Raw genomic sequence first — 57,671 nt, 5'->3', positions numbered from 1 at the left:
GCGTGCTTGTTGAACGAGGCGTACGGCTCGTCGGCATCGACTATCTCTCGATCGCGCCGAAGGACGATCCCGCGCCAACGCATCGAGTATTACTTGAGGCCGGCATCGTGATCGTCGAAGGGCTTGATCTGCGGCTGGTGGATCCGGGCATGTACGAGCTGATCTGCCTGCCGCTGCGCATCGTCGGCGGTGATGGTGCGCCGGCGCGAGCGGTGCTGCGGCGCTTGCCTTAGCGGCGTCCTCCCAGGAGGATGACCTCATCACACGCGAATTAGAACACGATCGAAGAGGACTGACATGACTGACGAGCAGCGGGAGTTTCTCAGAGCCCACCGATTGTGCATCGTCGGATACGAGCGCGCTTCGGGACCACCGGCGCTGTCACCCGTGTACTACGTGATGGACGGCGACGATCTGATCATCTCGACGACGAAAACCCGCGCGAAGGGCAAGGTCTTTGCGCGCGAGACAGAGGTCTCGTTGTGCGTGATCGGCGAACAGATGCCGTTCCCGTACGTCACTGTGTATGGCCGTGGACGGATCGAGGAAGACGGTGCGGCTGATGCCATGATGCGCATCGGCGCAGTGATGAGCGGCAATCCGGTACCGGAATCGGCGCGTCCGGCGGTCGAAGAACGGGCACGGACGGAACAGCGGGTGGTCCTGCGTGTCACGCCGCATGGATTCGCGGGCCGATAGGTCTTCGATCGCGCCGGCCTCGATCGGTGCTGCGCTTGACGGACTAGGTGGGGATGTTACCCTGCCTTATGGTCGTGCTAGGCGGGGAGCCAGCGGTGCCCTGTACCCGCAAGCCGCTATAGCGGGGCTGAATTCCCGCTCGAGGTTAGGTACCTGGGAACTGGCGGCGTCAAGCGGCGTTGAGGGCCTGGTCCTACGCGGCGAAGGGCTATGAACCCCGTCAGGTCCGGAAGGAAGCAGCGGTAAGTAGTTTACTTCGGGTGCCGTAGGGTCACCGGGCCGGAGCTGGCTAGCGTCGTTAAGCTTAAGGGCCTGATCGACAGTGGGTGCACGACCTTAATTTCACTCTCTCGCGCCGGGCGCGGGTGCCCGGTGCTTGGCTCGAACCCCTTGGACGCCGGCAAGGAGCAGCACGGGAGTACGCGTGCGATTCGTGTCCGGAATCACGGCCGCATTGGTCGAGCATGCAGGGACGCACGCGCCGTTCCTGGGCCGCCATAGCCGGCATTTTGCGCTGCTCGCGGTGATCGCCGGAGTGAGCGTATTCGGCTACGTGTTGCTTCCGCAGCGCACGGTGCAGGTGCAGGCCGACGGCCGGCAATTCACGTTCGAAACGCGTCTCTCTAACGATGCCGCCGTGCTGCAGAACGCAGGCGTCGACGTGCGTCGCGGCGACCGTGTCACGCTGCTCGATGGCGGCACGTTCGATGTGATTCGCGTCGATCGGGCACATATGGCGCAACTCCTCGTAGACGGCGTGGCGTACGAAATGCTCACGCACGCGGTGACCATCGACCAACTGCTCTCCGAAGCCGGCGTCGCGATCACGGGGCGTGACAGCGTCCTGCAGAACGGCGTGCTTGTGTCCATGAATGCGCCCGTCGAGCCGCAGGTGCTCCTCGCCACGACGCAGGGCTTTGCCGACGAAGGGCGCGACGACAGCATCATCTCGTTTGAGGTGCGTCGTGCCTTGCCGTATACGGTTGTGGTCGACGGCGCGGAACGGGTGGCGAGCACGACGAGCCGGCCCACGGTCGCGCAGGCGTTGCGCGAGGCGGGCATCGTCGTCGGCCCGGGAGATCGGGTATTGCCAGACATGCAGGCGGCGATCGAAGCCGAAACGAGCATCGAGATCCGGCGGGCGCGCGCCGTCACGGTGGCGCTGCCTGACGATCACGTCACGCTGTACACGCTGGAGCGCACCGTCGGCGATACGCTCGCCGCGGCCGGCATCACGGTTCCCTCCGATTCGTTCGTAGAACCATCGCTCGATGCTGAAGTGATCGACGGCATGTCCGTCCGCGTCGTGCAGTTGGGCGAGGGAAACGAAGTCGAGCGCGAGCACGTCGAGCACAGCACCGTCTATCGTTCTGACTCGAGCCTGGGCCCGGGCGAGACGCGCACGGTCGCGGGAAATGATGGGGTCCGGGTGCGGCGATATGCCATCGGGTACGTCAACGGCGTCGAGGCGAGCAGGGAGTTGGTGGAGGAGTACTGGGAGCCCGAACCGGCCGACACGGTGATCTACTATCCCATTCAGACCGGGCGCAGCGACTCGCAGCCGGACTCCGCTGCGGTGGCGCAGACATTGCACGTCTACGCGACGTGGTACAACCCGGCGAGCAGCGGCCGCGCGGCAAGCGATCCTGCGTATGGCCGCACAGCAACGGGCGTGCAAGTGACGTACGGCGTCATCGCGGTCGACCCGAACGTCATTCCGCTCGGCACGCGTCTGTTCGTACCGGGATACGGATACGGCATTGCGGCCGATACCGGCGGAGCCGTAAAGGGCTACATCATCGACCTCGGCTACCCGGACGGCGTCGATGTCGATTGGCGGTCAGGCTGGATTGACATCTACATCCTCGAATAGGCGGCGCCCCAATGCCAAGAAGCGCTTCGGTCAGCACTTCCTGTCCGACGTGAACATCCTGACGCGCATCGTCGACGCCGCCGAGATCCGCGCGGGCGAATCGGTGCTCGAAGTGGGGCCGGGGCTCGGCGCGCTGACGACGATCCTTGCGGAGCGGGCGGCGCGCGTGATCGCGGTTGAGGTCGACCGCGACCTCGTACCGGGGTTGCGTGAGCGATTCGCCGCGACGCCAAACGTCGCGATCGTCGAGGCGGACGTGTTGGACCGCACGCCGGGCGAGTTGCTCGCCGCGGGCGGCGGCACCGAGCCATATGTGGTCGTAGCAAACCTTCCCTACAACATCGCGGCGCCCGCGCTGCGCCGTTTTCTTGAAGGAGACGCGCGGCCGCGGAGACTCGTCGTGATGGTGCAGCTTGAGGTCGGCGAGGCCATCGTCGCGCTTCCCGGGAAGATGTCGCTGCTGAGCGTAGCGACGCAGGTGTACGGCGAGACGGGCATGGTCATGAAGGTCGCGCCGGGCGCATTCAGCCCGCCGCCAAAGGTGCAATCCGCCGTCGTGCGCATCGATGTGGCCGAAGGGCCGCGCGTCGACGTGCCGCTGACGACGTTCTTCAAAGTCGTGCGCGCTGGATTCGGCAATCCGCGCAAGCAACTCCGCAACAGCCTCTCGTTCGGGCTCTACGCGAAACAGACGTTCATCGACGAGCTCATGCACGATGCGGGAGTCGACGCGACGCTGCGCCCGCAGGTGCTCTCGCTGCAAGAGTGGGCGTCGATCACGCGTGCATGGGTCGCGAGACGCGGGGAATGAGCGGCCTCCGCATCGTCGCGCCGGCGAAGATCAATTGGACGCTTGAGGTGCTCCGCGTGCGGCCGGACGGATACCACGAAGTCCGCAGTGTGCTGCAGACTATCGACCTGTACGACATTGTGACGCTACGCGACGACCGCGACCTTGCTATTGAGTTAACCGGCGATGTCGCGGCGCGCGCTGGCGAGGATCCGGAGCGCAACCTCGCCTACCGCGCGGCGGCCGCGTTCGGGGCGCGGTTGCGCGCGCCGCATGGCGTGCACATTACGCTGGAGAAGCGGGTGCCTGTTGCGGCCGGCCTCGGTGGCGGCAGCAGCGATGCGTCGGCGGTGCTCCGCGGCCTGAATGTCTTATGGGGCGAAGCACAATCGGAGTTGAACCTGGTCGAAGTCGCCGGCGAGATCGGCTCCGACCCGCCGTTCTTCATGATCGGCGGCACCGCGCTGGCGTCGGGCCGTGGCGAACAGGTACAGCCGCTCCGTGACGCGCTGGCACCGACGATCGTACTCGCGACGCCGCCGCCGGCGGAGCGCGGCGAGAAGACTGCGTCGATGTACGCGGCTCTGACGCCGGACGACTATTCGGACGGGGACGCCACGATCGGCGTGCGCGAGACGGTCGAAGCCGGCAGGCTGATCGCGGACGCGGCGTTGACCAACGTCTTCGAGCGCGTCGTCGCGGCGATGCAGCCGGAGACCGCGAACGCGATGAACGCCTTGCGCGCACAGGGATATGCGCCGCACCTCTGTGGCTCCGGGCCCTCGTTTTTCCTGCTCGCGAAGGACGAGGGCGCGATCGAGGCGATGAGCGACCGCATCACGCAGCTCGGCTTCGAACCTCGTATCACGCGCACACTGTCCCGGACCGATGCAACGCGCATCGAGCCGCTCTGATGGCGGAGGTGTTCGCGGGCTTCGTCGTCGGCTATGCGCTCGCGCTCGTACTGTCGCCGATGGCGGCGATCGGGATCGTGCGATCAAACGACCGCACCGGCTTTGCGCAGCGATTCGCGCCGGAGGGGACGAACGTCGTGGCGCTCGCGGTGGTGCTGCACTTCGCCGCGATGTTGCTGTTCACGGCTCTCGGCATGATCCTCGGTACGGCCCTTGCCGGCCTGGAAGATCGACGCCCAGACAGCGGGCTCGGGAGCCCTAATCTCTTCTACACCGTACTGGTGCTGGTGTTGATGGCCGTCGTGGTGATCCCGACGATCGTGGTGCCTGCGGTGCGCCGGTTCGCACTCGCGGGCGCTTTGATCTTCGCAGCGGCATTTGGTTGGGTGATGCCGTGGCTCGCCGAAGCGGCACCCTAACGCGGCTCGCTGGTGCGCGCTCGAGCCGCTGATATACTCCGGCTCGAAATGGCCGGAACCATCATCGACATGCACATCCACACGACGGCGGGAGCCTCCGACAGCGGTCTGAGCCCCGAGGATCTCGCCGAGGAAGCGCGTCTGCGCGGACTTACCGGCATCAACATCACAGAGCACGACCGGCTCTGGGACGCGTACAAGCTCAACGAGTACCGCGAACGCCATGCGCCGTTGTTCGTCAATAACGGCATGGAGGTGTCGACGGACCTCGGGCACATGATTGTCGTCGGGCTGACGCAGTACGTGCCGGGCATCCGGCGCGCCGAAGAGCTGCGCAAGGTGCTCGACGATCTCGGTGGCTGGATGGCCGTCGCGCACCCATTTCGTCACTGGTTCGATCCCGTGTACTTCCGCAAGCAGGGCAAAGAGCCGTTCACCATGACGCCGGAGCAAGCGGCGGAACGCATGCCCGTCTTTCAACTCGTCGATGCGATCGAAGCACTGAACGGCGCCAACACGCCGCGCGAGAACCTGTTCGCGTTACAGGTCGCGCAAGCGATCGGTAAGCCCGTAAGCGGCGGCAGCGACGCGCACTCCACGAGCGGCATCGGCTTTTACTGCACAGTGTTCGAGCGCGACTTGCAATCGTCCGGCGAGATGGTCGAAGAATTGCGGGCGGGGCGGTTTCATGCGCACCACGGGCTGCTACAGGGCAAGCTCACGTACTTTACGGAAGATAGCCTGAAGGAGGCGCCCCCGGGCCTCGCCACGTGAGCACCGCGGCACCGTGATAAGATGCGCGTGCCGGGTGTGCAGGCAAGGGACGTTGCACCCGCGTCCCAACTCCTCATTCTCGCCCTAGACGCGTCACTGCTTGCCGTACATCTCTCTCGACCTGGAAACGACCGGTCTCGATCCGGATACCGACGAGATCATCGAGGTCGCCGCCATTCGCTTCGATGTGGACGGCGTGATCGACACGTACCACTCGATGGTCAACCCGGAAAGGCGGCTGGAGTACCGCATCGCGCTGTTGACGGGCATCGATCCGTCGGAGTTACAGAACGCACCGCACTTTCCGACGATCGCGGGTGAGGTTGAGGCATTCGTCGGGCTGGACCCGATCGTCGGCCAGAATCCGACGTTCGACACGACGTTCCTCGCAGGTAAGGGCGTGCAACTCTTCGGGCCGACGTACGACACGTTTGAACTCGCCGGCTTGATGCTGCCGACGCTCACGGAGCGCGGGCTCGGTGCGATCGCAGATCACCTCGGCATTGAGTTTACGAACCGGCACCGCGCGATGGCCGACGCTGAAGCGGCAATGCACGTCTTCACTGCCCTGCGCCTTCGCCTGACCGAGTCGGCCGCCGACCTCTTGCTGGAGGCAGACCGTATCGCGAGCGCCAGTGACTGGACCTTGCGGCACCTGTTTCGGGAGGTCGCGAGCGAAACGACACGCCGGCCGGCGGACGGGGAGCGCGCCGGGTTCGTACACGGCTTTGTTCGGGCGCCCGAGCCGTTGCCCGAGCCGTTGCGTCCTTCGACGTCACGCGTGGCGGTGCCCGCGAGTCGTGGCGCTGACCTGATCGCGTCGGCCGCGCACCAGGTATTCGACGAGTTCGAAGACCGGGAGGAACAACGGGCGATGGCCACCGCCGTCGGCGAAAACCTCGCCATGGGCGGGCAATTGCTCGTCGAAGCGGGGACCGGCGTCGGGAAGTCGCTGGCATATCTTGTGCCTTCAGCGTTACACGCGGTGCAGAACAGCGCGCGCACCGTCGTGTCGACGAACACGATCAACCTGCAAGAGCAACTCACGTCGCAGGACATTCCGATCGCACGGCGCATCCTTGCGGCGGCCGGGATCGATACCGCGGACTTTCGTACCGCGCAGCTCAAGGGACGGCGAAACTACCTGTGCCTGCTGCGCTGGTCCTCATCTCGCCGCTCGGCGTCACTATCGTCGGACGACGCGCGCGTCCTCGTGCGCCTGCTGTTCTGGCTCGGTGCGACGGAGACCGGCGATCGCGCCGAGTTGAGCCTGCGTCGCGAGGAAGATGCGTCGTGGTCACGCGTCAGCGCGCAGGACGGCGGCTGCCTGACCATGCAATGCCCGTACGTCCGCGACGGCACCTGCTTCCTGTACCGGGCGCGCAGACGCGCCGAGAGCGCACACGTACTTGTCGTGAACCACTCACTGCTCCTGTCCGACGTCGCCGCGGGAGGGAACGTGCTTCCCGAGTATCAGCACCTCGTCGTGGACGAGGCGCATCACCTGGAAGACGAAGCGACGCGCCAGTTCGGCTTCTCTGCGTCGGAGTCGGACATTCTCGACTGGCTCGATGCGCTGCACGTCCGCGCCGGCCGGGACCGCGAAGGTGGGCTGGCCGGCAGCGTGGTCGCCGCGACGCGCGCATCACAGCAGGCGATCGGCGCGGGCCCTCAGTTGCAGGCGCTCGCGCGCGTCCTCGTCGATGCTGTGCAGAAGGCCCGCACACGCGTGCCGGTCTTCTTCCAGGCGTTGCAGGGATTCGGGCAGGAGCATGCCGTCGCGCGGGGCGATTACGACGACCGCATCATGCTCAATCGTAGCATGCGCGTGCAGCCCGACTGGGCGGACATCGAAGCGGGATGGTTCGAAACCGAGGAGCAACTGGCGCGGGTCTGCGGCGTGCTCGAGGAATTGGGCGCGTCACTCTCGCAGATCAATCCCGCGGACATCCTCGACCGGGACGCCATCGCGGCGGAGACGGACGAGTTGTACGGGCAGGGCGACCAGCTACGTGTGGGTCTCTCGGAGATCATCGGCAAGGATGACAAATCGCGCATCTGCTGGCTGACACTGGGGCGCCGAGACGCTGCGCCGTCACTTTCGAGCGCGCCATTGAGCGTGGCCGAGCCGCTGCAGCAAGGGCTCTTCAGCCCGCGCGAGAGCGTCGTGCTGACCGGCGCCACGCTCAGCACCGAGGGCAACTTCGACTACATGCGAGGACGGCTGGGCGTGCCGGACGCGCATGCCGTCCTCCAGGGGTCGCCGTTCGACTACAAGGCGTCGACGCTCATCCTTACCCCGAGCGACATGCCCGAGCCGGACAACGCGGCGTATGCGGCCGCTCTGCAGACGGTGCTCATCGACCTCGTGCGGGCAAGCGAAGGCCGCACGCTGGTGCTCTTCACCTCGCACGGAGCGTTGCGTACGGCGTACATGGGCATTAAGCGGCCGCTGGAGGAGCAAGAGATCCTGGTGCTCGGACAGGGCATCGACGGCACGCCGCGGCAACTGCTGGGCGTGCTGCGCGAGAACCACCGCGCGGTCGTCTTGGGCGCGGCCAGCTTCTGGGAAGGCGTCGACGTCACGGGCGAAGCGCTGTCGCTGCTCGTCATGGCGAAGCTGCCGTTTCCCGTGCCGTCCGACCCCGTATTCCAGGCGCGCGCGGAACTGTTCGATCAGCCGTTCGAGCAGTACGCGCTGCCGCAGGCGATCCTGCGCTTCAAGCAGGGTTTCGGCCGCCTCATTCGGCGCAAGACGGACCGCGGCGTCATGGTGGTGCTCGACAGGCGGCTCCGCAGCCGTGCGTACGGGGAATCGTTCATGCGTTCGCTCCCAGCGTGCAACAACCGCGACCTGCCGATGCACGCGCTGCCCGGGCAGGTTGCGGCATGGCTGGCCCGACCTGACGAGCTGTGATCGTCACGCTCCGCGACCTGCGGGCCGACGACGCTGCATGGCTCGACACGTGGCTGGGCGTATGCGCCGCGTCGGTCGGCTATGACGTGATCGACGTCGACGCGCCGGCGCGGTCGCTGCTCGTGCGGCTGGAGCATGGTGATCTGAACGCGAACGTCATCGTCGCTGGCGAAAAAGTAGGCGTCGTTACATACCTGGTTCGCGCGCCGGCGATGATCCAGTTCATCGGCGTGCAGCCGTCGCAGGTGCGTCGAGGCTACGGTCAAGCGGGCGCGGCGCTCGTCGAAGACGTGCTGCGTGCAGCCGGCGTGACGACAATCTACGCGGCAGCGCCGGCGATCCACGGCATCGACGTGTACTTCTGGATCCGGCTGGGGTACCGTCCGCTGCTCCAGGCCGAGTGGCCGTGCACGCGTGATGGCTTCGCATGGCTCCGTCGCGACGTTGGCGCAGGAGATCCTGCACGCACTCCGTGAGGCGAAGGGCGTCTGTTAGCGAAACGGGATCAGATTTTCAAACCAGTCGAACGCATTCACTCCGTAGTAGGCGAGGATCATGCCGCGCAGGATCTTTCCCGTCGTCACGGAGACCAGGAACCGCCGGAACGACATGCGCACAGAGCCCGCCGTGAGGCCGGCGATCTCAAACAGCGGATTCGGGATCGCCGAGAGCACGAACAGCGTCGCCATGCCCCAGCGGTCCATTAGCCAGCCGATGCCGTGCAACACGCGCTCGATCGTGCGTTGCAGCCGTTTCGGGCCGTGGAACTCGCGGCCGCGCACGATCTCGGCGCCGAGGTAGCCGGCGTAGTACGCCGTGATCTCGCCGAGCGCCATGCCGAGGCCGCCGGCGATGCCCACGAGCCAGGGCGTCGCCGAAACGTCGCCCTCCGTGGCGATGATCGTCTGCGCGGCGAGGGTCAGGCCGGGCACCGGGAAGTAGAACGTCGCGGTGCTCGCCAGGTTCGTGAGAAAGACGCCGCCGTAGCTCAGGCCCGTCAGGCTGTCGGTGAGGTCGGGAAACAGTACAAGGACGATCCCCGGCGTCAGCGCCAGCAACAGAGCCGTCACCGCAACGACGATCCGGATCGTGGTGTGCTCCGCGAACCAGCCGGTTACGCGAAGGACAAAGCGGTCGAAGCGTGACTCCGCACGACGGGCAATCGCATCGGCCGCCGACTCTAGCAGACCATCGCCATCCTCGACGTGCTCACGTCCCTGCAGTTGTGACATTGGAGAAGTGTACAGGCGGTGCCGTCAGCGCTTGTTCTGCTCGGGATAGACGACGACATCCTCGTACTCATCGTCGACGGGCTCGCCGCGGGCGATCTGCTTCTCGCGGCGCGTGAGGCGGCGTTCCATGAGCAATTTCCGCACGACGATCCGTGCGAGGCCATAGCTCAACGCCGCCAGCACGACGAACTGCGCGATCGCCGCGAGTTGGTTGTCCGGCGCTCCGTTCAGCACCGCCATCACAAGCATGCCGACGAAGAACGCGAAGAATACGGGAAACGTTCGCCATCGCCAGTCTGGCAGGTTGGCGATCTTCGATCGTTGCGCTTCGGTGAGCGTCGGCGAGGGCGCGGTCGTTGCGCCCTTCTGGTTACGTGCGGCCATCGATCCTCCGGATGCCGGCATCAGGCGCGCCGACGGTACTTCCGCGAACGCGGTGGTGCCGCGCGCGCTGGCCTGGTCGCACGTACGGCGCGTGTCTCGCCCTTCAGGCAGTTCGCGCAGGCGAATTGCAGCGCCAGGTATTGTTCGTCTATCCACACCTGGCCGCAGTCTTTGGCTTCCACGTCGTTGCGCTGGTTGAGATGGTAGCGGCCGTCACACCAGTTGCATTCCGCCGACATCTCCGTCGTCACTGTCTCGCTGCAGACAACGCACGCATATTCGGCCGTGTTGCCTTCAGTTTTCATACAGCTTGAAGTCTATCGGCTGGTTCATCGCGCGCGAATCGCGGATGCTCTTCGCGAAGCGGAGCACGAGCGCGCGCTCGTCGTCGCGGTCCGTCGCCCAGCCATCTAGCCGCGCGGCGCGGATGAGCTGCAATCCGCGTTTGATCTGTGGCCCTTCCGGCACGCCCATCCCGATCAGGTCGTGGCCGTTGAGCAGTGGGCGTTCGAGACGCCACTCGTCGAGATATCGGCGCATGACGCTCCGGACGATCTCATCGTCGCTCAGCGCAGCGAAGGCCTCGATCGACGCCTCCAGGAAGCGTTCGAGCACCGTGACCACTCCCGACGGCTTCACATCGGGACGGCGGATCATCGTGGCGGCCGCGCGCAGGGCGACTATGCCTCGTACGGCTTCCGCTTCGGCCTTCGAGAGTTGCAGGCGCTCGACGATCTCTTCGGCCTGCTCCGCCGAAGCATCGCTCGCAAGCAGCGCCAGGCAGATTTCAGGTTGATCATGGTTCGGTGCTTCGAGGGCTGATGACTTCCGCTCCGGCCAGCGCAGTGCGGCGTGTATGGCGGATAGCGCTCCGACGCGGTCAAGCTGCGCCAGCGCACGTCCGCCGTTGGTGTCGGCGCACAGGAGTTGAAGCTCGTGCCGGACCCGCTCTCCGCTCAGCGTCTCGATGAAGCGCACGCCTGCGGCGACCAGCGACTGCGTGTGCGGTTCGATGACACAGTCAAGACGCGCGGCGTAGCGGAATGCGCGGAATATCCTGGTTGCGTCGTCCCTGAACGACGCATCGTGCAGCACGCGAATTATCCGTGCGTCGATATCAGCGCAGCCACCGGCAGGATCGACGAGTGCTGGTTCGCCATCGAGCCGCAGCGCCATGGCGTTCATGGTGACGTCGCGCCGTCGCATGTCGTCCTCAATGCTTGCCGTGTGCACATCGGGCAATGCGCCCGGGCGGGCATACGTCTCGCGACGCGCCGTCGCCACGTCGATGCGATGTCCATCGCCCTCCATCGTCGCGGTCCTGAAGCGATCGTGCATCGTGAGGCTTTCGGCCGGTCCCGCTGCGCGTGCGATCTCCATGGCGTCTGCCTCGGTCACGAGATCGACATCGCTGCCGATCGGCCGCCCGAGGATCAGATCACGCGGGATCCCCCCGGCCATGTACACCGCACCGCGTCGCGACGCCTCCGCGACCAGCCGATCGACCGCCAGGCGCGCGGCGGGAAGCAGTTGCTCGTAGAAGCGCGCCCGCAGTGCCGCCGGATCGACACGTTCGCTTGTCATCGTTCGCAGTATAGATTCGCTCTCGCTTGACAGTGCGTGGGGGCCAAACCTATCATCAGCACGGCCTGGCGGCTCGGTGGGTTCGATTGGACGGCGTGTGTGGGGATGGAGCCCCGATGGCCGCAACCGAATGGAGCGAGAGGAGCGCGATCGGCGCGCGGATGACGAGTTATTCCGCGCCGGGCCAGGCATCTGTCGCCCCCTTGGATTGCATCAACCCGCGACCGCCTCATGCGGTCGTTTCGCATTTCCACCCTGTCGCGGACGGGGCGCCCCGCTCGATGAGAGGTGTTGGCTTGGCCGACTGGAGAGAACTCGAGGAGCGCCTCGCTCTCAAGTTCAAAAATCGCGACCTGTTGCGCCAGGCGCTCGTCCACACCTCCTATCTGAACGAAAACCCCGGGATCGGGCTAGGTTCCAATGAGCGGTTGGAGTTCCTGGGGGATGCCGCGCTTGGGGTGGTCGTCGCGCATCAGCTATACGCCGAGTATCCCGAGGTCGACGAGGGCAAGTTGACGGAGTTGCGGGCCCACCTCGTACGGCGGGATACGCTGGCCAGAGCGGCGGCGCGCTTTGACCTGGGCGAGTATCTTCAGCTCGGACGCGGTGAAGAAGCAGCGGGCGGGCGCAAGCGCCCGACGAATCTCGCGCGCACGTACGAAGCACTGGTCGGCGCGATCTTCCTCGATGGGGGACTCGCGCGGGTACGGTCGTTCGTGCGACGCAGCTTGAAACCGGAGTTCACGGCGCTGGCATCGAGCGGCATGCCGCATGACCCGAAGTCGCGTTTGCAAGAGGTGATCCAGTCACGATGGCAAACGACACCTTCCTACCGGCTCTTGAAGACCGAGGGCCCGGACCACGCGCGGCGTTTCACGGTGCAGGTGATGGTGAGTGGGAAAGCGTTGGGCGTCGGCGAGGGGCGCAGCAAGCAGATGGCTGAAAAGGAAGCGGCGCAGCAGGCCCTCAAGGAGATCGAGCGCGGGCAGGAGATCGCCTAGGTGTATCTAAAGCGGCTGGAAGCGCAGGGATTCAAGAGCTTCGCCAACAAGACGACGCTGGAGTTCGGCACGGGCGTCACGTGCGTCATCGGCCCGAACGGCACCGGCAAGACGAACGTCGCTGACGCGCTGCGCTGGGTGCTCGGCGAGCACGCCAGTCGCGCGCTGCGTGCCCGCAAGACCGAAGACGTGATCTTCGCCGGGAGCGACAAGCGGGCGCCGATGGGCATGGCGGACGTCAGCATCACGCTGGACAACAGCACGGGTTGGCTGCCCATCGATTACTCCGACGTCGTCGTGACGCGCCGCGCCTACCGCGACGGCGAGAACGAATACTACATCAACCACAACCGCGTGCGGCTGCGCGACATCGTCGAGCTCTTCCAGCGTGCGCAAGTCGGGCAGAACAGCTACGCGTTCATGGGACAGGGCATGGTCGAGCAGGTGCTCAGCCTGCGTCCGGAGGACCGGCGCGCCTTGATCGAAGAAGCGGCCGACGTCCGCGTGTACAGGCACAAGCTCGAGGATGCCCAGAATAAACTGAAAGCGACGCGCGAGAACATGGATCGCGTGCGCATGCTCGTGCGTGAGATCGAACCACGCATCAACCAACTCGAGCGGCAGGCCGGCCGCGCCGTGAAGTACCTGGATCTCTCCAGGGAGCTCGCGGCGACGCTTCACGTGTGGTACGCGCACCAGTGGCGCGCGATCAACGATCATCTGCTCGCTGCGATGACGACGCTTGACCAGCGTGTCGAAGAAGCGGAACGCACCAAGACCGATGCGAAGGCCTGCGAGGACGGCCTGGCGCAGCTCCGCGCCGCCATCGATGAGCGCCGCGCCGAGATCAATTCCCGCGAGACGCGCTTACGGTCTATGCAGGACTACGTCAGCGATCTCGAGCGGCGCACAACGCTGGACACGGAGCGCGAGCACATGCTCAGCGAGCGTATCCAGGAGGTCGATGCAGAACTCGGGCAGATGCGCGCCGAAGCCGAAGCCCAGGCGTCATTGACGGTTGCGGTCGACACATCGGAATTGCAGACGCGACTCGAAGCAGCACAGGCGGCGCTCGAGGAGCACCGGAAGCGGCTTTCCGCAGCGGAGCAGGAGATGTTGTCGCTGCAGCGGTCGGCGCTGCTGCACGAGCAGTCGGTCGCGCGCGCGAAAGCGTCGGAGGAGGAGCTGACGCGGCGCATCAGCGAGCAGGCGGAAACGCTGGTGCGGCTGGCGTCGGAACAGGACTCGACGGCCTCCGACCGGAGGAAACAGATCGTCGAGATGGCGGCGTGGGCGAAAGAGTATGCGACGGCGCTGGCAGAATCGCGCCGGACCGGCGCAGAACTCGAGCGCGCGAGCCGCGAGCGCACGTACGAAGCATCGGCGCTAACGAGCGCGCGGCGCGACGAAGCGGCGATCGAAGACGAACTGCGGACCCTTCGAGCGGAGTTTGAGTCGACTCAGCTGAAGCTCGAGATGATCGAGACGCTCGAGGTGCGCCCGCAGGCGCCTGACGCAGGCGTGCGGGCCGTGCTCGAAGCGGGGAACATCCTCAAGACGCGCGAGGTGGCGCCCGCGGACCTCGACCTCCCGGGCGTGCTGGGGCTGGTGGGGCAAGTCCTGAGGGTGCCGCCGGGCCTAGAACGGGCGATCGAGGCGGCGCTCGCGGAGAACTTATTCTCGATCATCTGCGAGCGGCAGCGCGACGTCACGGAAGCGCTGCATCTGCTCCTGACGCATGATTTGGGTCGCGCGACGATGTACGCGCTCGACAACTTCCATGAGACGCGCCCGCTCAACCTGATCAAGGAACGCGGCGTGCTCGGCGTCGCGTCGCAGCTCGTGAAGTGCGATGGCCGATACCGCAAGCTGATCGATACGCTGCTCGGCCGTACGGTCGTTGTCGAAGACGTCGAGTTGGCGCGTCGCTTCGTGCGGCGCGGGCTCGCGAGCGCCGTCGCAACGACGAGCGGCGTGCTGCTGCGGCCGATCGGGTCGATCGCGGCGGGCTCATTCGCATCGGTGCAGGCGTCATTCGTACACGAGCGGGAGCTCAGCGATCTGCCTGCGGAGATAGAACGACTGCGGCCGCTTGTCGAAGAGCGTCAGGCAGCCTTCGATGACACGCGACGACGCGCCGAGCAAGCAGCGGCGCACGCCGAACGGATTGACACGGACGTCGAGAGGCTGCGTCACGAGCGCGGCCGCTCGGATGCCGCACTCGCCGGCCTTCGGACACGGTTCACCGCTGTCAGCGCGCGCCTGGTCGCATCACGGGATGCGCTGCGGCATGCGGTTGCCGAGATCGCGCGGCTCACCTCCGGCCGCGGCCGCATCGAAGTGCAGCGGGACGCCCGCGCGCAGGAAGCGCAGGCGGCAGCCGTGCGTGAGGAGGAAGAACGCCGATCAGTCGAGCGCATCGAGGCCGAGCGGCGGCACTTGATCGAAGTCGTGTCCGAGCACGCCGCGATCGTCGCGCAGATGGAGGGCGAGCTGCGCACAGAGCGGCAGCCGACGGAGGCGCATCGCGTGACGCGCGAACGCATTGAGCGACAGATCGCCACGCGCCTGGCGCAGGGGGCCAAGCTGCGCGAGGAGGTCGAAGGCACGGCATCGCGGCTGGCGGCGACGCAGCGCGAGCTTCTCGAGAAGTCCGGCGAGGTCGAAGGACTGGTGCAGGAGCTGGAACCCGCGCGTCGCGAGCTATCTCAGTTTGTGTCGCGCGAGCGCTCGCTTTCAACCGAGCTCATGGATGCGAACGGCCGCATGCGCGATGCCGAGCGCGCACTCTACGACGCGCAAAACGACGTTCGGACGACGCGAGAAGAGGTCGACAGCCTCAAGCAAAACTTCGAAGCGGAAGGCTTCGTCGTCGCTGCGGATGGCGAGATCGAACGGGCGCCGGCCCTCGAGACGGACTCAGAAGCCAAGCCCGCGGAAGCCTACGTCGAGAACCAGGGCGACCTGCCCACATGGATGCGCTCCGAGGACGACCTGGAAGACGTGCCACCGATGCGCGGCGGCTCGACGATCAATTCCACCGAGGTGCGCGACCGGATCGCCGACCTGCGGGCGCAGATTCGCGCACTCGGCCCCATCAACGAGCAGGCGGCCGACGATTACGCCGACAATCGCGAACGGTTCGATTTCCTCTCGGGTCAGCTCACCGATCTCACATCGGCGGAGGAGCAGTTGCAGAGCGCGATCGGTGAGTTGGACGGCATCATTCGCGAGCGGTTCCGCGCGACGTTCAAAACGGTTAACCAGGAATTCGAGCGTTACTTCAGCGCGTTCTTTCGTGGCGGCAGCGCACGGCTCGAACTTGGCGAGGCGGATGAGTACGGCCTGCCGGGCATCGAGATCTTCGCGCAGCCTCCCGGCAAGAAGCTCGGGTCGCTGGCGCTGCTCTCGGGCGGTGAGCGGTCGTTGACGGCGGTGGCGCTGCTCTTCGCGCTGCTGCAGGCGAATCCCTCGCCTATCTGCGTGCTGGACGAGGTCGATGCGGCACTGGACGAGGCCAATGTCGGGCGTTTCGTCGAAGAGTTGCGGATGCTCGCCGAGAAGACCCAGTTCATCATCATCACGCACAACCGGCGGACCATCGAGATTGCGGACGCGATTTACGGCGTGTCGATGGGCGGGGACAGCGTCTCGCGGATACTCGGCTTGAAGCTGGCGGACGTCCCGCACTCGGCGAACTGAGCCTGCCCCGTTCGGCGGCTTTCCTTCACGGCGCGGGTAGCAGCCGATAGAATGGCGCGGGCCAAAGGAGGCGCCGTCTGCTCCGCATCTTCAAGCGCACGAAAGAGACCGACCAGAAGACCGAGCAGGCGCTCGAGCGCACCCGCAAGGGCTGGTTCAGCAACATTTCGGGTCTCTTCGACCGGGCGAAGCTCGACGACGAGATCTGGGAAGAACTGGAAGAGCTGTTGATCGGCGCAGACACGGGTGTCGCTACCACGCAACGGATCCTGACGGACTTGCAGGTCGCCGTCGACCAGGGGCGCGTCAAGGACGTGTCCGAGGTCCGAGAACTCCTCAAAGACGAACTGGTCGACATCTTGCAGGCGGGCCGAGAGAAGGGGCGCATCTGGGGGGACGAGGGGCCGCCTCCAGAGACGCGACCGGCAATCATCCTCGTCGTTGGCGTGAACGGCACGGGCAAGACGACAACTGTGGCGAAGCTGGCGCAAGCATACAAGGAGGACGGCGAGAAGGTCGTCGTCGCGGCAGCCGATACGTTTCGCGCCGCCGCCATCGAGCAGCTCAAGAGTTGGGGTGAGGTTGTCGATGCCGACGTCATTGCCCACAAGCAGGGCGCCGACCCGGGCGCCGTCGTGTTCGATGCGATGACGGCCGCCGAGAGCCGCGACGCCGAGGTGCTGATCATCGACACGGCCGGCCGGCTCCATACGAAGTTCAACCTGATGGAGGAACTGGGCAAGATCCGCCGCGTCATCGAACGCAAGGTGCCGGAAGGGCCGGACGAGGTGATGCTCGTGCTGGACGCGACGACCGGCCAGAACGCCATGGTGCAGGCGAAGGCGTTTTCTGAAGTGGTGCCGATCACGGCGCTCTGCCTGACGAAGCTCGACGGCACATCGAAGGGCGGCATCGTGTTCGCGGTGGCCGATCAGCTTCAGATACCCGTGCGCTTCATCGGCACCGGCGAAAAGCCCGAAGATCTGACGCCGTTCGACGCAGATGAATTCGTCGAAGCGCTCTTTCAGTAGATTCTGCTCTTGATGCCATCGCCGCCTGTCCGTCAGCCCAAACCCGCGCCCCTCACCTCACGTACTCCCCGTAGACGCCGGAACCCGCATGCGCCAGCGCCAGGGGCTATATGAGCGAAGCGATCCGATGGTGGCTGATCCTGCAGGTCGTCGGCATCTCGACGCTGCCGCTCTGCCTCTTGATGTTTCGGCGTTTGCCGGACCGTGGTTACGCATTGTCCAAGCCGCTCGGACTGCTCTTCCTGGGGTTCACGTTCTGGTTTTTCAGCAGCGAGAACTGGATCGCCGTCTTGCCCAACTCCCCCAGCGGCATCATGGGCGCGTTGTTCGTGCTCGCGGCCATCGCGGCACTGTGCCTGTACGCGCGGGCGGGCGAGTTACTCGAATGGCTCCGCGCAAACTGGCGCTACGTCGTTGGCGTCGAGGTCATGCTGCTGGTGGTGTTCGCGATCGCGGTGTCCCTGCGGTCGACGGTCGGGCAGATCTCCGGCACAGAGCAGCCCATGGATCTGATGTTCCTGAACGCGACGATCCGCGCCGAGCACTTCCCGCCCGAGGACCCGTGGCTGGCAGGGCACACGGTCGCGTACTACTACTTTGGATATCTCATCGTGGGCGTCGTGACGCAGCTCACCGGTGTCCCCGCCGACGTTGGCTACAACATGGGCCTCGCGATGATCGCGACGCTGACGCTCGTCGGTGCGTTCGGCATCATCTACAACCTGGTGCAGATGCGCGAAACGACGCTCGTGCGTGACAAGCCCGGCGCCATGCCAGCGACGGCCGTCGCGACGCAACGCGCCCGCACAATCGGGGACCTCAGCTGGAAGCCGCCGGTCTTCGCGTTCGCGGGGGCGCTCATACTCGTCGTGATGGGGAATCTCGCCTGGGTCCTCGTCTTTGCGTCGGCGTACGACATTGGCGGTGCCGGATTTTACGACTGGGTCGATATCTCCGGTCTGACGGCCGATGAGCCGCGCAACGGCTGGTACCCGAGTGACTTCTTCGGCTTCTTCAACGCGTCGCGCATCTATCAGATCGCAGCACACCCGACCGATCCGACGCGCGATTTCCGCGCGATCACAGAATTCCCGATGTTCAGTTTTCTGCTGGGCGACTTGCACCCGCACGTCATGGCGCTGCCGTTCGTGCTGCTCGTCGTCGCGCTGGCGCTGACGCTCTTCCGCAGCGACGCGCCGCTTGACATCACATTCTGGCTGAAGCGGCCGCTGCTGCTCGTGGGCGCGGCGATCATGCTTGGCGGCCTGGCGTTTATCAACACGTGGGACATCGCGACCATGGCGTTTGTCGTCGTGGTCACGGCACTCGTAGCGAACTTCGGACAGATGCGTGCGTCGGGTGCGTGGTCGAACAAGGCTCTTCCTGCGACATCCGTCCCGTTATCCGCGGACGCGCTGTTCACGCTGGGCATGGTCGGCGCGCTGCACTTCGGGTTGCTGATCGTACTGCTCGTCGCGATGCGCCCGGCCCCGGCGGCGATCGTCGGGCTGATCCTCTTGATGGCGGCGCTGCTGGCGTTGTTCGCCTGGTATTTGTCGCGCCCGCGGTGGCACTTTTCGGCGGAACTCGCCGTCCGTACCGTGTCGTTCGCCTTGCCGCTCGTCCTGCTCGCCGTCGATCTCTATCTGCCGTTCTACACCGGATTCTCGTCGCAGGCGGCTGGCATCGGCGCGGTAGTAACGCGGACGGGCATCACGGAGCCGGGCACGCGGCCGTTGCACCTGCTCTTGTTCTGGGGGCCGCTGTTCGCGGTCGTGCTGCCGTTCGTGCTGTTGAAATTCCTGGGGTTGCGCGATCGGCTTACGCAGCGCGCGTACGCAATTTGCGCGATCCCCGGCGCGCTGGTGATCGTCGGTTGGGCAATCTGGTTCGGGCTGCAACGCATGACCGACGATGCCAAGCTCGAGGACGCCGCCGGTTTCTTCTCTCAGGTCGGGGACCGCGGCGCCGCGTGGATGACGGCGATCTTTCTTGCGGCGGTCCTGACGATCGCGCTGGCGACGCTCTGGGGCGAGATCAGCGCTCGCCGAGACGATCGCTCATCGGACGCTTCGACGTTCGCGCTGCTGCTGACGTCTACCGCGCTCCTGCTGATCCTGGGCACGGAGTTCTTCTATGTCGGCGATGTCTTCAACAACCGGATGAACACGGTGTTCAAGCTGTACTACCAGGCGTGGCTGTTGCTGGCTATCGCTGCTGGATTCTCGCTCTATTACCTCGCGTCGAACTGGCGGGTCACCTTCGAGCACGCACGGACGTATCGAATCGCCTGGGCGGGCGTCGCGGCCGTGGTGTTGCTGGGTGCGGCGCTGTACCCGCTCGGCGGCTCATGGAACCGGGCGGACGGCGATCCTCTGGGCGGCGGCCCCTTCCTGCACGGTCTGGCGCACTTCTCACAGGCGGAGCGGGAAGGCATCGCCTGGCTGAATCAGCGCGCGGATGGCCAGGAGGTCGTGATCGCGGAGGCCGTCGGCAACGATTACACGTTGGCGAGCCGCATCTCCGCCGCGACGGGCATCCCGACGATCGTCGGTTGGGTCGGACACGAGAACCAGTGGCGCGGATCGGCGGAGCCGTATGCCGGGCGCTTCGAGGACGTTGGTACGCTATACACAACGTCTGACATCACGCAGGCGAGGCAAATCCTGGAGAAATACGACGTTACATATGTGTACGTGGGGCAACTTGAACGGACGGAATACGAATCAAGCGGGGGGCTGGCCAAGTTTGAAGCGATGCCGGTAATGTTTCAGTCGAACGAACCGCGGGAGAATCCAGGCGACCCGCCGGAAGTGACCATCTACAGGGCGACGGGGTTGACAGGCGACGCAGAGGCGGCCCAATGAGCACACAAGACCAGGACGTTCCATACGAATCGACGGGCGAGCGCCTCAAGGCGTTCGCCGTCAGCGCCGAGACGAGGGAACGCCTTTCCGGGTTGTCCGCCCGCTACTGGGAGATCACCGCGTACGCATCGCTGGTGCTGCTCGCCGCGGTGCTGCGCTTCTGGAACCTCGGCGCCCGCGCGATGCACCACGACGAGAGCCTGCACGGGTTCTTCAGCTACGGCTTCACGAAGGGCCTCGAGGACGTGTTCACGTTCGGCACCGCGAATAACGACACGTACAAGCACGTGCCCTTCATGCACGGCCCCTTCCAGTTCATCGGCAACGGCTTCGTGATGTGGATCTTCGGGGACGGCGAGTTCCAGTCGCGCATGCTCGCAGCGGCGATGGGGACGGCCATGGTGTTCATGCCGTGGCTGCTGCGCAGGCAGATCGGGACGGCGGGAGCACTGGCGGCGGCCGCCTTCATCGCGTTCTCGCCCATGCTGACCTACTACAGCCGCTTCACGCGCGAAGATATCTATACGGCGTTCTGGACGCTGGGCATCGTCATCTTCATGTGGCGGTATCTATCGTCGCGCGAAGACAAGTGGCTGTACTGGACCGCCGGCTTCATGGCGGGCGCGTTCTGCACCAAGGAGACGACGTTCTTCACGATCGGCGCCCTAGTCGGCTTCCTCGACTACCTGATGGCGGTGCACATCGCCGACCGCATCCGCGAGCGGTCGCAGCTCGATACGCCGCGGTACGTGGCGCTCGTCGTTGCGCTCATGCCGGTGGCGTGGATCGTCGCGATAGCATGGCCATTCCTGGCCGATTGGCGCTCGAAATATAAGCTCGATCATCTCCCCACCGAGGCGTCGCTGCTGATCGTGATGTTGACGCTTGCGCTGCCGATGTACGCGGCTGCGGTGCAGTTTCTGCCGTTCTTCGGACACGATTGGACGATCCGCAACTACGAGGGCTCCGACTTCCACGTCCATCCCGACGAGGCGACGGTCGCGTACCTGACGATCTTCTTCCTGATCGCCGCATCCGCCGTGATCGGGCTGGTCTGGAATCCGCGCGTCTGGCTGATCGCCGCGGCGGCGTTCTGGGTGCCGTTCGTCCTGCTCTACACGACGTTCTTCACGAATCCCGAGGGCTTCTTCTCGGGCATCTGGGGTTCGCTCGACTACTGGATGAGTCAGCAGGACGTGCGGCGCGGCAACCAGCCCGATTACTACTACTTCATCACGATCCCTGTATACGAGTTCTTACCGTTGGCGCTCGCCGTCGCGGCGGGGCTGTACTACATGATCCGCGGCAAGCTTTCGCACGCACTGTTCGTCGGCGCTGGCGTCGGGATTATCGTCGTGCTGCTTCTGCTGCCGCACGGATACGGCATTCTGCCATGCACGGCGGAGGGCTGCCCGGGCGGTGATGGCGGCGATGGGGTGTCGGTGTGGCACGTCCTGCTGCCGTTCTCGATCGTGCTGGTCGCCATCCTCTCGTTTCCGATGAGCACGCTGGACAGGTTCCTGCTGTTCTGGCTCGCATCGACGGCGTTTGCGCTCACTGTCGCGGGTGAAAAGATGCCCTGGCTGAGCGTACACATCGCGCTGCCGCTGGCCGTGCTCGCCGGCAAGTTCGTCGGCGACATGATCGAGCGGACTGACCTGCGCGACGAATTGCCGAAGCTGGAACGGCTGGCGCCGTTTATCTATGCCGCTGTCGCGGCGGCACTCTCGGTGCTGGTATTCACGATCGTCGGACCGTTCTCCGTGGCGTCGTTCGGCGCGTGGGCGCTTGCAATCGTTGCCGGAGTCGCCGTCTACTGGGCGTATAGCAGCTTCAGCCCGCGTACGGCGATGCAAGTCGCACTCGTCGGCCTCGTCGCAGCGTTCAGTGTGTTTTCACTCCGCGCCGCCGTGCTTGCATCGTGGGGCCACCCGGACAATCCGTACAAGGGCGACATCGCAGCGCGCGACTACGGCGAGGTTCCGGTCGAGGTGCTGGTCTACACGCAGACCGCCGGCGATATTCCGGAACTCATGGAGGACATCGACGCGTTCGCCCGGGAGTCAGGCCGCGGCAAAGAAACGCCGATCGTCGTCGACTCCGTCGACGGCTATACATGGCCGTGGGCGTGGTACCTGAGGAACTATCGCAACGTGTCGTATCCGTCGATCACCGATAACTTCCAGCCCGAGGAAGGGTCGATCCTCCTGATCGGCGACGCCAACACATCGAAGCTGAGCCTCGGGGGACTGTGGGGAGAGGGCATCCCGTACTTTCACCGCCGCTGGTTTCCGGAGTCGTATCGGGGCGCCGACGGCGCGTACAGCACAAACGACTTCTTTGGCGACGTCTTCTCGCCGGACGCCTGGGAGAATTGGCTCGACTACTTGGTGCGGCGCACGCCCCCCGGGCAGATCGGATCGGCGAACGCGGTAGCGTTCTTCCCGCTCGGCTTCGAGGCTGTGCCGCCGCAGCCTGTCGGCCCGACGGTACGCACCGAAGGCACGCAGCTGGTCATAGGGAGCGCGGGCTCGGCGCCCGGACAGCTCAACAGCCCATCCGATGTCGCACTCGACGCCGACGGCAACCTGTACGTCGCCGATACCAACAACAACCGCATCTCGAAGTACGATGCGGACGGCAACTTCATCGCCGCGGCGGGCGGCTTCAACTCGACATTCAAGTTCAACCAGCCGTGGTCGATGACCGTCGGCCCGGATGGCACGGTGTTCGTCGCCGATACCTGGAACCACAAGATCGTGAAGCTCGACGCGGACCTGAACATGGTCGACGAATGGGGCACGGGAGGCGTCGCCGCCGATACCGATGGTGACCCCGCGACGCTGTTCGGACCGCGTGACATCACGCTGCTGGCCAATGGCAACGTGCTGTTCAGCGACACGGGCAACGGCCGCCTGCTGGAGTACACGCCGGACGGCGAGTTCGTACGACAGCACGGCAGCAACGGCTGGAAGGACGGCGAGACCGAGTTCAGCGAACCCGTCGGCGTCGTCGTGGCGCCGAATGGCGACATCTACGTGGCGGACTACTGGAACCGCATCGTGCGCGTCTTCGACGGCGAATTGCAGCAGAAGAGCGAGATCGCGGTGCCATCGTGGGGCAGTGAGGCGGTGACGGACCGGGCGTACCTTGCGCTGTTGCCTGATGGACGGCTGCTCGCGACGGACCCCGCCAGCGGCAAGGTGCTGGCGTTCGGCACGGACGGCACGCAAATCGCCGCGTACGATCCGCCGAAGGAAGGCGCATCTCCGACGGTACGACCAGTTGGCATCGCGACGGACGGGACGAGTGTGTGGGTGGCGGACGCGGCGGGTGGCGTAGTGCGAAAGATCCCGCTTGCGGAAGTCATTCCATGACATAACAGTGAGGGTAGGGCGGCGCAATATATCGCCTTCAGCGAAGCTAGTTCGCAGGCGCGGCCAGGTCTGCGAGTCAATTGACCGGCCCCAGGGTCAACCATATAATGCGCGAGTTTCGCTGCCGAACATAAAACTGTGGAGTCAATCCGGCGCCCCGCCGGCGTTTCCGTAGCGTCCCTCCTGGAGCTCCGATTTGCTCAAAAGCCGCGGATTCTGGATAGGCATCGCCGTCAGCGTCGTGCTGGTCGGGCTCTTCGTCCGCAGCACGGACTTCGGCGAGGTCCGCACGGCGTTCGAGGACGTCAACTGGCTGTTGGCGTTGGCCTCGCTTCCCGTGTACTTCTTGGGGTTGTGGATGCGCACTGTCCGCTGGCAGTACCTGCTGCGGCCGGTGAAGCGCGTCGCGGCGATACGGCTCTACCCGGTCGTGATCATCGGGCTGATGGCGAACAATCTGATCCCGGCGCGCGCGGGGGAACTGGCGCGGGCATACGTGCTCGGGCAGCGCGAGCGCATCAGCAAGACGACCACGCTCGGCACGATCGCGGTCGACCGCCTGTTCGATGGCCTCACGCTCGTGCCGATGATGCTGATCGTCGTAGCGTTCGCCAGCAGCGACGCAAACTTCGATGTCGGCTTCGGGTCGTGGACCGTGAGTCTCAACTTTGAGGGTCTCGGCGTCTTCATGGCGATCGTGTTCGGGCTGGCTCTGATCTTTCTGTCATATCTGGCACTTTCTGATCACGGTCGCACCATGCTTCACCGGATCGTGCATCGATTCACGCCACCTCCGCTGAAACCGAATATCGAGCGGCTACTGCACTCGTTCTTCGAAGGCCTGCACGCGCTGCGCAACCCGGCGGATATGGCCGTCGCGCTCGTGATGTCCGTCGTGTCATGGACGCTCGAAGCGACGATGTACTTCATGGTGGCGCGCGCGTTCGGCATTGACGAGCCGTTCTACGTGTTCCTGCTGCTCACGGCTGCCGCGAACCTGGTGATCGCCGTCGTCGCGACGCAGGGCGGCGTCGGGCCGTTCGAGCTGGTGGTCTCGCGCACGGTGATCGCGTTCGCGGGCGCAGATAACATCGAGGGTGTCGCCAACGCCTACGCGATCGGGTTGCACGCCCTGCTGCTCTTCCCGATCACGGCCCTCGGCCTCTACCTGATGTGGTCGATGAAGCTGACGTTCGGCGACATGCTGAAGAGCAGCAACTACGACGAAGAAGATGCGCTCCTGGCAGCGTCGGGATCGACCATCGCGACGCAGGCGGCGCCGAACGACGCCGGGTCGCGGCGGGCCGTCTCATCGAAGCCTGCGGTCGAAGGGTCGAGCGGCAAGTGAAGGCGGTGGTCGTCGGTGGCGGCGTCGCGGGCATGACGTCGGCCTACCGCCTCATGCAGCGCGGCCACGAAGTGACGCTCTTCGAGTCCAGCCCGTTTCTCGGCGGCCTCGTGCGCACGTTCGATGTCGGCGGCAGCCGGCTGGAGGCGTACTACCACCACATCTTTCGCACCGACACGACGATCATCGACCTCATCGAAGAACTGGGCCTCGGCGACCGCCTGCAATGGATCGAGTCGAAGGTCGGCTGGTACGAGGACGGTGAGATTTACCCGTTCGTCACGCCGATTGACCTGCTCAAGTTTGGCCCGCTGCCGTTCATCGACCGCATCAAGCTCGGGCTCATGGGCATGAAACTGCGCGGCAAAGATGACTGGGAGGAGTTCGAGCACGTTACGTGCAAGGACTGGATCGAGCGTAACGTCTCGAAGAAGGTGTTCGAAAAAGTCTGGGGGCCGTTGCTGGTCGGCAAGTACGGCTCAGCATACGACCAGGTGGCGATGGCGTGGCTCTGGAGCAAGATCCACCTGCGCTTCGCGTCCCGCAAGGGCGGCCCGATGGCGCGCGAAGAGCTGGGCTACCTGATGGGCAGCTTCGCGGTGTACATCAGCGAGCTGGAGCGGCGCATGCGCGACGGCCGTGTGAAAATCCATCTCGGCACCGGGGTCGAGCGGATCACCGCCGAGAACCACCGCGCGACCGGCGTCTTACTGGCGGATGGATCGCACGTGGATGCGGACGTCGTCATCGCCGCGGTGCCCTCGCTGCTGTTCAAGAAGCTTGCGCCGCCGCTCACACCGGAGTATGCGGAGAAGCTGGACTACGTGCAGTGGCAGGGCGCCGTCTGCATGATCCTGACGATGAAGGAGTCACTCTCGCCGATTTACTGGATGAACATCGGCGACCGGTCGATGCCATTCCTGGCGCTCGTCGAGCACACAAACTTCATCGGCCCGGAGCATTACGACGGCAACCACATCCTGTACGTCTCGAACTACCTGGCGCAGGACCACGAGTACTTCCGCATGAACGACGATGAGCTGTGGGCGATCTTCGAGCCCGCGCTCAAGCGCATCAATCCGCGCTTCTCATCGGACTGGGTGAAGGACCGATGGGTGTTCAAGGCGCCATACGCGCAGCCGGTGATCCGCATGGAGTACTCAGCGCACCAGCCCGATCACCGCACGCCCGTGGAAGGCCTGTACCTGGAGACGATGACGCAGATCTATCCCGAGGACCGTGGCCAGAACTACAGCATCAAGATGGGCGACGAAGTCGCGCGCATGGCGATCGAAGACTTCGCGAAGCGCGAAGGACGCACGGGCGCGGTGGCGTAGGGTCACTCCCAACAGAGTAGAATGTGTTCGGGAGATCCCTTGACGTTAGAACGCCGATCGCAGATCGCCGCGTTACTCGCAGCCGCGCGCAATGACCTTCGTCCAATCGAGGCGAAGTATCGTTCGTCATTATCCTCTCAAGGCATCGACTACGACCTTCAAATCGCCATCAAGAATCTTCTTGAGAATCTAAGATCAGCTCTGGATTACGTGGCGCATGAGATCCGCGACGTTCACTGCCCGGCTGCAAATAAAAACGCGAGGTTGTACTTCCCTATCTGCCCGTCGAAATCATCCTTCGCGGCGGACTTGCCCGACCTCGAAGTGAATCGCCCCGCCATCGTCGGGTACCTGGCATCGATCCAACCGTACGGCGAACCTAAGTGGCAATGGCTTGAGGCATTCGTCTTGTTGACGAACGAGAATAAACATCATCATCTGGTGCCACAGACGCGGACCGAACGTGTACGCGTCAAGGCCACAAGGTCGGGTGCCGGTGAAGTGAGTTGGGATCCGAGCTCGGTGAGATTTGGATCAGGAGTGTCAATCCTCGGATCGCCAGTTGATCCGTCATCCCAATTGCCAGCGCCTTCGCCCGGTTTAGAGGTCGTGCACACGGTGTGGGTGGACTTTCACTTCGACGGCGTACCTGGCAGTGCGCTCGGTCTCCTACGACAATTCGTCGATGGCGTCGACGAGATCTTGGCAGGAGTCGTGACTCGGCTGTAGGCCTGTGGCGCGGGACCGCACCTGCGTCTCCGTCGCAGTTCGCTTCTTGTTCCGTCATGCTCAAATCTCTATAGTGAATCCGCGCACAAAGTAGGGGCAGATGCTCGAAAACGAAGCTACTCTCGAAATCCAGCACCTGATCCGCGAATTCAAGCCGGAGGACGGTGACCTGATGGCCGCGCTGCACAAGGTGCAGCACCACTACGGCTACATCCCGAAGATCGCCATGCGCGTCGTCGGGCGGCAACTGCGGCTCAGCGAAGCGCGCGTCTACGGCGCCGTCACGTTCTACAGCGAGTTCCGCCTCACGCCGCCGCCGGCGACGCTCATCGGCTGGTGCAGCGGCCTCGCGTGCCGCCTGCGCAACGGCGAGGGCGTACGCAGGGTGCTCGAGGCGGAGTTGGGCATCGGCATGGGCGAGAACACAGAAGACAACAAGCTGGGGCTGCACCTGGCGCAGTGCAACGGCACCTGCGAGCAGGCGGCGCAGATCTGGGTGAACGGCGAAGTCGTCGGTCCGCTGGACGCCGCGTCGACCGTGCGGCTGGCGCGCGAACTAAAGGGCGAGTAGTAGTGGCCACGTACGAAGAGATGCGCGCCGACGCTGCATCAGCCTGGGCGGCCGTCGAGAAGCCGGCGCGGCCGCTATTCATCGTCTCCATCAACACGTCATCGATCGCCCGCGGCGCGCGGAAGACCATGGAGGCGCTGCGTTCGCTCGGTGCGGCGCAGGGCTTCGACGTGATGCAAACGGGCGATACGGGCATGGCGTTTGCGGAGCCCGTCGTCAAGGTCGTGCTGCCCGATGCGCCCGCAGTCGTCTACGGCAACGTCACCGACGACAAGGCCGAAGCGTTTGTCGCACAGGCGCTCCGCGGCATTGCGAAGGACTACGCGATCGGCATCGTCGATGGCCCCGCGACCGACGGCGTGCCCGCGCTCGACGACACCGATTGGATGAAGATCCAGGTGCGCTGGATGATGCGCAACTGCGGCGAGATCGACCCGGACAGCATCGACCACTACATCGCGCGCGGCGGCTACGGCACGTTCGTGCAGAGCGCGCAGATGGACCGCGACGAGTTGATCAGCGTCGTTACCGGTTCGACGCTCAAGGGCCACTCGGGTTCGTTTTTCTCGACGGGCACGAAGTGGAAGTTCCTGAAGGACGCGAAGGCGGAACCAAAGTTCCTCGTGTGCAATGCCGACGAAGGCGATCCGGGCGCCTGGGTGAACCGCGTGCTGATGGAAAGCGACCCGCACGTCGTGCTCGAAGGCATGCTGATCGCGGCGTACGCGTCCGGCGCAACGTACGGCTGGATCTACCTGCGCGACGAGTATCCGCTGGCGAACGAGCGGATGAACCGTGCGATCGAAGAGTGCCGCGCGCGCGGGATCTTCGGGCCAGATGCGCTCGGCATGGGCGTGAACTTCGACTGTGAGGTGGTACGCGGCGCCGGCGCCTACGTGTGCGGTGACGAGACGGGGCTCATCTCATCGGTGAACGACGACCGCGGCATGCCGCGCATCAAGCCGCCGTTCCCGGCGCAGCAAGGCGTGCTCGAGAAGCCGACGAACGTCAACAACGTCGAGACGTACGCCGCCGCCGCGACGCTGCTCCGGCTCGGCGCCGAGACGTACAGCTCGACGGGAACGGAAGCCAATCGCGGCACCAAGCTCTTCACGGTATCGGGCGCCGTCAACCGCACGGGGTGCCTCGAGGTGCCGTTCGGCACGACGGTCGACGAACTGCTCGCCGCGATCGGCGGCATCGCGAACAACGGACAGTTCAAGGCGTTGCAGCAAGGTGGGCCGCTTTCCGGCCTGCTGCCCGGCGACGTTGCCGGACCGCTGGCGCTGGAGCCGGAGCCGTTCCGTCCGCTCGGCGCCGGTATGGGCGGCGGAGGCCTGATTTTCGTCGACGAGAGGGCGTGCGTTGTCGACATGAACGTCATGTTTTCATGGTTCCTCGAGGATGAGTCCTGCGGCCGCTGCACGACGTGTCGCGGCGGCAATCAGCGCATGCTTGAGATCTTCAACCGCACCGCGCGCGGCGAGGCGGAGGAGTCGGACGTCCCGAGGCTCGAGTCACTGGGCGATTCGTTTCAGTACTCGAATTGCTTCCACGGTTCGCTCTCACCCGTGATCATGCGCAACACCATGACGCACTTCCGGGATGAGTACGATGCACACGCCATCGAGCACCGCTGCCCGGCGAAAGTCTGTCCCGACCTGATCCGCTACGTCGTGGTCAATCAGTCGCCTGCCGTACAGGAAGCCGCGAAGATCTGCCCGACCGACGCTATAGTCGAGCAGCAGGGCGCGTGGGTCATCGATGACGCGAAGTGCATCCGGTGCAACGCGTGCAAGGACATCGCACCGGACGACATCAAGATCGAGGATCGGTACAAGGACATGCTGCCGCTCCGAGTCGTGACGCGCGCGAACGTCGCGCCGGATCAGGTGCCCATACAGGCCAGGCCCTGACAGCGTTCTCAGTATTCAGTTTGGCGCCGTAGGTACGCCCGGGCCGAGAAGCTCGCCGCGCACAGCCACGGTCGAGACTGCACGCTCGCGTTCGTCGTACACTGGCCATTGTTCAGGGAGGAAGTGCATGCCTGTGTATCCACCGCTCGCCATCACCCGCTACTGGGAGCGTCTAAACGATGGCCTCATCGCCCTCGCTGGCATGGTGCCCGACGATAAGTGGAACTGGAGCCCGGCGCCGGGCGAATGGAACTTCCGCGGCGTCTTCCTGCACATCGCCGGATCGCGCCACCACTGGATGGAGAACGCCATCCGCGACGGTCAGGGTACGCCGGACTTCATCCGTAACGGCCAGTCGCCGGATGGGCTCAAGGAGCAACTGGCGCTGTCGTGGTCTCGGCAGATGGGGCTTTTGGGCGATGCGACCGCTCTCGCGAGCACGTACCGCAGCGCCGACGACGCCGACCCGTGGGACGGCGACGGCAACTGGATCGCGTTCCGGCGGCTGGAGCATGACATCCTGCACCGCGCGCAGTTGCTCAGCTACTTTCAGATCCTCGGCATCGAGCTGCCCGGCGTGGACTCGGCGTGGGGTGCCCGTTGAGCCGCCGCTATCGTCAGCGCCCCAGCACCTTTCCGTGCAAGTCGCGCTTGCCGCGCGCGAAATCCCGCGCAGCCATGACGTTCTTGCCTGCGGGCTGCACGCGCGTCACCGCGAGATCGTTGCCCTTCGTCGCGACGCTGAAGCCCATGTCGGACACCGCTACCGTGCCCGGCGCCGCGCCGGACCGGCCGCCGAGCGGCCGCGCCTCGTGGATGCGCAGCGGCTGACCATCGAGCCGGGTGTATGCGATCGGCCACGGGATAAATGCCCGCACCATGCGCGAGATCGCCTCTGCGTCGTCGCGCGCCCACTCGATCATCGCGTCAGATTTCTTGATCTGAGGCGCATAGGTGGCGAGCGCTTCGTCCTGGGGCGTTGCCACCAGCGATCGGTCGGCCCAGCCCGGAAGAAGCTCGAGGACCAACGCCGCGCCGCTCTCGGCGATCCGCGGCGTGAGCGATCCGGTCGTATCATCGGGCGCGACAGGCACCTGCGCCGCACCCAGCATCGGGCCCGAATCGAGCGAGAGTACGACCTGCATGATCGTCGCGCCCGTGATGCTGTCCCCGGCGAGGATCGCGGCCGGGATGGGCGCCGCCCCTCGCCACCGCGGCAGGAGCGACGCGTGCACGTTCAGGATGCCGAGCGGCGGCACATCGAGCACGGGCTGGCGCAGGATCTGGCCGTACGCCGCGATGACGCCGATGTCCGGCTTGAGATCGCGCATCTCTTCGACGGATTCGCGTTTGCTGATCGACGCTGGTTGGAAGATCGGCAGCCCGTGCTCCTCGGCGAGCAGCTTGACCGGCGGCGCGCTCATCTTGCGCCCCCGTCCTACGGGCTTGTCAGGCTGCGTGAACACACCGACGATCGTGTGATCACTTTCGATGAGCCGCCGGAGCGCTGGCAGGGCGAATTCGGGCGAACCCATGAAGACGACACGCATCGACCGTGAGGATAGCACGGGCTTGCGCCAGACTCGTATACTTCGCGTGGCGGGCAAACAGCGAAAGGGACCGATGCAGCGTAGTCTTTATTTTCTGGCCGCAACCACGATCGCCATCTTCGCGTACGCCTGCGACGGTGACGATGGCGACGCAGACCCCACCGCGACATTCGCACAAACCACGAGCCAGCCGCCGCCGGCGACAGCCGGAGCGCAAACGCCCGACCCAGTCCCGACCGAAGATCTCCCGGCGATCGTCATCGCCGAACCAGCCCTGGGAGCGCTCGTCGAACTGCCGTTCGCCATCTCAGGGACGGCAAACGTGTTCGAAGCGGCCCTCAGCGTGCAGATCGTCAGCGCCGACGGGCAGTTGATCTGCCAGCATAACCTCACGGCGACGTCCGGCTCCGGCACACGCGGCGACTGGTCGACGACGATGGCGTTCCCGCCGCCCGCACCGCCAACCGGCAACGCAGCCGTACCGATGGTCGTACGGGCGCTGAGTTACAGCGCGCAGCACGGCTCGGAGGAGAACGCCGTCACCGTGGACGTCAACGTGTCAGGCGAACGGCCGCCAAACGTCATCCAGATGCCGCTGTGCGGGGAGCCCGTGCCCGTTGCAGGGCCGCTCCAGGTAACCGGTGTGACGGACGCATTCGAGGGTAGCCTGCAACTCGAGCTGCGGGATTCCTCGGGCGCCGTGGTGCTATCGGAAACGGTGCAGGCCGCGGGTGGGCTGGGCAACGCGCCCTGGTCGGCGACACTGCAGATTGCCGGACTCGAAGCCGGAGCGTATATGTTGATCGCATTCGACTTCAGCGCGGAAGACGGATCGCGACAGAACGAGTTCGGAGTCCCGATCGAACTCACGCCGTAGGAGGCAGGACGGGCAGCGCTATGGGCACGCCGGTAGCGCCAGGGGGACACGCCGAGAGATGAAGCGACTGCAGGCCATCGTCAGCGGCCGCGTGCAGGGCGTCGGATTCCGTGAGTTCGTCCGGCATGAGGCCGTGACGCGCGGCATCTGCGGCTACGTGCGCAATAGCGACGATGGCCGCCGCGTGGAAGTCGTCGCGGAGGGTGACGACACCGCGATCGAGGACCTGGTGCGCATTCTGCACAGGGGTCCGCGCTTCGCCGTCGTCGATGGCGTGGACGCTGAGTTCAGCGAAGCGAGCCTCGGCTTCGCAAAGTTCAGCGTCGAACTCTAAACTAGTCCAGGAGCATGCATTCGACTTCGTCGCCCGCGGCCACGCCCGGTACGTCTTCGGGCACCACGGCCAAGGCGTTCGCCAACGCCATCGATGTCAGGATGCCGGATCCCTGCGGGCCTGTCAGCGCCGCGTGATAACGGCCGTCACGCTGCGTGACGATCGCGCGCGCATACACGCGGCGCGCGTCGCTGTTCTCGATCGGCTCATCGGCGACGGCGCGGACGACGGGGCGCTGCCAATCGGCGCGTCCCAGCATGCGGTAGATCGCAGGGCGTCCGAAGAGTTCGAACGACACCATGGAACTGACGGGATTTCCAGGCAGTCCGATATGGGGGACGTTTCGGCCGCCCGAAGGGAAGGCACCGAACGCCAGCGGCTTGCCCGGGCGCATGCGCACCGTCCAGAAGTTCACCTGGCCCTCGTTTGCGAGCACGTCCTTGACGACGTCATAGTCGCCGCGCGAGACGCCGGCCGACGTGACGAGCATGTCGGCGTCCAGTCCTTTGCGCAATTTTGCGGTCAAGGCGTCGACCGTATCCCGCGCGATACCGAGCCTGCGCGGGATGCCACCGTTCGCTGCCACCATGGCGCTGATGCTGTACGCATTGCTGTCGTAGATCTGGCCGGGCTTCAGCGATTCGCCGGGTTCGCGCACTTCATCGCCGGTCGAGAGGATCGCGACGACGGGCCGTCGATGCACGCGCACCGTTGCCTTGCCCAGGGAGGCCAGCACGCCGATCTGCGCCGGATGCAGCACGGTGCCACGGGCGATGATTGCCTGGCCGCGGCGCAGGTCCTCGGCGGCGCGCCGAATGTTGGCGCCCGGGGCGGCGGCCTTCAGCACGCCGACGATGTCGCGCGACTTGGCGAAGGAGCCGAAGGCCCGCCCCGAAGGTTCATCGGTCTCTTCGAACGGCACGATGGCGTCGGCCCCGGACGGCATCGGCGCGCCTGTCATGATGCGCAGCGCCGTGTCGGGCGTGACTTCGCCGTCAAATACATAGCCCGCCGCCAGTTCACCGATAACCCGCAGTTCGACGGGAGCGCGATCTGACGCGCCGCTCGTGTCTACCGCCCGAACGGCGTATCCGTCCATCGCCGTATTATCGAGCGGCGGGATGTCCACGTCGGAGACGACATCCTCGGAAACGACCTGGCCGAGGGCGTCAAGAATGGGCACGTCCACGGGTTCGAGCAGCGGCACGAAGGCCAGGATGCGCGTCAGGGCCTCTTCGACAGAGATCATGCTCTGGGGGAGGGTCATGCTTCGATTGAAGCACAAACGGAAGCCCCAACCCAGTACGGGTTGGGGCTCCAGCGTGCGTCGAGTCGCGCTAGTCGCCGAAGATGCTGAGCGTCACCAGCCGGTAGCCGTCTGTCGGCGCGTCGGCGATGATAATCGTCACGCCCGACGTCGTTTCACCGCCTTCCGGCGCAAACGACAGGAAGACCTCACCGCCGGATTGAGACGACAGGCTTTCGGTCCAGCCGTTGTTGGGAAGCTCATCCTTGAAGTAGTCAGAAAGCTCGTCGGCGCTCTGCTCCGAGTAGAACTCCACGAAGAACGTATTCGTACCGCCGCTGGAGATGGAGCTGTTGCTCGTGACGCGCGCGCCGCTCGGGAGCGGCACGCGGTCCGATGGGAAGTCATCCGGAAGATCCTGCTCGTCGGGCAGATCGGCGCTGCCGGACGCGCCATCGGATGAACCGTCGTCGCCGCTGTCTCCCGAATCATCCCCTGAGTCGTCACCGCCATCGGCCGGCGTTCCATCGCCGCCACCCGTGAGCGAGCCTTCGTTGTCACCGACGGTGACGACGATGGTCGTGTCATCATCGTTGCTGCCGATGTAGACGTACGCGGCCTTTGATTCGTCGTTGTTCAGCGCAACGAAGAACGAACCAAGAGCACCCTGGTCGCCCTGCGACTGGATCGTCCAGTTGTCGCCGTTCAGTTCTTCCTCGTAGAACGCAGAGACGTCCTCCGCGCTGTCGCCGGTCGTCCACGTCGCAACGAGCCCTTCGATGCCCTCCCTCTCGCCACGGTACGAGCCCTGGAGATCGGCGCCATCATAGATCGGGAAGTCGTCCGGGAAATCGTCCGGCAGATCGTCGGAGATCGTGATTTCTCCATCGCCCGTGTCGATCGTCTCGTCGCCGTCGCCTCCGCACGCCGCAAAGAACGCAGCCGCCGATATCGACAGCACCACAAAAACGGTTAGCCACACTTTGTACAAGTGATCTAGCCTCCTTACTTTCCTCCGCGAGCGATAGTAACAGGCACGCGGTTCCCAGACCACCTTGCCGGCGACCGATGCGATCAGCGCCAGAGGCAACCTCGCTTCTCCAGCCGTGCGATAGCTTCGAGGTCGATGAGCGGGTCGCGGAGAGCGCCATCGCGCGTCCATGCGTAGGCATACCCCTCGGCGACGAGCACAGCGTCGATGCTGAGTCCCGTGGGGGTATAGACATAACGCAGAAGACGATCATTCGGATCGCGATTGCGCGCGTCACGGACGAGACGTATTTGGCCGCCGTGCATGGCCACCAGGACGCGCAAGACGTCGGTCGCCTCGCTGAAGCATGCCTTGCCGCGCTCCGGTGTATCGACGCCGAAGAGCCGCACGGGCTCCTCGGTGCCGTCCACGATCGCGCGCAGCGTATCGCCATCGATGATGCGCACGACGGCGGCCTGCGTCATGGAGGCCGGATCGGCGCAGAACACGGTCGTCACGGTGGGTGGGCCGGACGGGTAGGGCGCAGCGCAGGACCTCGGGACCTCAAACGTGGATGGGGTGCGGTCTGAAGGTTGTGTAGCACCGCCGACATACGTCGTCGCGGTAGCTGAGGGCGGACAATCGCCGTCGGCCGCGCAATCTTCGACCTGACTGTCTTCGGAGCACGCGGCGAGGAGCACCGAAGCGACGAAGGTGAGGACGAGCAGCGACGGGCGGACGCGCATCGAGCGATGCTAGCACGCCGCCTCGTTTGACACTCGTCGACGAGGCCGGTATCCCGTCACCGGTTCACGCGTTTCGAAGGAGCAAGCATGCCCGAATACGATGTCCTCGGCATCGGCAACGCGATCGTGGATGTGCTGGTGCACGCGGATGACGCGATCCTGGAGCGGGAGGGCATGGCGAAGGGATCCATGCAACTCATCGATGCGGACGTCGCGAACGCGCTGTACGAGCGTCTGCCGCCCGGCATCGAGATGTCCGGCGGTTCCGCGGGCAACACCATGGCGGGCATCGCGTCGCTTGGCGGCCGCGGGGCGTACTTCGGCAAGGTCGCGACGGATCAACTCGGGCAGGTCTTCGCACACGACATGCGGTCGACGGGCATCGATTTCCGCAGCACGCCATCGACGAGCGGCGTGACCACCGGACGCTGCCTGATCCTGGTGACCGCGGATGCGCAGCGCACGATGAACACATATCTCGGCGCCAGCCTCGAGCTCGCGCCAGACGATATCGATCCCGATGTCGTCGCCGGTGCGCAGGTGACGTACCTGGAGGGTTACCTCTTCGATCCGCCGCTGGCGAAGGAAGCCTTCACGAAGGCGGCGCGGCTGGCGCACGACGCGGGGCGGCGCGTCGCGCTGACGCTGTCCGACTCACTGTGCGTAGAGCGCCACCGCACGGAGTTCCTCGAGCTCGTCGAACGCCACGTCGACATTCTCTTCGCGAACGAGCACGAAATCATGTCGCTCTACCGGACCGAACACTTCGACGATGCGCTGCAGCAGGTACGCGGTCACTGCGGCATCGCTGCGCTGACGCGAAGCGCGAAGGGCTCTGTGATCGTCGCGGGAGACGAAGTTCACGTCATCGATGCCGAACCGGTCGAGCGCGTCGTGGACACGACCGGAGCAGGCGACCTGTATGCCGCCGGCTTCCTCTACGGTCTGACGCACGGACACGCGCTCGCCACAGCGGCGCGGATGGGATCGATCGCCGCGGCCGAAGTGATCAGCCACGTCGGAGCCCGCCCGGAAACTTCACTGCAAGTGCTCGTCGAGGCTATGCTCCGCGAATAGCCGTCGCGGCTTACCGGGGCGCGGCGGCGCGCATCGACTCGTCCAGCAGTTCGATGACGTGCACCGCTTGGCCGCGAATCTCGCGCGAACGGAATCCGGCCTCAAGCTGCATCATGCAGCCGGGGTTCGCCGTGGCAACGATCGCCGCGCCGGTCCGCTCGACGTCGTCCATCTTGCTCCCCAGCAGACGTCGCGAGAGGTCACCCTGGACGATGCTGTACAGTCCGGCGCTGCCGCAACAGCGGTCCGGCGTCGCCATCTCGCGCAGTTCAAGCGCGGGTATCTGGGACATGATCGTCCGGGGCGCGGCAGCAATCCGCTGCGCGTGTACGAGGTGGCACGAGTCCTGGTATGTCACGACGCGCGGCACGGCCCCCAGATCGCCCAGATCGTGGACGGCGATGAACTCGAGCAGATCGCGCGTCATCGATGCGAATCGAGCCGCCCGGGCGGCGTATTCGGCGTCGTCAGCGAGCAGGTCGCCGTACTCCTTCATCGTCGAGCCGCAGCCCGCGGAGTTCACGACGATCGCTTCGATGTCTTCGCGCAGCATCGCGTCGATATTGCGCTTTGCGAGTTCGCGCGCGAAGCGGCGGTCGCCGGCGTGCACGTTGAGCGCGCCGCAGCACGTTTGGTCTGCCGCCATGATCACTCGATAACCGAGACGGTTGAGCACGCGCACCGTCGCCTCGTGCGTGCGCGCGTACAGGTGCGGCATCACGCAACCGGTGAGCATCGCGACGCTCTTCGTCAGTCCTTCGGGCTGCTCGGATGGCCTGAACCGCTCCGATGGCACGTGGGGCATCGACTGCTCAGCATCGGCGAGCGACGGCGCCACGCGACGGAGCGCGCCAGTTCGTTGCACGAGCTTGCGTAGCGGCGAGCGCTCGTACACACGCATGGCCGTCATGAGCGTGCGGATGCGTGACTGGTGCGGAAGCACCTGCCGCAGCGCCGCCACGCGCAGTCGCCACGACAGGGGCCGCTTCGGGCTTTCGAGGACGTCCGCGCGGGCGGTCTCCATGATGCGGCCGAACTGCACGCCCGAGGGGCAGGCCGTCTCGCACGCCCGGCACTGCAGGCACTGGTCCAGATGCTTGAGCAGCGACGGCGTCGGCTCGGCGCGGTGTGACGCAACGGCATCGATGAGAGCGATGCGGCCGCGAGGCGAATCCGTCTCCATGCCGAGTTCCAGGTACGTTGGGCACGCCTGCAAGCAGAAGCCGCAGTGCACGCAGCGAGCGATGTCGTCGGCAAGCGAAGGGCGCATGTCGTGCGCATGCGCCTGCTGGTGCACCCGCATCATCTACAACCTTCCGACGAAGCGTCCGGGCGACAGGATCCGCCGAGGGTCGAATTCGTCCTTGAGACGTTTCATGATCGCAAAGTCGGGCCTCAGCGGTCCGAACACGTCGTGCTCGCGCTTATACGATACCGGAGCCGCATCGACGACCGTATAGCCATCGCAGCGCGCCGCAAGCGCGCGTGCATGCGCGACAAGCGCCGCCGGACGATGGTCGCGCGAAGGCCGCGCGTTCACGCGCACGACGCCGGCGCTGATCGTTGCCGAGAGCGTTGCAGCCGCGCCCGCGAAGCGCCGATCGAGCACCTCGACGGCATCCGCCACCGCAAACGGCTGGACGCTCACGCGCAACGCGAGTTCGCCCGGCGTGAAGACGTCGCTCCAGCGGCGCCAGGCATCGTTGTCAATGTGTTCGACCGAAGCATGGAGCCCGTTTGCCAGCGACGTCATCTCGCGCAGCGTCCGCGCGACGCCGCCGGGCGAGCCGCCGACGCGCAAGAGCACCGCCCAACGCGATTGACCGAGCACTGCGAAGGCGCCGGGAGGCGAAAGCAACTCAGCCGCCTCCAGGGATAGGCCGGCGTCCTGCGCCGCGAAGGCGAATGTCGCTGCGGCGTGCGGCGAATGAAAGTACGCCGCCACCGTCTGCCGCGCTGCGGGCGACGGCATCAGTTTGAAGGTGGCCTCGCTGATCACGCCGAGCGTCCCCAGCGATCCCGTATAGAGCTTCGTCATCTCGTAACCGGCGACGTTCTTTACCACGCGCCCGCCGGCCTTGCTGATCGCGCCATCCGCGTGCACGACGCGCACGCCGATCAACCAATCGCGCACCGTGCCGAAGCCGTGCCGTAGCGGGCCGAACGCCGCCGACGCGATGAGCCCGCCGACGGTCGCATCGTTTCCGCAGGGAGGGTCAAGCGGCAGGAACTGATTGCTTGTCGCGAGCAGCGTCTGGAGATCGTCCAACCGCACACCGGGCTCGACGGTCACGGTGAGGTCCGCCGGCTCGTGAGCGACGATCCGATCGAGCCTCGTTGTCGACAACGCAATGTCGAAGCCGGCGGGCAGATTGCCAAGCGAGCGGTGCGTCCCTGCCCCGAACGGGATCACGGCGAGTGCGTGTTCGTGCGCCTCGGCGAGCACCGTCGCCAACTCGTGCTCGCTCGAGGGCGTCACGACGAGGTCGGGCACGATGCCATCAACAACGAACGCATCGAGGTCCCGGTCGCGCAGGAGATCGTCATTGACGCTCGAAGCGACTGCTGCACGAAACTCATCGATGCGGGACGCCGCGACGGAGCTAGACATAGACGTCGGCACCTACCGCGGCGGCCACGCGAGCGACGTGCGCCTGGCTCAACTCGCCGCATCCCTTGTGAGTGGGGAAGGCCTTGCACGGGTTGTAGTTCTCGCCGGCCTTGAATGCTGCCTTCAAGCGTCCCATCACGGCGAGATCCGTGTCGTCGAAGATCCAGGCGAGGAAGTCGCGCTTCTCCAGGCCGACGCCGTGCTCGCCCGTGATGCTGCCTCCCACATCGACGCAAAGCCGCATGATCTCGGCTCCCGCCTCGAGCACGCGCGCCGTCGTGCCGGGGATGCGGTCATCGAACAGGAGGTTCGGGTGCAGGTTGCCATCGCCGGCGTGGAAGACGTTCGCGACGTCGAGTCCGTACTTCGCCGAAATGGCGTACACCTCGCGAAGGACGGCGGGTAACCGCGTACGGGGGACGACGCCGTCCAGCACGTAGTAATTGGGATACAGCCGTCCCAGCGCGCTGATCGAAGTCTTGCGGGCAGCCCACAGGAGATCGCGGTCCGCCTGCCCGACGGCGATGCGAATCTCACGCGCGTTGTTGCTATGGCAAATGCCGTGGATCACATCCGCCTGCTCGACCGTCGCCTCTTCGAGGCCCTCCACTTCAATGAGGAGGATCGCTTCGGCATCGAGCGGAAATCCGGCGTGCAGGACCGGTTCGATCGCCGCGATAATGTTCTTGTCCATCATCTCGAGCGCGGTCGGCAGGATGCCTGCTCCGATCGTTGCCGAAACGGCGTTGCTCGCGTCATCGACGCTGTCGAACACCGCGAGCAGCGTGCGCGTCGATTCGGGCGTACGCATCAGCCGCACGACGATTTTCGTCGCGATGCCCAGCGTGCCTTCCGAGCCGACGAACGCGCCGGCGAGGTCGTATCCCGGCACGTCGCGCGTGCGACCGCCGAGCCATGCGACCTCACCGTCAGCGAGCACAACTTCGACGCCGAGCACGTGGTTCGTCGTGGCGCCGTGAGCCAGGCAGTGCGGCCCGCCGGCGTTCTCCGCGACATTGCCGCCGATCGTGCACGCGCGCTGGCTCGAAGGATCCGGCGCATAGTAGAGCCCCAGCGGCGCCACGGCCTTCGTCAGATCAAGGTTGACGACGCCCGGCTCGACCACCGCGATGCGGTTCACGGCGTCGATCTCAAGAATGCGCTTCATGCGTGCAAGGGCGACGATGATGCCACCGATCGCCGCGACGGCGCCTCCACTCAGGCCCGTGCCGGCGCCCCGCGGGATCACCGGCACGTCGAAGCGATGCGCGATCTGGACAGCGGCGGCGACGTGCTCTGTGCTTTCGGGAAACACGACGGCCTGCGGCGTACCGCGCTCAATCGTGCCGTCAAACTCGTACGCGATAAGCTCTTCCGGCGTCGAGAGCACGCGCTCCTTACCGAGGGCGCGCTCCAGTTCGCGCACGACTTGGCGCGTGACGGCGCCCTTCGGCAGCGGGCGTTCTGGGGGCGGCAATTCAGTCATCAGGGCATTCCGGGGCGGGATACGCCGCATTATAGGCGCGTCACACGGGCCTGAGACAGCGTCACAACAAGAAGCCGCCGGAGGGTTGATACCGGTCGAACCGCCCAAAGGGCTCGCTCGACATGAAGTAGGTCACCGGCTGCGACTTCCATCCCGCTTCGAGCAAGCTGCTCATCATCACGTGGTTGAGAGAAGCCACCCAGATGCTCGCTTCTTCGACGCCCCGGCCGGCCAGGTACTCCGCGGCCATGCGCAACAGCGGCCGTTGTCCGTCCGGTTCGCTCGCGGCGATGGGGCCGATCCATCCGCGCGCGTCGACATAGCCGTAGCCTTCGAGCACACCATCACGCGTCAGTCCAAACGAGTGATGGTCGACCGGGCCGGGCCGCAGGTAGTACTCGTGGTCCTGGCGGCGTTCGGCGCCGAAGAGTTCGCGGTCGATCTCGGCGATACGGTCGAGCCAGCCGGAGCAATCGACGACGCGCTTGCGATTCGCCTTCGGCTCGGGTAGCGCGAGCAGCGCGGAGACGGCGCCGGTCACGCGGTAGCCGGTACCGATGCCGAACATGCCTGACCGCATGTACAACGCCTGCGCCACCGGAGATGACGACGCGACTACTGCGAACACGCGAGCGCCGCGGCGGCGGCCGTAGTCTTGCGCCAAACGGAGCAATTCACGCCCGATGCCTCGGGTGTGTACCTCGGGTTGGACGAATAGCTGCGCCAGGAACCAGATCTCGCCGCGGACAAACGATTGCGCAAACCCGACCACGAGTCCGTCGATCTCGGCAGCCCATGAACCCGCCGGATCGGTGCGCACGAGGTGCCCAGAGTGTCCTCCGAGAGACGGCTGCCAGGGCTGCGGTATCCGCCCCTGCTCGCGGCCCAGCCCTTCGAGCGCGGCCTTGCGGATGTAGGCGGTGACGGGCACGTCCGCTTCTGTCAGCGGCCGGTAGATTGGGGCTGGCGGTTCAGGCATCGGGCGACACAAGGATCTTGTACAGGCCGTCGCGGCCCGCCGACAAACGGGTGAACGCATCGGGTGTACCTTCCACGGCGACGACCTCGGAGATCACCGGTGAGACGTCGACTTCGCCGCGGGCGATCATCATCGCGGTATCGGCGAACTCCGCCCGCGTATAGCCGAGAATGCCGATGTACGTGTACTCGTTGATGATCGAGCGCAGGATATCGAGCGCGTACGTCTGCTCACCGACGCCCGCCAGGACGATGCGCCCGCCCCGGGCCGTCGCATCGGCGCACGACGCGATGCCCACCGGGAGGCCGGAAGCGTCCACCGAGATGTCGGCGCCGTTGCCGTCGGAGAGCTTGTATGCGGTCTCCAGCAGTTGCGACGGCTCGATCACATTCGTTGCGCCGACGGAGTCGGCAGCCGCGCGCCGCCCGGGGAGCGGCTCCGACACAACGATGCGCGTGCCACCGATCTGGCGCGCCGCGATGACGGTAAGCAGCCCAATCGGTCCGGCGCCTGCGACCACCAGCAGTTCATCCGGCTTGTAGGCGCCCTGGATCAGCGAATGACGCGCTACCGCGAGCGGCTCGGTAAGGGCACAGGCGCGCAGATCGGAACCATCCGGTAACGTGACGACGCTGCGGGCGGGCATCGTGACGTATTCAGCGTAGGCGCCGGCCAGCGTGTATCCCATGCCGCCGCCGCCACCAGCCCGACACAGGTTCTCGCGCCCCATCGCGCAGTAGCGGCAAGCTCCGCATCCGGCGCCCGGGTTGCCCACGGCGTGCTGACCGACCTCGATTCCGGCGACGCCTTCACCCACCGCCACTATCTGGCCGCTGAACTCGTGCCCCATCACGGGCTGCATGAAGCCGAGCGCTCGCGGCGGATTCTCAGACTCGTACTCGTGCATGTCGGAGCCGCAGATCCCGCAAAAAGCGACGCGCAGCTTCACCATCCCTGGCGCGGGCTCCATGTCCGGCAGGTCGATTAACTCCATGCTGCGGGAGCCCTTGAGCGCGGCAGCCTTCATCGCGTCCTCCAGTGGACGCGATGATAGCGAACGGCGTTGAAGTGGACTAGGAACGTGGGACAATGACCGCATGGCGGTCCACAGGCGTTCACACGCCTTCATCGTCCGTGACGGCAAGATCCTGGTGCTGCAGAACGCCGGCGGATCCCGGTGGTGGGGCCAGCCGGGCGGCGATATCGAAGCGGACGAAAGCGCCGCCGAAACAGTGACTCGCGAGACGCGCGAAGAGACAGGCCTTCGCATTACCAATCCTGAGCTGTTGCGGACGTGGCAGTATCACGATCGGCGCGGTGACATCGTCGCGTGCCACTCTTATGCAGCCTACGCGCCGCCTGGCGATGTTATCCTCAGCGAAGAGCACTCGGCATATGCATGGATGTCCGTCGATGAGTACGCGGAGCGCTACTGCAGCGATCGAGTTGCCGCGGTGGTGCCGCCATGGGCGCAGTTGTTCCTAGCGGAGATGCGCGAGAACTGCGCACTCTTCCGCGCATGACAACAGTCGCGGACCAACGGGCAGGAGTCGTCAGAGCGCGGGCGATGACGGCTGCAGACCCATCAGCACCCGCCCGACGGTCTCGTAATTCAGGTCCGTGAGCAAGATGTGCTGCGACGCCGCGTACACGTCGCGGAGCTGTCGCTGAAGCACGCTCGTCTCGTACAACGCAGAGCCGCCACCAAGCTTGTACGCAATGTCGACGGTCTGTCGCGCGCTGCTCGTCGCATGCACAACCGCGAGCCGCACCAGCGCCCGCTGCTTCACCGTGAGGCGGCCGCCGCTCTCGAGCGTGTCCCATGCTTCAGCCGCCGTTTCGTACAGGAGCGCCCGGCTTGCGCGCAATGTGGCCTCCGCCCGTGCGACCTCGTGCTGGGCGACGCCGCGCTCTCGCAAGGGCGTGGCCGCCCCGGTGGGCGTCTTGCGTTCGGCGAGCACGATCAACTCATCGAGCGCGCGCCGGGCGATGCCGCACACGACCGGCGCGATCGACAGCGCCAGGAACGAGACGATCGGAAATCGATAGAGCGCGCCCTGCATGGCCGAAGCAGCGGTCAGGAACGGAATCGTCCGCTCCTCAGCCACATGAGCGTTCTCGATAGCAATGTCGTGGCTGCCGGTGCCGCGCAGACCGGACACGCTCCACGTATCGATGATCTGCACGCCGTCGCGCGGCACGACGGCAAGACGCCAGTCGGGCATGCCGCCTTCGAGCATCCTGGGTTGGTCGCCATCGAAGACCAGGGCACCGGCCACGAGCCATGAACAATGCGGTGAGCCGCTCGCGAACTTCCAGCGGCCGGAGAGCCGAAGCGCGCCGTCACCGTCGCGCGTCAGCCGTCCGGCGGGTTCCACAGGCCCGCCGGTGATCACGCCCGGGCGAAAGATCGGTCGCGCAACGTCCTCAGGCAGGTAGGCGCTGACAATCGCCGTGCCGACGCCGATCGCCACGCACCACCCGGTCGCGCCGTCGGCGATCGCGACCTCCTCGATCGCGCGCATCATCGTGATCACGTCGACCTCCAGGCCGCCGTAGTCTCGTGGGACGACCATGTCGAAGAGCCGCGCGGATCGCAGCTTTTCGATCAGATCGGGATCGACGGTGCGCCCGCGTTCGGTCGCATCCGCTGCGGCGCGGATATCGGGCGCCAGGTCTGCGGCCGTCTTTACGATGTGATGATGGGTAACCGATGCAGTCGTCATCGAGGCCTCCAACGAATGAACTGGCGAGGCGCATCATACGCGGGGATGACGGCTGGAGACAGGCGCGGCTACGCGAGGTTTGGCGCCATATGACGGAACAGGTCGCCGATGCTTATCACGCACAGCGGCGTGCCCGCCTGCAGCAGCGGAATGTGCCGGAAGCCCCCAATCGACATCTTGTTGATGGCGACCGCGATGTCATCGTCATCCCGCAGGAACACCGGGTCGGCGGTCATCACGTGGCCGCACGTCACGGCGTTGAGGTCCTCGTTTGGGCCTGCGACTCTGTGCAGGATGTCCCACGGCGTGATGATGCCCGCCAGCCGTCCGTCGTTCATGACGAGCACGCATCCCGTATCCGCGTGCTGCATCATGCGCACCGCAAGCCCCACCGGATCGCCGACGCTCACCTTGACCGGCGAACGCGCCGGCACATCGGCGAGACGCTGGTGGATGAATGCGGGGCCCGTGGCGCCGGGCGCGTCCGGCTGATCCAGGCCGGCAAGGTCGTGGCCGCAGTTGGCGCAGTAGTCCGCGCCTTCGATGTTGTCGTGTTTGCACTCGGGGCAAATCATCGCGCTACTCGACGGTCCACGTGTCGCCTTCGAGGAACAGATCGCGCAGATCGCCCTCACCCTCTGCCTCGATGGCCATTTCGATCTGCTTGTCCATGAGGTCGTTGTACGTCGGCTTCTGCACCGCGCGCAGCACGCCGACGGGCACCGGGTACTCGGGCCACTCCATGCGGCTCAGCGTGAACGCGATCGACGGATCCTCGCGAGTCTCATCGTGGACGAAGAGGTCGGCGTCGGTGACGCCGTTCTCGCCGACCGTCACGACTTCGAACTTCGCGCCGCTGAAGCGCAGCCCCTTGTCGCGCTCCTTGCCGAAGATCATGGGCTTGCCATGCTCGAGCGAGATCGTGCGGTCGGCACGCACTTCCTTGGCGGCAAAGTCCGCGAAGGCGCCGTCGTTGAAGATATTGCAGTTCTGGTAGACCTCGACGAACGACGCGCCCTTGTGCCTGTACGCCCTGTCCAGCGTGGACACCAGGTGATGCGCATCAGTGTCGATCGAGCGCGCGACGAACGTCGCCTCGGCGCCGATGGCGACGCTCAGCGGATGCAGCGGCCGGTCGATCGTGCCGTAGGGCGACGACTTGGTGCGCTTGCCCAGTTCGGAGGTCGGCGAGTACTGCCCCTTCGTCAGGCCGTAGATCTCGTTGTTGTGCAGGATGATCTGCAGATCGACGTTACGGCGCAGCACGTGCAGGATGTGGTTGCCGCCGATGCTCAGGGCGTCGCCGTCTCCCGTCACCACCCAGACGCTCAACTCCGGCCTCGAAGCCTTCAACCCCGAGGCGATCGTCGGCGCCCGGCCGTGGATGCTGTGGAATCCATACGTGTCGACGTAATAGGGCAGACGGCTCGAGCAACCGATGCCGGAGATGAACACGATGTTTTCGCGCGGGATGCCCAGCTCTGGCATCAGCTTCTGCGTCTGCGCGAGGATCGAGTAGTCTCCGCATCCGGGGCACCACCGCACCTCCTGGTCGGACACGAAGTCCTTCCGGGACAGCACCTTCACGTTATCGTCGCGGCTCGCGGTGACCATGATTCCTTCTCTCTTAGGCGGCCAGTTCTGTGATCTTCGCTTCGACTTCGCTGATTGTGAACGGTCGCCCCGATACCTTGTTCAGACCGATGATGTCGACGAGGTAGCGTGACCGGACAAGCATGCGCATCTGCCCGAGGTTGATCTCCGGCATCAGCACCCGGTCGTAACGCTTGAGCACATCGCCCAGGTTCTTCGGCAGCGGGTTCAAGTGATGCAGGTGCGCCGACGACACTTTGAGCCCTTTCGCGCGCGCGCGCTGCACCGCCGTCGTGATGACGCCGTAGGTGCTGCCCCAGCCGAGTACGAGCAGATCGCCCGATTCATCGCCGTGCGCCTCCAGTTCGGGAATGTCGTTCGCGATGCGTTCGATCTTTTCGGCGCGAAGGTGGACCATCTTGTCGTGGTTGGCCGCGTCGTAGTTCACATTGCCCGTGATATCCGACTTCTCGAGTCCGCCGATCCGGTGTTCCAGGTCCGGTGTGCCCGGGATCGCCCAGGGGCGCGCCAGTGTCTCCGGATCTCGTGCGTACGGCTTAAACGTGGCCGGGTCGTGCGCGAAGTCCGGATCCATCTTCGGTAACTTCGTGTAGTCCGGCACGAGCCATGGCTCCGAGCCCATACCGAGGTAGCCGTCCGAGAGATATAGAACCGGCGTCCGGTACTTGATCGCGATCCGCCACGCCTCGATCGCCATCTGGAAACAGTCGGACGGCGTCGATGGGGCGACGATGGCGACGGGCGACTCGCCGTTGCGCCCGAACATCGCCTGCAGCAGATCCGCCTGCTCGGTCTTGGTCGGCATACCGGTGCTCGGGCCGGCGCGCTGCACGTCGATGACGACGAGCGGCAATTCGACCATCACCGCAAGCCCGATCGCCTCGCTCTTCAGCGCCAGTCCCGGGCCACTCGTGCCGGTGAGTCCGAGCGAGCCGCCGAACGACGCGCCGATGGCGGCGCCGACGGCCGCGATCTCGTCCTCCGCCTGGAAGGTGCGTACGCCGAATCGCTTGAAGCGCGACAGTTCGTGCAGGATGTCGCTTGCCGGCGTAATCGGATAGCTCCCGTAGAACAGCGTGCGGCCCGCAAGCTTCGACGCTGTGATGACGCCCAGCGCGGTCGCCTCGTTGCCGGTGATGTTGCGGTACAGGCCCGGCCGCAGCTTGGCCTTGGGCACATGGTAGTGCGTCGCGAACATCTCGGTCGTCTCGCCGAAGTTGTAGCCGGCGCGCAGTGCCTTCTTGTTCGCCTCGGCCACACCTTGATTCTTGCCGAACTTCTCATCGATCCAGCGAGTCGTCGTGTCGAGCGGACGGCTGTACATCCAGAACATCAAGCCGAGCGCGAACATGTTCTTGCAGCGGTCGACCTGGACGGCGGTGAGGCCGCTGTCCTTCAGCGCACGCGCGTTCAACGTCGATACGGGCACTTGGAACACGCGGTAGGCGCCAAGGCTGCCATCATCGAGCGGGTTCGACCCGTAAGCGGCCTTCTTGAGGTTCGTTTCAGTGAACTCATCTTCGTTGACCACAAGAATGCCGCCGCGCGGCAGGTCGCCGATGTTGGTGTTGAGTGCCGCGGGGTTCATCGCGACGAGGACGTCAGGCGCATCGCCCGGCGTGTAGATGTCGTGGCTCGAGAAGCTGACCTGGAAGCCGCTGACACCGGGCAGCGAACCCTGGGGCGCGCGAATCTCCGCCGGGATGTCCGGGAAGGTGCTGATGTCATTCCCGAGGACCGCCGACGTCTTGGTGAACTGGGTGCCCGCGAGCTGCATGCCATCGCCGGAGTCACCCGCGAAACGGATCGTTACACGGTCCAGCTCCAGGACATCCGGGCCTTCGTGCTGGTCGGACTCTCTTGTCAGCGTGGTCACTATGCGCCCTCCGGTTCGGGGATCAACTGGTGGGGGCGCGGGGGCAGGTTCATGACCTGCGCCGGGAACGCCTCGGCCAGGAAGTGGATAATGTCCAGCGTCCGCAGGACGGCGACTGCGCGTCCGTCCTCGTCCACGATGGGAATGTTCCGCTCGCCGGCCTCATTCATCAGCTTGACCGCCGTGGCGATCGGGTCCCGCTGGGTCAGCGTCTCCGGACCGTGAGACATGTATATATCGACACTTTCGTCGTACTTCACGTCCCGCGCCACGATCTTCATCAGCACTTCTGTCTCGGACATGATGCCGATCGGGCGACCGTCATCCTCGACGATCAGCACGTAGCCGACGCCCCGGGTCTGGACGGCCCTGAGCGCTTCGCCGACAGTGGCGGTACGACCGATGGAAACGGGAGTTGGAAGCCCTAAGGCGCTGATGGGGTCGGTCTGGAAGATTTCTTCGACCATTGGCCTCTGCCGCATTGCCCCTCGGGCCGCGGCCGCCCCGCCGAATCTGCAGGCGGGCGCGCATTCCAGCCTCATTGTACCGCAGGTTCGGCCGCGCCGACGCCGCGCTCCGGAACTTCGATGGCCCCATTGACGCCACCGATGCGCAGGCGGTACCTATACTCACTATCTTGACCGTACCGCGCTTCGCGAGCAGGGGAAATGCGCTGAGCGCTTTATCAGATACAGGAGGCACTGATGATCAAGGCCTACGTCCTCGTCGTCACCAATCCCGGTGAAACGCGCAACGTGGTTGCCGCCATTGGCCAGATTGCGGGTGTCGTCGAACTGCACGAGGTGATGGGGCCCTACGACATCGTGGTCGAGATCGAGGTGGAGCAGCTCAGCGAGGTGCCGGCGATCCTCAGCGACAAGATCCGCAGCGTCCCCGGCATAGAAAGCACCACCTCACTGGTGACGTTCCCCGAGTCGTAGTAGTCAGAGAGCGGCGCCTTCTTCCTTCATGGCTCGCAGCGTGCGGCGGAACGCCTCGACCGTGCGGTCGACGTCTGCGTCGGTGTGCGCTGACGATACCATCATGCCGTCGCCCATCAGGTCTATGCCCTCGTTGAGCATGCCGCGTCTCAATGCCTGTGATGCCGCGCCCGATACACGCGGTGGCGCAACCGGCAGCGCGCGCCAGCCCCAGCCGTAGCCATCTGGCGGCTGCTGCTCCATGCCGATCGCGATGTGCAGCATCGATGAGTGGCCGTACACGGCGCCCGCGACGGCTTCCTCGCGAAACGCGCGGTTGAGTTCGCGCGCGAGTTGCGCTGCCGTGGATGCCGCGCGGTCCTGGTGTACGCCCGTGGCGGCGATTTCCAGGCACGCTGCGCCGGCCGCCGCCGACAGCGGGTTCGCGTTGTACGTACCCGGATGTGCGATGCGCGCCCGGCGGCCATCGTTCGGCGAGTTCTCGCCGGGGATCGAGATCTGTTCGATGATCTCCTCGCGGCCGGCGACGGCGCCGCCGGGAAGTCCGCCGCCCAGGATCTTGGCCATCGTCGTCATATCCGGCGTGATGCCGTACGCGGCCTGCGCGCCGCCGGGCGTCACGCGGAATCCCGTGATCACTTCGTCGAAGATCAGCACGACGCCGTGTTCCGCTGTCAACTCGCGTGCCCGCCGCACGTACTCGAGATCGATGGGATGCGTGCCCCAATGCGCTCCGGTCGTCTCGAGGATCATCGCTGCGATGTCGCCGCCCTCGTCGCGGAGCGTGCGCTCGAGGACTTCAACGTCGTTCGCCTGCAGCACGATCGACGCGGCGAGCATGCCTTCGGGGATGCCGGGCGATCGAGGGACCGTCTCCTCAGGCGGCGGTTGGCCAGTGAGCGCGTCGCTCCAGCCATGAAAGTGCTCGCGCAGCCGGATCACTTTCTCACGGCCCGTATAGGCGCGCGCGAGGCGCAGCGCCATCATCGTCGCCTCGGTCCCGGACGACGTGAAGCGGAGTCGTTCGGCGGACGGGACGAGGTTGCAGACCAGCTCGCCCCAGCGCACCTCGGCCTCGTGCGACGCGCCGTAGTGGGTGCCAAGCTGCGCTTGCTCCGCGACGGCCTCGACGACCGCCGGATGCTGGTGACCGAGCAAGAGCGCGCCGTGGCCCATCACGTAGTCCACGATCTCGTTGCCATCGACGTCCCACTTGCGGCTGCCGGCGGCGCGCGCGGCATACAGAGGGAAGGGCGACTGGTGCCGGATGTCGTGCGTGACGCCGTTAGGAAAGAGTCGAAGCGCGCGCTCGTGGAGGGTGCGGGAGCCGGGATGCATCTCTACATAACGATCGAGAATGGTCATGGTCCCTCCCGACAGCACGCACTCGATGTCGCGGGCATCATAACGCGGAGAGTTCGTTCTCGACGTGGTCGAGCAGATCCTCCGCGTCATCCTTGAGCTTTCCATCGGGGTGCAGCGCAAGACAGCGGCGGAAGCCTTCGGCGGCGCGCCGGTACAGGTCGCGTGGCACGAGATCGATACCAGCAGGGCGGCGCCGCGCGATCTCGTGCGCGGCAAACTCGTAGCACCAGGCAAGCGCGTACCAGATGCCCGGATCGTCGTCACGCGCGGCCGCCGCACGTTCGAGGCAATCGAGGCCTTCCGCGTACTGCTGCCGGCGCGTGATCATGGTCGTCCCGAGATGTTCCAGCGCCTCGACGTAGTGCGGGTCGAGCGCGAGTGCGCGCCGCGTGAGCGCCACGCTCTGCGCCACGTCGCGCGCTTCGTGACGTTCGCGTGCCTGCGCGAAGAGGGCTCGCGCTTCGTCGGACTGCGTCAGCTGAGCGCCTCGACGAGCTTCAGCAGTTCATCCTCGGTGAACACGCGAAACGAAGACGTCCGTACGTTGCCCTGGCTGCTCACCGACATCGAGACGCGCGACATCGTCTCGTCGTCCGGCGCTTCGGCAACGACCACGTAGTCATACACGCCCATCGCGAAGAAGAGTTGCTTTAGCTCGGCGCCATGCTGCCGGAAGGTCGCGCGCGCATTTTCAAGACGTGAGGGCAGGTCGTGCATCGTCCGCGCGCCCTGGTCGGTGAGATTGCAGAGAACCACGTAGGTCGCCACGATGTACCTCCGCCGGCACCTTGATCCGTTCCGATCGGAACCGTCCGCATACCATCCGCTGGAGTGGCAGCATCTGTCAAGAACCGGCGGGCCGCGGCGAGGGCTCTGGAGCCCGCGAGGGCGGCCGCGCGAGTTGACCGCGGGGAGGGCCGCCGATAAACGGGCGCATCTCCAGCAACTGTCGCAAGAGGAACATCGCCGCCAACAGGAGGTACGCGTACGAGAACGTGTCGCGCGAGATGATGTCGTGCGGCGTAAAGAACTGCGCCAGGAAGAGCACCAGCAGCGTGCCCGCCTCCCAGAGCGACATGCGCAGGTTGATCAACAGCACTACCGCCAGCAGGCTCTGTGCGGCCGTGAGGAACACCTCTTCGACCTGACGCTCATCTGTCGGCAACGGGTCGAGGGACTGGCTCGACAGCGCGAACGCGATCGGCAGGGTGCCGATCAGCAGCGTCCACTGGTTCACCTTCGACGAGACGAGCGCGCCGAGCGCGGCATCGGCGCGCATTCGCCACGCCAATAGCGACGCGACGAGGAACTCCGGGAACTCCGAGGCGAGCGGCGCGAGCCATTGCACGAGCGTAAATTCGTCGATACCGAATTGCGTGCCGGTTTCGATCAACCCTTCTGCGAAGGGCTCCGCGGCGAGCAGGATCGCAACACCCGCGTACAGGAACATGGCCACGAGCACCGTCCGGCGCTGCCGGGTCGGCAGGTTGCCTATCGTCTCGGCAGGGCCGACGAGGGATGACTCCTCTTCGACATCACCCCGCGATGCCAGGTAGACGTAGACGCCGAACAGGCTGATCAGGAACGCCGCGTCGAAAAGCGTAATGCCGCCGCGGAACGGAATGATGAATGAGTACACGGTCGCGATCGCGAGGATGCCGACCTCGTTCCGGTGCACCGACGCGAGCTTGAGCACGCTGCCCTTCGTCCGGAACCAGAAGATGCCGACGACGACGGTCCAGCCGACGCCCACGAGCAGCCGGTTGCCGCCCGTCATGTTCGCTGTTGCGTAAGAAGCGTACGACGGGTCTTCGCCGGCCTTCCACGCGAACACCGCATCCACGGCGTACTCCGGCAGCACGGCGATCAGCGCCAGGCCCGCCAGCGCCAGCGTGCGAGGCACGTCGCGCTCGGCGGCTTCGGCGGTCCACGTCAGCAGGAACGCGGCCGAGACGATCGCCAGGCCAAAGAGCAAGGTCTCGAACCAATGAGGGGCGCTGAAGACGTGAAACCGCGCCAGCACGGCTGGCCAGGCCATGAGGCCCATGAAGATCGGCCACTGCCACGTCCGCAAGAAGCTCGTCAACGCGCGCGCCTCCGGGCCACAAAAAAACCCCTGATGACCGTTGTCATCAAAGGTCTCACCGCACCAACGCCTTCGCGAAGGTAGTCCGGACCGGTCTGCCTGCGGCGGACGGGTTTGTCGATCCGGACCGTCCCGCGCTGCGGGACCGATTACTCCCCTTTGCCTGCGTGCACGCTATCGTCAATACGACGGAGCGTCAATTGGCCTGATGTCGTCAGCCCGCGCGCGCCCCACGCCGGCGCTCGTGGCAGGCGGCGTGCTCGAAGCCATCGATCAGTTCCGTGTCGCAGTAATCGTCCGGGGTCTCGCCGAGCTCAGGCAAGCGCAGACCGAGGTCGAAGAAGTCGCTTCTCGTCATCGGTTGGGCGCAGTCAAGGCACCGAAACATGACGCGTCCGCGCTCATCCAGGATGGTGTCGGCCTTTGTCCGCATGGGCGTCAGACCTCCGCTGCTTGCTAATCCCAACGCGCCAGATTGAGCCGTGTGACAGGACGCGCTCGTCTTTACATAACAACAGTCACCAGATTGACCCACCCGGACCGATGATCCAGACAGGGGAGTAGATCCAGGGTCGAAGACGTCTGGCTTCACGACGATGTGGCCGCGGGAGTGTGCGCGGCCGGCGTGCAAGACACTGAGCCCCCGCGAGCGGTGGCGCTTCGGCGTCAATCGCGGGGAAACATCAGCCTCGGCACTCGCGTTCTTTCGTGTAGCCGCGACTTCAAACAGGGGTACGACGATGAGCGACCGCGATTACTATGAGATCCTCGGCCTGACGCCGACCGCAGATGGGGCGATGGTGGACCAGGCGTACTGGCACCTGGCGCGAAAGTACCAGGGTCTCGCTGCCACCAATCCGCGCGCGCAGCATCTGCTGGACGAATTGAACGAGGCCTACGGCGTGCTCGGCACGCCGCGCTTGCGCGAGCAGTACGACGCGTTCCGCGACGATGTCCTGATCCGTAAGGGCATGGTGAAGCCCGTAAAGGCGCGGCCGCATGCCGCCCAGCGCCGGGCGGAGGAAGGCGCACCCGGCGAACGTCCGGGCCGCGACTGGAGCATTCCGCACGTCCAACATGTGCGAACCTACGCGGTAGCCGGAGTCATCGCTTCGCTGGCGTTTGCGGGCGCATGGCAGGGCGTCAATCTTGGCTTCGTCATCGCGGCGCTGGGCATTGGCCTCGTATTGTCGCTCTCGCCGGCTGTGACGAGCCGCCTCCAGGGTATGCAGCTCTCGATGCCGTCGATGCCACAGGTGTCGATGCCGCAGATCCAGGCGCCGAAGATCGGCATGCCGAATCTGCCCGACTTCCAGCTGCCAGATCCGCCGGGCCGGGAAGATGCCATGGACGCCGACGAATTGCATTCCTCGACGGCGGCGACGATCGCCCGGTGGCGGGCGAGCATCGGCCTCAAGGCGCCGATCGAGCCCGTTGCGCGCGAGGACGCCGCTCCGAGCACGACCCTCGTCGACATCGTGAAGGGCGAGCAAGACATCGAGACGGAGAGCGAACCGCTCAACGCCGTCCTGGCCATCCTGCGCGGTTCGCACCGCGGAGCCGAGAGCCGCGGCTAGACCTCCTCACGTCTGACGCGTACTTTCCGTGGTAGGGCACGAAGCCCCAAAACGCGTCTCACGCTCGTATTCATATGATCGCACTATAGATGTTATGTAGCCGTCGCTAGTCCTTCGTACATAACGGATCTCCCAACCCGCGCGGCCCTTTCCCGAATCTGACGCACAGGCTCCGGCGGTCCGCCCCTGAAGCGGAGAGAACGACGTCTGCATTCGCTACGTGCCGTACCGTCAAGTGACTCGGGGCCAATCCGATACTCAATCGAGGAGATAGCCGGATCCGCGCAGACCCGCGCGGCGGCCGTGTACGCATGAGTTCAACTTCGTCCCAGGAGAGTGTCGCCGAGGCCATGTCGCACATGCGACCGCATCGCCGTTCCCGAGCAGTGGACCATGCCATCCGGCTGTCGGGTATCGTCCTCGTCGTCACGACGGTCTCGGTGATCACCGTCGGACCATCGCTTATGTCACGCGAGACATATACGGCGCTCCAACTCTTCTTCGTGATGATCGGCGCTGCCTACGGCATTTTCCTTGCCGCACATTCGCGCACGATGCACGTCGGGCTGGAGCGCGCCTATTCGGCCCACCTGGAGGAGCTCAGCCAGCGGCTTCGCAACATGGCCTACCGGGATGCCGTCACGGGCCTCTACAATCACCGCTACTTCCGCGAGCAGCTCTCGCACGAGCTCGAGCGCTCCGCACGCTACGCACAGCCGCTCTCGATGATCCTGATGGACATGAACAACTTCAAGGAGATCAACGACCGCTACGGCCACTTCATGGGCGACAAGTTCCTGGGGTTGGTTGGCGAGGTCATCGACCGGCATATCCGGGGCAGCGACGTCGGGGCAAGGTATGGCGGCGACGAATTCGTCATCGTCCTGCCGAACACGACGACCGATGAAGCGGCGTTGACCGGCAATAAGCTCGTGACTGCCGTCGCGAGCTGCGCGGCCATGACGGCCTCAGGCGAGTCTGTCGAGCTGGGCGTATCGTATGGCGTCGCTTCGTTTCCGTCCGATGCGAAGACGGCCGGCGAATTGATCCAACAGGCCGATGCGCGGCTGTACGCCGCCAAGGCCGATCGGAGGGTCGGGCGGCGGCGCGGGCGCTCTTCCGTCGCGTGATCCGCGCGCCTTGGTTGCCCGAAGAAGCCGAATGCTAGACTGCCAGACGACATTGACTCCGGCGTCGGCTCCTCCCGCCCTCGTCCGGCACGCGTAAGGAGTCCTCAGGCGCATGCTGAACGCCGCTCGCTGGACCGTTCTCGGTCTGCTCGCCGCCTCTATCCTCGTCCTGGCGTTCGCAATCGGCTACGTGCTGGCCGACGACGATGCCTCCGCATCGCCAACCGTCAACTCTCCCAGCGACGGCCAGGACCTCGAAGGCGACATCGACTTCGAGACCCTCAACCAGATCCTGGATTTGCTCGATGACCGCTACGTCGACCCCGACCGGATCGATGAGCAGGCGCTGTACGAGGCGGCCATCAATGGCATGCTGCAGACGCTGAGCGACAGCGGCACCTTTTACGTCGATCCGGTCACGGTGGCGACGAGCACCGGTCCCAGCGGCTCTTTCGAGGGCATTGGCGCGACCGTCGCCTCGGAGAACGGCGAGATCATTATCGTCGCGCCGATCGAGAACACCCCGGCCGAGCGCGCAGGCATCCAGTCCGGCGATGTCATCGTGTCCGTCAACGGAGAGTCGACGGAGGGTTGGACCCAGGAGAAGGCGGTCATCATGATCCGCGGGCCCAAGGGCAGCACGGTAACGCTGGTCGTGCGCCACAGCGACGGCCAGGAGGAGACGCTCGAAATCGAGCGCGACGAAATCGAAGTCCAGAGCGTCACAACGCAGCCCCCCGGCGGCGCGCTGCAAGACGGCGCCGGCACGCCGATCGACGACGTCGCATACATCTACATCCGCGAGTTCACGCAGCCGACGATCGAACAGTTCCGCCAGGCGCTGCGCGACGCGGTCGACAGCGGCAAGCGCGGCGTCGTCCTCGACCTGCGCAACAACCCGGGCGGACTGCTGCGCACGACCGTGGAGGTCGCCGACGAGTTCCTCGATGAGGGCATCGTCCTCAGCGAAGTCGAGCGGGGTAACGACGATCCACAGCACATCCGCGCCGGCCGCGGCGGTATCGCGACGGAGATCCCGGTGGTCGTGTTGATCAACCGCTTCAGCGCCAGCGGATCGGAGGTGCTCGCCGCCGCCCTGTCCGACAACGGCCGTGCTACCGTCGTGGGCGAAAAGTCGTTCGGCAAGGGCACGGTCAATATCTCCAACGACCTGGGAGACGGCGGCCAGGTCTACATCAGCATCGCCAAGTGGCTGACACCCGATGGCCTCGCGATCGATGGCGTCGGCGTCCGGCCCGACATCGAGGTGCAACTCTCGGACGAAGACATTGACCAGCGGCGCGACGTACAGCTTTTCAAGGCGCTCGACGTGCTTCGCGGTACGGACACGACGCCGGCCACGGCGTTAACGCCGCAGGCGAGCCCCACCGCGGATCCGGAAGCGACCCCGACGGACGGCGGTTAGTCCGGCAGGCGTTATGTCCGACAACAAGCAGGTCGCCTCGAACCGCAAGGCGTTCCACGACTACGAGATCCTTGAACGCGTAGAGGCCGGCATCAGCCTCACCGGCACCGAGATCAAGTCGATCCGCGCAAATGGCGCCAGCATCCGCGAGGCGTACGCGCGCCCGCTCGATGGCGAAATGTGGCTCTACGGCGCCCACATTGCGCCCTATGAGGCCGGCAGTCACATGAACCACGAACCGACGCGCCCGCGACGGCTGCTTCTGCACCGCAAGGAGATCCACGAACTCGCACGCTCGATGAACGAGCGCGGCCTCACCGTCATTCCGCTCAACCTGTACCTGAAGCGCGGCATGGCCAAGGTCGAGCTCGGACTCGTGCGCGGTCGCAAGCAGTACGATAAGCGCCAGGCGATCGCAAAGCGCGATGCGGAACGCGACATGCAGCGCGCGCTGCGCCACAGCACGCGATGACGCGCGTGCCGGATGAGGTCGACCGTATCCGCGAGGCCTACGCCGCCCGCGCGCGACGCGGCGCCGACGATCGTTACGGCCTCCACGATCGCGCGAACCTGTATATGTTCCAGCGTCGCGAACGCGCGCTGCTCGACCTGCTGCGACGGCAGGGCTTGACGCCGCTCGATAACAAGCGCGTGCTGGACATTGGCTGCGGCAACGGCGAAGTGCTGCGCGACTTCCTGCGCTACGGCGCGCGCGCAGAGATGTTGAGCGGCATCGATCTCCTGCCGGAGCGCATCGATGCGGCGCGCGAGCGGAGCGCGCCGGCGGTAGAGTTTTCCCTAGGGAATGCGGAGCATCTGCCCTACCCCGCCGGGCACGTTGACCTTGCGTTGATGTTCACGGTTCTGTCGTCGGTCGTCGACGAGCCGACGCGACAGCGGATCGCGACCGAAGCGCTGCGCGTGCTGCGGCCCGGCGGCACGCTCATCACCTACGACTTCACGTGGAATCCGACGAATCGCGACGTCCGCGGTATCAACGCACGGGATCTGCGCGCGCTTTTTCCTGCGTGCATGATCGACGCGCGACGCATCACGCTCGCGCCGCCGATCGCGCGTCGGATCGCCCGCGTCTCCTGGCCGCTCGCCGCGGCACTCGAAACGCTGCCCTTCCTTCGCAGTCACCTGTTGGCGGTGGCTCGTAAACCAGGATGATACGTTATGTCACGTCCGGATCCGGTATACTGTATTGCACACCGCGCTCCTTGAGCGCGCTTTCGGGGACGAAAGGGCTCGACAGGGGTCGACGGATCTGAGTTGCAGGCGGAGGGCGGCCATCGACCTCCTTAATCCAGGTGGCCAATCATAGTTGGCGAACGACAACTCGCCCTCGCCGCCTAAACAGCGGTGACGTTCGCCTCCGCCCCACCCCGACGGACGGAGGACGAGCGACGATTAGCCGGGGTGCTGTCCGCGGGACGCCGATAGCGCGGGCCTAAGACCATCGGATAGTCCGGCGCGACGACGCAGCGTGGCGCCGGGCGAAGTTAATCTGCGGAAATAAGCCTGTAGCAGACTCAGGGCGGCGCACCACCTGGACGGGGAGTTCAACTCTCCCCCGTCTCCACCAA

At 65.4% G+C, this 57,671-nt stretch carries 53 protein-coding genes and 2 other RNA genes (1 of these 55 running past the window's edge); 32 read left to right on the top strand and 23 right to left on the bottom strand.

All coding sequences use genetic code 11. The features are described from left to right. The 10 genes from WEB52_00275 to WEB52_00230 form a co-directional block, all read left to right on the top strand. A protein-coding gene (locus tag WEB52_00275; protein ID MEX2224862.1) for a cyclase family protein crosses the window boundary here: on the top strand, positions 1-233 show its 3' end. Its footprint begins 412 nt before the window's first position; only the last 233 of its 645 coding nucleotides appear in the window; the start codon falls outside the window, past its left edge; the stop codon is at positions 231-233. Positions 234-297: 64 nt separating this feature from the next. Continuing rightward, positions 298-699 (top strand): pyridoxamine 5'-phosphate oxidase family protein, encoded by a 402-nt coding sequence (locus WEB52_00270; GenBank protein MEX2224861.1) that lies wholly within the window; start codon positions 298-300, stop codon positions 697-699. Positions 700-771: 72 nt separating this feature from the next. Next, positions 772-1,033, top strand: an RNA gene (ffs, locus tag WEB52_00265) — signal recognition particle sRNA large type. 99 nt (positions 1,034-1,132) lie between these two features. Beyond that, complete coding sequence (locus tag WEB52_00260) at positions 1,133-2,572, top strand: ubiquitin-like domain-containing protein (protein ID MEX2224860.1); 1,440 nt, start codon at positions 1,133-1,135, stop codon at positions 2,570-2,572. Then, the gene (rsmA, locus tag WEB52_00255; protein ID MEX2224859.1) at positions 2,526-3,383 is read left to right on the top strand and encodes a 16S rRNA (adenine(1518)-N(6)/adenine(1519)-N(6))-dimethyltransferase RsmA; all 858 of its coding nucleotides are present in this window, start codon (positions 2,526-2,528) and stop codon (positions 3,381-3,383) included. The genes WEB52_00260 and rsmA overlap by 47 nt, the downstream gene beginning before the upstream one ends. Then, entirely contained in the window at positions 3,359-4,276 is a 918-nt protein-coding gene (gene ispE, locus WEB52_00250; protein MEX2224858.1) for a 4-(cytidine 5'-diphospho)-2-C-methyl-D-erythritol kinase, read from the top strand. The genes rsmA and ispE overlap by 25 nt, the downstream gene beginning before the upstream one ends. Continuing rightward, complete coding sequence (locus tag WEB52_00245; GenBank protein MEX2224857.1) at positions 4,276-4,695, top strand: hypothetical protein; 420 nt, start codon at positions 4,276-4,278, stop codon at positions 4,693-4,695. Before ispE ends, WEB52_00245 begins: the two co-directional genes overlap by 1 nt. 48 nt (positions 4,696-4,743) lie before the next feature. Next, a complete protein-coding gene (locus WEB52_00240) occupies positions 4,744-5,469 on the top strand; it encodes a CehA/McbA family metallohydrolase (protein MEX2224856.1) in 726 nt (241 codons plus the stop codon). A 100-nt stretch (positions 5,470-5,569) separates the two neighbouring features. Further along, on the top strand, positions 5,570-8,386 hold the full coding sequence (locus tag WEB52_00235) for a helicase C-terminal domain-containing protein (GenBank protein ID MEX2224855.1): 2,817 nt from the start codon (positions 5,570-5,572) through the stop codon (positions 8,384-8,386). Next, positions 8,383-8,862: a GNAT family N-acetyltransferase gene (locus WEB52_00230; GenBank protein MEX2224854.1), complete on the top strand. Its 480-nt coding sequence runs from the start codon at positions 8,383-8,385 to the stop codon at positions 8,860-8,862. The genes WEB52_00235 and WEB52_00230 overlap by 4 nt, the downstream gene beginning before the upstream one ends. A gap of 15 nt (positions 8,863-8,877) precedes the next feature. Here WEB52_00230 and WEB52_00225 read toward each other — a convergent pair whose 3' ends face one another. Genes WEB52_00225 through WEB52_00210 form a run of 4 tightly spaced genes read right to left on the bottom strand, consistent with a single transcriptional unit; the run spans position 8,878 to position 11,586 of the window. Continuing rightward, complete coding sequence (locus WEB52_00225; GenBank protein ID MEX2224853.1) at positions 8,878-9,618, bottom strand: VTT domain-containing protein; 741 nt, start codon at positions 9,616-9,618, stop codon at positions 8,878-8,880. A gap of 24 nt (positions 9,619-9,642) precedes the next feature. Further along, positions 9,643-10,002, bottom strand: coding sequence for a hypothetical protein (locus WEB52_00220; protein ID MEX2224852.1), 360 nt, complete (start codon positions 10,000-10,002; stop codon positions 9,643-9,645). A 20-nt stretch (positions 10,003-10,022) separates the two neighbouring features. Next, on the bottom strand, positions 10,023-10,307 hold the full coding sequence (locus tag WEB52_00215; protein ID MEX2224851.1) for a hypothetical protein: 285 nt from the start codon (positions 10,305-10,307) through the stop codon (positions 10,023-10,025). Next, complete coding sequence (locus WEB52_00210) at positions 10,297-11,586, bottom strand: hypothetical protein (GenBank protein MEX2224850.1); 1,290 nt, start codon at positions 11,584-11,586, stop codon at positions 10,297-10,299. Before WEB52_00210 ends, WEB52_00215 begins: the two co-directional genes overlap by 11 nt. Before the next feature lie 116 nt (positions 11,587-11,702). Between WEB52_00210 and rnc the strand changes: the two genes are divergently transcribed. The 11 genes from rnc (at position 11,703) to WEB52_00155 (ending at position 30,069) form a co-directional block, all read left to right on the top strand. Beyond that, positions 11,703-12,587, top strand: a complete 885-nt coding sequence (gene rnc / locus WEB52_00205; protein ID MEX2224849.1) for a ribonuclease III — start codon at positions 11,703-11,705, stop codon at positions 12,585-12,587. Further along, positions 12,588-16,289, top strand: a complete 3,702-nt coding sequence (smc, locus tag WEB52_00200) for a chromosome segregation protein SMC (protein MEX2224848.1) — start codon at positions 12,588-12,590, stop codon at positions 16,287-16,289. A gap of 77 nt (positions 16,290-16,366) precedes the next feature. Continuing rightward, entirely contained in the window at positions 16,367-17,320 is a 954-nt protein-coding gene (gene ftsY, locus WEB52_00195; GenBank protein ID MEX2224847.1) for a signal recognition particle-docking protein FtsY, read from the top strand. A gap of 110 nt (positions 17,321-17,430) precedes the next feature. Next, the gene (locus WEB52_00190) at positions 17,431-20,187 is read left to right on the top strand and encodes a DUF2298 domain-containing protein (GenBank protein ID MEX2224846.1); all 2,757 of its coding nucleotides are present in this window, start codon (positions 17,431-17,433) and stop codon (positions 20,185-20,187) included. Continuing rightward, positions 20,184-23,564 (top strand): flippase activity-associated protein Agl23, encoded by a 3,381-nt coding sequence (locus WEB52_00185; protein ID MEX2224845.1) that lies wholly within the window; start codon positions 20,184-20,186, stop codon positions 23,562-23,564. Before WEB52_00190 ends, WEB52_00185 begins: the two co-directional genes overlap by 4 nt. 196 nt (positions 23,565-23,760) lie before the next feature. Then, entirely contained in the window at positions 23,761-24,912 is a 1,152-nt protein-coding gene (locus tag WEB52_00180; protein ID MEX2224844.1) for a lysylphosphatidylglycerol synthase transmembrane domain-containing protein, read from the top strand. Then, a complete protein-coding gene (locus WEB52_00175; GenBank protein ID MEX2224843.1) occupies positions 24,909-26,249 on the top strand; it encodes an NAD(P)/FAD-dependent oxidoreductase in 1,341 nt (446 codons plus the stop codon). The genes WEB52_00180 and WEB52_00175 overlap by 4 nt, the downstream gene beginning before the upstream one ends. 39 nt (positions 26,250-26,288) lie before the next feature. Further along, positions 26,289-26,978, top strand: coding sequence for a hypothetical protein (locus WEB52_00170; GenBank protein MEX2224842.1), 690 nt, complete (start codon positions 26,289-26,291; stop codon positions 26,976-26,978). A 100-nt stretch (positions 26,979-27,078) separates the two neighbouring features. After that, positions 27,079-27,549 (top strand): NAD(P)H-dependent oxidoreductase subunit E, encoded by a 471-nt coding sequence (locus tag WEB52_00165; GenBank protein ID MEX2224841.1) that lies wholly within the window; start codon positions 27,079-27,081, stop codon positions 27,547-27,549. A 2-nt stretch (positions 27,550-27,551) separates the two neighbouring features. Continuing rightward, positions 27,552-29,465: an NADH-ubiquinone oxidoreductase-F iron-sulfur binding region domain-containing protein gene (locus tag WEB52_00160; protein ID MEX2224840.1), complete on the top strand. Its 1,914-nt coding sequence runs from the start codon at positions 27,552-27,554 to the stop codon at positions 29,463-29,465. 127 nt (positions 29,466-29,592) lie between these two features. After that, entirely contained in the window at positions 29,593-30,069 is a 477-nt protein-coding gene (locus WEB52_00155; protein ID MEX2224839.1) for a DinB family protein, read from the top strand. Positions 30,070-30,082: 13 nt separating this feature from the next. Here WEB52_00155 and fmt read toward each other — a convergent pair whose 3' ends face one another. Beyond that, positions 30,083-31,015 (bottom strand): methionyl-tRNA formyltransferase, encoded by a 933-nt coding sequence (gene fmt, locus WEB52_00150; protein ID MEX2224838.1) that lies wholly within the window; start codon positions 31,013-31,015, stop codon positions 30,083-30,085. A gap of 73 nt (positions 31,016-31,088) precedes the next feature. On the opposite strand from fmt, the gene WEB52_00145 reads away from it, so the two are divergent. Together WEB52_00145 and WEB52_00140 are read left to right on the top strand one after the other, a co-directional pair. Beyond that, positions 31,089-31,892: a Gmad2 immunoglobulin-like domain-containing protein gene (locus WEB52_00145; protein ID MEX2224837.1), complete on the top strand. Its 804-nt coding sequence runs from the start codon at positions 31,089-31,091 to the stop codon at positions 31,890-31,892. Between the two features lie 58 nt (positions 31,893-31,950). Further along, entirely contained in the window at positions 31,951-32,226 is a 276-nt protein-coding gene (locus tag WEB52_00140; protein ID MEX2224836.1) for an acylphosphatase, read from the top strand. A gap of 1 nt (position 32,227) precedes the next feature. Here WEB52_00140 and glp read toward each other — a convergent pair whose 3' ends face one another. From glp to WEB52_00125, 3 genes are all read right to left on the bottom strand, one after another. Continuing rightward, positions 32,228-33,493, bottom strand: a complete 1,266-nt coding sequence (gene glp / locus WEB52_00135; GenBank protein MEX2224835.1) for a gephyrin-like molybdotransferase Glp — start codon at positions 33,491-33,493, stop codon at positions 32,228-32,230. A gap of 70 nt (positions 33,494-33,563) precedes the next feature. Next, entirely contained in the window at positions 33,564-34,463 is a 900-nt protein-coding gene (locus WEB52_00130; GenBank protein ID MEX2224834.1) for a hypothetical protein, read from the bottom strand. 83 nt (positions 34,464-34,546) lie between these two features. Beyond that, the gene (locus WEB52_00125; GenBank protein ID MEX2224833.1) at positions 34,547-35,188 is read right to left on the bottom strand and encodes a thermonuclease family protein; all 642 of its coding nucleotides are present in this window, start codon (positions 35,186-35,188) and stop codon (positions 34,547-34,549) included. Positions 35,189-35,275: 87 nt separating this feature from the next. On the opposite strand from WEB52_00125, the gene WEB52_00120 reads away from it, so the two are divergent. Next, positions 35,276-36,265 (top strand): adenosine kinase, encoded by a 990-nt coding sequence (locus tag WEB52_00120; protein ID MEX2224832.1) that lies wholly within the window; start codon positions 35,276-35,278, stop codon positions 36,263-36,265. A gap of 10 nt (positions 36,266-36,275) precedes the next feature. Here the strand turns inward: WEB52_00120 and WEB52_00115 are convergent, their stop codons facing one another. From WEB52_00115 to WEB52_00095, 5 genes are all read right to left on the bottom strand, one after another. Next, entirely contained in the window at positions 36,276-37,571 is a 1,296-nt protein-coding gene (locus WEB52_00115; GenBank protein ID MEX2224831.1) for a heterodisulfide reductase-related iron-sulfur binding cluster, read from the bottom strand. Continuing rightward, positions 37,572-38,876, bottom strand: a complete 1,305-nt coding sequence (locus WEB52_00110; GenBank protein MEX2224830.1) for an FAD-binding oxidoreductase — start codon at positions 38,874-38,876, stop codon at positions 37,572-37,574. It lies immediately after the preceding gene. After that, complete coding sequence (locus WEB52_00105) at positions 38,869-40,362, bottom strand: FAD-linked oxidase C-terminal domain-containing protein (GenBank protein ID MEX2224829.1); 1,494 nt, start codon at positions 40,360-40,362, stop codon at positions 38,869-38,871. The genes WEB52_00110 and WEB52_00105 overlap by 8 nt, the downstream gene beginning before the upstream one ends. Positions 40,363-40,423: 61 nt before the next feature. Beyond that, positions 40,424-41,341, bottom strand: a complete 918-nt coding sequence (locus tag WEB52_00100; protein ID MEX2224828.1) for a GNAT family N-acetyltransferase — start codon at positions 41,339-41,341, stop codon at positions 40,424-40,426. After that, positions 41,334-42,368 (bottom strand): alcohol dehydrogenase catalytic domain-containing protein, encoded by a 1,035-nt coding sequence (locus WEB52_00095; GenBank protein MEX2224827.1) that lies wholly within the window; start codon positions 42,366-42,368, stop codon positions 41,334-41,336. Before WEB52_00095 ends, WEB52_00100 begins: the two co-directional genes overlap by 8 nt. Positions 42,369-42,438: 70 nt before the next feature. Between WEB52_00095 and WEB52_00090 the strand changes: the two genes are divergently transcribed. Beyond that, positions 42,439-42,864 (top strand): NUDIX hydrolase, encoded by a 426-nt coding sequence (locus WEB52_00090; GenBank protein MEX2224826.1) that lies wholly within the window; start codon positions 42,439-42,441, stop codon positions 42,862-42,864. Positions 42,865-42,894: 30 nt separating this feature from the next. Here the strand turns inward: WEB52_00090 and WEB52_00085 are convergent, their stop codons facing one another. From WEB52_00085 to WEB52_00065, 5 genes are all read right to left on the bottom strand, one after another. After that, positions 42,895-44,067, bottom strand: a complete 1,173-nt coding sequence (locus WEB52_00085; GenBank protein MEX2224825.1) for an acyl-CoA dehydrogenase family protein — start codon at positions 44,065-44,067, stop codon at positions 42,895-42,897. Between the two features lie 68 nt (positions 44,068-44,135). After that, positions 44,136-44,642 carry a CBS domain-containing protein gene (locus WEB52_00080; GenBank protein ID MEX2224824.1) on the bottom strand — a complete coding sequence of 169 codons (507 nt, stop codon included), beginning with the start codon at positions 44,640-44,642 and terminating at the stop codon, positions 44,136-44,138. Between the two features lie 4 nt (positions 44,643-44,646). After that, entirely contained in the window at positions 44,647-45,681 is a 1,035-nt protein-coding gene (locus WEB52_00075; protein ID MEX2224823.1) for a 2-oxoacid:ferredoxin oxidoreductase subunit beta, read from the bottom strand. 13 nt (positions 45,682-45,694) lie between these two features. Continuing rightward, positions 45,695-47,557, bottom strand: coding sequence for a 2-oxoacid:acceptor oxidoreductase subunit alpha (locus WEB52_00070; protein MEX2224822.1), 1,863 nt, complete (start codon positions 47,555-47,557; stop codon positions 45,695-45,697). After that, complete coding sequence (locus tag WEB52_00065; protein ID MEX2224821.1) at positions 47,557-48,024, bottom strand: CBS domain-containing protein; 468 nt, start codon at positions 48,022-48,024, stop codon at positions 47,557-47,559. Before WEB52_00065 ends, WEB52_00070 begins: the two co-directional genes overlap by 1 nt. Before the next feature lie 237 nt (positions 48,025-48,261). Between WEB52_00065 and WEB52_00060 the strand changes: the two genes are divergently transcribed. Beyond that, the gene (locus tag WEB52_00060) at positions 48,262-48,498 is read left to right on the top strand and encodes an Lrp/AsnC family transcriptional regulator (protein ID MEX2224820.1); all 237 of its coding nucleotides are present in this window, start codon (positions 48,262-48,264) and stop codon (positions 48,496-48,498) included. 3 nt (positions 48,499-48,501) lie between these two features. Here the strand turns inward: WEB52_00060 and WEB52_00055 are convergent, their stop codons facing one another. The 5 genes from WEB52_00055 to WEB52_00035 form a co-directional block, all read right to left on the bottom strand. Next, entirely contained in the window at positions 48,502-49,863 is a 1,362-nt protein-coding gene (locus tag WEB52_00055; protein MEX2224819.1) for an aspartate aminotransferase family protein, read from the bottom strand. Positions 49,864-49,900: 37 nt separating this feature from the next. Beyond that, positions 49,901-50,275 carry a hypothetical protein gene (locus WEB52_00050; GenBank protein MEX2224818.1) on the bottom strand — a complete coding sequence of 125 codons (375 nt, stop codon included), beginning with the start codon at positions 50,273-50,275 and terminating at the stop codon, positions 49,901-49,903. A 62-nt stretch (positions 50,276-50,337) separates the two neighbouring features. Beyond that, on the bottom strand, positions 50,338-50,631 hold the full coding sequence (locus WEB52_00045) for a GYD domain-containing protein (protein MEX2224817.1): 294 nt from the start codon (positions 50,629-50,631) through the stop codon (positions 50,338-50,340). A gap of 76 nt (positions 50,632-50,707) precedes the next feature. Then, entirely contained in the window at positions 50,708-51,949 is a 1,242-nt protein-coding gene (locus WEB52_00040; protein MEX2224816.1) for a sodium:calcium antiporter, read from the bottom strand. A 214-nt stretch (positions 51,950-52,163) separates the two neighbouring features. Continuing rightward, positions 52,164-52,307: a hypothetical protein gene (locus tag WEB52_00035; protein MEX2224815.1), complete on the bottom strand. Its 144-nt coding sequence runs from the start codon at positions 52,305-52,307 to the stop codon at positions 52,164-52,166. A 382-nt stretch (positions 52,308-52,689) separates the two neighbouring features. On the opposite strand from WEB52_00035, the gene WEB52_00030 reads away from it, so the two are divergent. From WEB52_00030 to ssrA, 6 genes are all read left to right on the top strand, one after another. After that, positions 52,690-53,526: a J domain-containing protein gene (locus WEB52_00030; GenBank protein MEX2224814.1), complete on the top strand. Its 837-nt coding sequence runs from the start codon at positions 52,690-52,692 to the stop codon at positions 53,524-53,526. A 386-nt stretch (positions 53,527-53,912) separates the two neighbouring features. Further along, positions 53,913-54,656, top strand: coding sequence for a GGDEF domain-containing protein (locus tag WEB52_00025; protein MEX2224813.1), 744 nt, complete (start codon positions 53,913-53,915; stop codon positions 54,654-54,656). A gap of 112 nt (positions 54,657-54,768) precedes the next feature. Further along, a complete protein-coding gene (locus tag WEB52_00020; GenBank protein ID MEX2224812.1) occupies positions 54,769-56,082 on the top strand; it encodes a S41 family peptidase in 1,314 nt (437 codons plus the stop codon). A 13-nt stretch (positions 56,083-56,095) separates the two neighbouring features. After that, positions 56,096-56,554: an SsrA-binding protein SmpB gene (smpB, locus tag WEB52_00015; GenBank protein MEX2224811.1), complete on the top strand. Its 459-nt coding sequence runs from the start codon at positions 56,096-56,098 to the stop codon at positions 56,552-56,554. Next, entirely contained in the window at positions 56,551-57,255 is a 705-nt protein-coding gene (locus WEB52_00010; GenBank protein MEX2224810.1) for a class I SAM-dependent methyltransferase, read from the top strand. Before smpB ends, WEB52_00010 begins: the two co-directional genes overlap by 4 nt. A gap of 64 nt (positions 57,256-57,319) precedes the next feature. After that, positions 57,320-57,670: a transfer-messenger RNA gene (gene ssrA / locus WEB52_00005) on the top strand. Position 57,671: the final 1 nt, after the last annotated feature.

The organism is Dehalococcoidia bacterium (assembly GCA_040902535.1).
GTDB lineage: Bacteria > Chloroflexota > Dehalococcoidia > DSTF01 > JACRBR01 > JBBDXD01.
The sequence above is the reverse complement of the archived record's forward strand: the minus strand, read 5'-3'. Positions and strand labels throughout refer to the sequence as shown.

Bases quoted from the DNA above. Each gene is read 5' to 3' on its own strand.
- WEB52_00190 (MEX2224846.1), top strand. From the start codon at position 17,431: ATGAGCGAAGCGATCCGATGGTGGCTGATCCTGCAGGTCGTCGGCATC.
- WEB52_00030 (MEX2224814.1), top strand. From the start codon at position 52,690: ATGAGCGACCGCGATTACTATGAGATCCTCGGCCTGACGCCGACCGCA.
- WEB52_00185 (MEX2224845.1), top strand. From the start codon at position 20,184: ATGAGCACACAAGACCAGGACGTTCCATACGAATCGACGGGCGAGCGC.
- WEB52_00140 (MEX2224836.1), top strand. From the start codon at position 31,951: ATGAAGCGACTGCAGGCCATCGTCAGCGGCCGCGTGCAGGGCGTCGGA.
- WEB52_00060 (MEX2224820.1), top strand. From the start codon at position 48,262: ATGATCAAGGCCTACGTCCTCGTCGTCACCAATCCCGGTGAAACGCGC.
- WEB52_00245 (MEX2224857.1), top strand. From the start codon at position 4,276: ATGGCGGAGGTGTTCGCGGGCTTCGTCGTCGGCTATGCGCTCGCGCTC.
- fmt (MEX2224838.1), bottom strand. From the start codon at position 31,015: ATGCGTGTCGTCTTCATGGGTTCGCCCGAATTCGCCCTGCCAGCGCTC.
- WEB52_00035 (MEX2224815.1), bottom strand. From the start codon at position 52,307: ATGACGAGAAGCGACTTCTTCGACCTCGGTCTGCGCTTGCCTGAGCTC.
- glp (MEX2224835.1), bottom strand. From the start codon at position 33,493: ATGACCCTCCCCCAGAGCATGATCTCTGTCGAAGAGGCCCTGACGCGC.
- WEB52_00155 (MEX2224839.1), top strand. From the start codon at position 29,593: ATGCCTGTGTATCCACCGCTCGCCATCACCCGCTACTGGGAGCGTCTA.
- WEB52_00080 (MEX2224824.1), bottom strand. From the start codon at position 44,642: ATGATTTGCCCCGAGTGCAAACACGACAACATCGAAGGCGCGGACTAC.
- ispE (MEX2224858.1), top strand. From the start codon at position 3,359: ATGGGTCGCGAGACGCGGGGAATGAGCGGCCTCCGCATCGTCGCGCCG.
- WEB52_00095 (MEX2224827.1), bottom strand. From the start codon at position 42,368: ATGAAGGCTGCCGCGCTCAAGGGCTCCCGCAGCATGGAGTTAATCGAC.
- WEB52_00115 (MEX2224831.1), bottom strand. From the start codon at position 37,571: ATGATGCGGGTGCACCAGCAGGCGCATGCGCACGACATGCGCCCTTCG.
- WEB52_00225 (MEX2224853.1), bottom strand. From the start codon at position 9,618: ATGTCACAACTGCAGGGACGTGAGCACGTCGAGGATGGCGATGGTCTG.
- rsmA (MEX2224859.1), top strand. From the start codon at position 2,526: ATGTCGATTGGCGGTCAGGCTGGATTGACATCTACATCCTCGAATAGG.
- WEB52_00065 (MEX2224821.1), bottom strand. From the start codon at position 48,024: ATGGTCGAAGAAATCTTCCAGACCGACCCCATCAGCGCCTTAGGGCTT.
- WEB52_00125 (MEX2224833.1), bottom strand. From the start codon at position 35,188: ATGCGCGTCCGCCCGTCGCTGCTCGTCCTCACCTTCGTCGCTTCGGTG.
- WEB52_00075 (MEX2224823.1), bottom strand. From the start codon at position 45,681: ATGGTCACCGCGAGCCGCGACGATAACGTGAAGGTGCTGTCCCGGAAG.
- smpB (MEX2224811.1), top strand. From the start codon at position 56,096: ATGTCCGACAACAAGCAGGTCGCCTCGAACCGCAAGGCGTTCCACGAC.
- WEB52_00010 (MEX2224810.1), top strand. From the start codon at position 56,551: ATGACGCGCGTGCCGGATGAGGTCGACCGTATCCGCGAGGCCTACGCC.
- WEB52_00210 (MEX2224850.1), bottom strand. From the start codon at position 11,586: ATGACAAGCGAACGTGTCGATCCGGCGGCACTGCGGGCGCGCTTCTAC.
- WEB52_00085 (MEX2224825.1), bottom strand. From the start codon at position 44,067: ATGACGACTGCATCGGTTACCCATCATCACATCGTAAAGACGGCCGCA.
- WEB52_00215 (MEX2224851.1), bottom strand. From the start codon at position 10,307: ATGAAAACTGAAGGCAACACGGCCGAATATGCGTGCGTTGTCTGCAGC.
- WEB52_00020 (MEX2224812.1), top strand. From the start codon at position 54,769: ATGCTGAACGCCGCTCGCTGGACCGTTCTCGGTCTGCTCGCCGCCTCT.
- WEB52_00145 (MEX2224837.1), top strand. From the start codon at position 31,089: ATGCAGCGTAGTCTTTATTTTCTGGCCGCAACCACGATCGCCATCTTC.
- WEB52_00240 (MEX2224856.1), top strand. From the start codon at position 4,744: ATGGCCGGAACCATCATCGACATGCACATCCACACGACGGCGGGAGCC.
- WEB52_00120 (MEX2224832.1), top strand. From the start codon at position 35,276: ATGCCCGAATACGATGTCCTCGGCATCGGCAACGCGATCGTGGATGTG.
- WEB52_00055 (MEX2224819.1), bottom strand. From the start codon at position 49,863: ATGACCATTCTCGATCGTTATGTAGAGATGCATCCCGGCTCCCGCACC.
- WEB52_00105 (MEX2224829.1), bottom strand. From the start codon at position 40,362: ATGACTGAATTGCCGCCCCCAGAACGCCCGCTGCCGAAGGGCGCCGTC.
- WEB52_00270 (MEX2224861.1), top strand. From the start codon at position 298: ATGACTGACGAGCAGCGGGAGTTTCTCAGAGCCCACCGATTGTGCATC.
- WEB52_00110 (MEX2224830.1), bottom strand. From the start codon at position 38,876: ATGTCTAGCTCCGTCGCGGCGTCCCGCATCGATGAGTTTCGTGCAGCA.
- WEB52_00220 (MEX2224852.1), bottom strand. From the start codon at position 10,002: ATGGCCGCACGTAACCAGAAGGGCGCAACGACCGCGCCCTCGCCGACG.
- rnc (MEX2224849.1), top strand. From the start codon at position 11,703: ATGGCCGCAACCGAATGGAGCGAGAGGAGCGCGATCGGCGCGCGGATG.
- WEB52_00100 (MEX2224828.1), bottom strand. From the start codon at position 41,341: ATGCCTGAACCGCCAGCCCCAATCTACCGGCCGCTGACAGAAGCGGAC.
- WEB52_00090 (MEX2224826.1), top strand. From the start codon at position 42,439: ATGGCGGTCCACAGGCGTTCACACGCCTTCATCGTCCGTGACGGCAAG.
- WEB52_00165 (MEX2224841.1), top strand. From the start codon at position 27,079: ATGCTCGAAAACGAAGCTACTCTCGAAATCCAGCACCTGATCCGCGAA.